Genomic DNA, 57,671 nt, shown 5'->3' with positions numbered 1-57,671 from the left:
TGTTATATCTTGGTAGCGGTATGAATAAACCGATTAGAGTTCAAGGTACATTTGTTTCTGATGACGAAATTGATGATGTTGTTGATTTTATCAAACAACAAAGAGAACCGGACTATCTATTTGAAGAAAAAGAATTGTTGAAAAAAACACAAACACAATCACAAGATGAATTATTTGATGATGTTTGTGCATTTATGGTTAATGAAGGACATATTTCAACATCATTAATCCAAAGACATTTCCAAATTGGCTATAATAGAGCAGCAAGAATTATCGATCAATTAGAGCAACTCGGTTATGTTTCGAGTGCTAATGGTTCAAAACCAAGGGATGTTTATGTTACGGAAGCAGATTTAAATAAAGAATAATTATGAGTAAGGAGTTTTATATAATGACACACTATCATTTTGTCGGAATTAAAGGTTCTGGCATGAGTTCATTAGCACAAATCATGCATGATTTAGGACATGAAGTTCAAGGATCGGATATTGAGAACTACGTATTTACAGAAGTTGCTCTTAGAAATAAGGGGATAAAAATATTACCATTTGATGCTAATAACATAAAAGAAGATATGGTAGTTATACAAGGTAATGCATTCGCGAGTAGCCATGAAGAAATAGTACGTGCACATCAATTGAAATTAGATGTTGTAAGTTATAATGATTTTTTAGGACAGATTATTGATCAATATACTTCAGTAGCTGTAACTGGTGCACATGGTAAAACTTCTACAACAGGTTTATTATCACATGTTATGAATGGTGATAAAAAAACTTCATTTTTAATTGGTGATGGCACAGGTATGGGATTGCCTGAAAGTGATTATTTCGCTTTTGAGGCATGTGAATATAGACGTCACTTTTTAAGTTATAAACCTGATTACGCAATTATGACAAATATTGATTTCGATCATCCTGATTATTTTAAAGATATTAATGATGTTTTTGATGCATTCCAAGAAATGGCACATAATGTTAAAAAAGGTATTATTGCTTGGGGGGATGATGAACATCTACGTAAAATTGAAGCAGATGTTCCAATTTATTACTATGGATTTAAAGATTCGGATGACATTTATGCTCAAAATATTCAAATTACGGATAAAGGTACTGCTTTTGATGTGTATGTGGATGGTGAGTTTTATGATCACTTCCTGTCTCCACAATATGGTGACCATACAGTTTTAAATGCATTAGCTGTAATTGCGATTAGTTATTTAGAGAAGCTAGATGTTACAAATATTAAAGAAGCATTAGAAACGTTTGGTGGTGTTAAACGTCGTTTCAATGAAACTACAATTGCAAATCAAGTTATTGTAGATGATTATGCACACCATCCAAGAGAAATTAGTGCTACAATTGAAACAGCACGAAAGAAATATCCGCATAAAGAAGTTGTTGCAGTATTTCAACCACACACTTTCTCTAGAACACAAGCATTTTTAAATGAATTTGCAGAAAGTTTAAGTAAAGCAGATCGTGTATTCTTATGTGAAATTTTTGGATCAATTAGAGAAAATACTGGCGCATTAACGATACAAGATTTAATTGATAAAATTGAAGGTGCATCGTTAATTAATGAAGATTCTATTAATGTATTAGAACAATTTGATAATGCCGTTGTTTTATTTATGGGTGCAGGTGATATTCAAAAATTACAAAATGCATATTTAGATAAATTAGGCATGAAAAATGCGTTTTAATATGTTTATAATAGAGTAGTATGGGTATTTATTATTAATGACATTATTACATGTTAATTAGGAGGCGTTTTTAATGGATTGGATTTTACCAATTGCTGGAATTATCGCTGCGATTGCATTCTTAATTTTATGTATCGGTATCGTAGCTGTATTAAATTCTGTTAAGAAAAACTTAGATTATGTTGCAAAAACACTTGACGGTGTAGAAGGTCAAGTTCAAGGTATTACTCGTGAAACAACAGATTTACTTCATAAAGTAAACCGTTTAACTGAGGATATCCAAGGTAAAGTAGATCGTTTAAACTCAGTTGTAGATGCTGTTAAAGGTATCGGTGACTCAGTACAAACGTTAAACAGCTCTGTAGATCGTGTAACAAATTCAATTACACATAATATTTCTCAAAATGAAGATAAAATCTCACAAGTTGTTCAATGGTCAAATGTTGCAATGGAAATTGCAGACAAATGGCAAAATAGACACTACCGTCGTGGAAGTGCAAATTACAAAGCTAATAATGTAGCAACTGATGCAAATCATAGCTATACTTCTCGAGTAGATAAATAATTAATAATTAAACAAATGCACTTAAATGAGGTTGTTACTTATTTAAGTGCATTTGTTATAGGAGGATATACAAATGACGCAGCAACAAAATGATAAAAGAACATTAAAAAATAAACACACTTATCAAAATGAACCACTACCAAACCGTAAAGATTTTGTTGTTAGTTTTATAACTGGCGCGCTTGTTGGTTCAGCTTTAGGTTTGTATTTTAAAAATAAAGTTTATCAAAAAGCAGATGATTTAAAAGTCAAAGAACAAGAACTGTCGCAAAAGTTTGAAGAAAGAAAAACGCAACTTGAAGAAACGGTTGCCTATACAAAAGAACGTGTTGAAGGATTTTTAAACAAATCTAAAAATGAGCAAGCGGCATTAAAGGCACAACAAGCAGCGATAAAAGAAGAAGCAAGTGCAAATAATTTAAGTGATACATCACAAGAAGCACAAGAGATTCAAGAAGCTAAAAGTGAAGCACAAGCAGAAGCGGATAAAAGTGTGGCTGTATCAAATGAAGAGTCAAAAGCATCGGCATTAAAAGTACAACAAGCAGCAATAAAAGAAGAAGCAAGTGCAAATAATTTAAGTGACACGTCACAAGAGGCACAAGAGATTCAAGAAGCTAAAAAAGAAGCACAAGCAGAAACAGATAAAAGTGCAGCTGTATCAAATGAAGAACCAAAAGCAGTGGCATTGAAAGCACAACAAGCAGCGATAAAAGAAGAAGCAAGTGCAAATAATTTAAGTGATACATCACAAGAGGCACAAGAGGTTCAAGAAGCTAAAAAAGAAGCACAAGCAGAGAAAGACAGTGACACATTAACTAAAGATGCAAGTGCAGCAAAGGTAGAAGTATCAAAACCAGAGTCACAAGCTGAAAGATTAGCAAATGCTGCAAAACAGAAGCAAGCTAAATTAACACCAGGTTCAAAAGAGAGTCAATTAACTGAAGCGTTATTTGCAGAAAAACCAGTTGCTAAAAATGACTTGAAAGAAATTCCTCAATTAGTTACTAAAAAGAATGATGTATCAGAGACAGAGACGGTTAATATAGATAATAAAGACACTGTTAAACAAAAAGAAGCTAAATTTGAAAATGGTGTTATTACACGTAAAGCTGATGAAAAAACAACTAATAATACAGCTGTTGACAAGAAATCAGGTAAACAATCTAAAAAAACAACACCTTCAAATAAACGAAATGCATCAAAAGCATCTACAAATAAAACTTCAGGTCAGAAAAAGCAACATAATAAGAAATCATCACAAGGTGCAAAGAAACAAAGTAGTTCAAGTAAGTCAACTCAAAAGAATAATCAAACTAGTAATAAGAATTCAAAAACAACAAATGCTAAATCATCCAATGCATCAAAAACGCCAAATGCTAAAGTTGAGAAAGCTAAAAGTAAAATAGAGAAACGTACATTCAATGACTAAGATTACTAAAATCGTTGAATAATCAATCATAGCAGTAAGCTATGTAATATATTTTTAAAAATTGAATTTCAAAATAAAAGGTAGGCATTCAGGTGCTTACCTTTTTTGATATCATCAGTTTATTTTGAAAGGCAATGCGATCATTTCATGTATTTATGTTGTTTGAAACATCGTTAGATAACAATAGTGATATTGCACATTTTAAGCTGAAGATGGAAAAATATTCGATAATCAAATAAACAATGAATTTTAGAAGGTACAATGACGTTCACTAATTTAAATATAGCTGAATGTGTTGGTGAGTGATGTTCACTATAGATTTATATTAATATACAAAGACAAAGGTTGTTAATTTTTATTAAGCGTTAGGTTGAATGTATGAGAATTTTAGATTTATAATAGAAGATAGAAACGAAAATTTTTCTTAAAAGCAGTAATGTTGACTCAAAATAAGCTATAATAATGACACTTATTTAATTGATTAACATTTGCTAATAAATATCAATATAGAATATAACTTTCCAATAATGACTGAGAAAATCGAAATGTCAGTCTCGAATCATATAATTAGAAAATTGGTTATTTTCTGTCAATTTAGGGTTGAACTATACATATGATATTGTTAGAATATTTTTTAACATTATATTTTATTGCTTTAAAGTGGAATATACTTGAAATAATTAGTAGAGGTGAGTAAGGATGAGTAATAAATTAGAATCATACAGAAGTGAGATTGTATCACTGAATCATCAAATTTTAGACTTATTATCTAAACGTGGTGAACTAGCACAAAAAATTGGGGAAGAAAAATTAAAACAAGGTACACGTATCTATGATCCACAACGTGAAAAAGAAATGCTTAACGACTTAATCGATAGTAACAAAGGACCATTCAACGATAATACTATTAAGCAATTATTTAAAGAAATTTTCAAAGCCTCTACAGATTTACAAAAATCTGAAAATGAAAAACATTTATATGTATCACGTAAGTTGAAACCTGAAGATACGATTGTAACATTTGATAATGGGGGCATTATTGGAGACGGCAATAAATCATTTGTATTTGGGCCATGTTCAGTTGAATCATTTGAACAAGTTGAAGCTGTTGCTAAAAACTTATATGCTAAAGGTGAAAAATTTATTCGTGGCGGTGCATTTAAACCACGTACATCACCATATGATTTCCAAGGCCTAGGTGTTGAAGGACTTAAAATACTTAAACAGATTAAAGATAAATATGATTTAAATGTTGTCAGCGAAATCGTAAATCCAAATGATTTTGAAGTGGCTGATGAGTATTTAGACGTATTCCAAATTGGTGCACGTAATATGCAAAACTTCGAGTTATTAAAAGAAGCTGGCCGTACGAAAAAGCCTATTCTATTAAAACGTGGTTTATCTGCTACAATCGAAGAGTTTGTTTATGCAGCTGAATACATTGCTTCACAAGGTAATCAAAACATTATTTTATGTGAACGTGGAATCCGAACTTATGAAAAGGCGACACGTAACACTTTAGATATTTCAGCAGTACCAATTTTAAAACAAGGTACACACTTACCAGTCATGGTAGATGTAACGCATAGTACAGGTCGTAAAGATATCATGTTACCAACTGCGAAAGCAGCATTAGCAGTTGGTGCTGATGGAGTTATGGCTGAGGTGCATCCAGATCCATCTGTTGCACTTAGTGATGCGGGTCAACAAATGGATTTAGATGAATTCCAAGCATTTTATGATGAATTAAAGCCTTTAGCTGATTTATATAACGCTAAAAAGTTAAAATAATATTCCAAGGAAACTATAGACTACTTAACTAATATGTCATGTTGAAGTAGAATATTATCTTTGAATCGACAATTTTAAACTAGTAGCCATTCTAAGAGTATATTACTTTTAGAGTGGCTATTATTTTTTGTATAGAAATAAAGGTATACTGCACTTAACGATTGTTATAATACCTCGACACATGTTCAATTTCACAATTATTAAAGATTATGACTGATAGCAGTAATTAAAATTATAACTATGAATTATCTGTAAAATATAATAGATTCACACATTTGTTACTGAAATGTGAACATTTTTCAACAAATGCAATTGATATTTGAAAAGGCTTTCTCAAAATATTACAATTAAAAATGAAAAAAGTTTATATAAAATTAAAATATATCGTTCGTTATCATTTAGCGGTTGTTTTTATTTCAAGCTTTTCGCTAAATTTTTCCAAACAAAAATATGTTACTGTAAATTAAAATATGGTAAACTATGAAAATGAAATGAAAACATGTTATTATAATGAATAAAACGTTTACAAGGAGGAAATTATGACAGTTACTATATATGATGTAGCAAGAGAAGCGCGTGTCTCTATGGCCACAGTGTCGCGTGTTGTTAATGGGAACCAAAATGTTAAAGCAGAAACTAAAAATAAAGTTAACGAAGTCATTAAGCGTTTGAATTATCGTCCAAATGCTGTTGCTAGAGGTTTAGCTAGTAAAAAGACAACAACAGTAGGTGTGATCATTCCAGATATATCTAATATCTATTATTCACAACTTGCTCGTGGACTTGAAGATATTGCAACAATGTATAAATATCACTCAATTATTTCAAATTCAGATAACGATCCTGAAAAGGAAAAAGAAATTTTTAATAACTTATTAAGTAAACAAGTTGATGGTATTATTTTCCTTGGTGGTACAATTACTGAAGAAATGAAAGAATTGATAAATCAATCATCTGTACCTGTAGTAGTATCAGGAACAAATGGTAAGGATGCACATATAGCATCAGTTAATATTGATTTTACTGAAGCTGCGAAAGAAATTACGGGAGAATTAATTGAAAAAGGCGCTAAATCATTTGCTTTAGTAGGTGGAGAACATTCTAAAAAAGCTCAAGAAGATGTTTTAGAAGGTTTAACTGAAGTGTTAAATAAAAATGGTCTTCAATTAGGTGATACATTGAATTGTTCTGGTGCTGAAAGTTATAAAGAAGGCGTAAAAGCTTTTGCCAAAATGAAAGGTAATCTTCCAGATGCTATATTATGTATCAGTGACGAAGAAGCTATTGGTATTATGCATAGTGCAATGGATGCTGGTATTAAAGTTCCAGAGGAATTACAAATTATTAGTTTCAATAATACACGTTTAGTTGAGATGGTTAGACCACAACTTTCTAGTGTTATTCAACCATTATATGATATCGGTGCAGTAGGGATGCGCTTATTAACAAAATATATGAACGATGAAAAGATAGAAGAACCAAATGTAGTTTTACCTCACAGAATTGAATACCGAGGAACTACAAAATAAATTCACAAAATTAGGCATTCATCTAACGACCCGAATTATATGGGTGTTGGAAGAATGCCTTTTATTTATCTTTTAAAATTGTTGCAGATTAGGTTACTTATTGACGAGTAGATTCGTACCAACTCGCTATATGTAAAGCTAATTTTTTATTTTTTTCACTAATTTCTTTTGTGCGGGGGACATAGGTATAATCATTTAAACGATCTTCCCATCTTTTAGGTAATAATTCAGATGAATAATGTTTCCATTTATTAATCCATTCTAACGGTAAATAACCAGTTTGAATTGGTTGATCAATTAAACTTAAGAATACATGACTCCATGCACGTGGTACGACTCTCCAAATATTGTAGCCTCCGCCACCAAACATAATTACCTTTCCATTCGTATAAGAATCAGCTAAATATTTTACAAAATATGGAATTTCATATAATGAATGTAACGTACAATTTAGATGAGTTAGTGGATCACGATAATGTATATCGACACCATTTACGCTTAGAATAATATCAGGTTTAAAACTCTTTACGACAGGCTCAACTGTTAATTTAAAACACTCCAAAAATGATGCATCTTCTGTATACGGTTCAAGTGGGACATTTACAGTGTGTCCATAGCCGATATCTTCACCGCGTTCAGTATAGTGACCAGAGCCTGGGAAAAGAAACTTTCCGGTTTCATGGATAGAATAAGTAGTAACATGGTTATCGGCATAGAAACTCCATTGTGTACCATCTCCATGATGTGCATCGGTATCTATGATTAAAACGCGTTGATTGTATTCTTTAGCTAAGTATTGTGCGGTAATTGCAATATCATTGTATATACAAAAACCACTTGCTCGACCAGGTTGAGCGTGATGCAAACCACCACCTAAGTGACAACCATTTAATACTTTGCCTGACATAATAAGATCTGCTAAAGTTAAAGCGCCTCCAACAATTGTGGCACTATGGCGGTGCATATGCTTAAATTGACCATTCTCTTCATCATTTAATCCATATTTCTTAGCCTCATCTTCACTGATAATGCCATGTGAAGCATGCTTAATTGCTTCGACGTAATCATATTTATGAATTAACATTAATTCGTCATCTGTTGCAATTCTAGGTTGTACTATTTGTTCTGGAGACAATAAATTTGCATTCAAAAGTAGCTCTGTTGTTAATTTTAAACGCATTTGATTGAAGGGATGTTGGTCATGAAATCGATATTGTAATAACTTATCTGAATAAACATATGCAGTTTTTGATGAATGTTGTTGCATATAATCCCTCCGATATTCCAAAAATTAAAAGAAAAACCGATTTATATAACGAATATCATCAAACGCTTGTTGCTGTTCTAATGTAATATTTTTGCCAATTCTTGCCATTAAACAATTAGCTGGATGACTTGTTATTTCTGGATCATCTGTAGCGAATATTTCAAGTCCACCAGTTGCCATTAACCGCTGCATTAATTTTTTATAGTCAAATACATCTAACTTTGAATTTTTTAAATCCCAATGCCAGTAATATTCAGTAGTTATAACGATATAATCCTCGAATTCTGGTGTAGAAAGGCTAAGTTGTATTAGCTTTTCTGCAAGATGTAATTGCCTAAAACTGATGCTGACTTCAATTGCCCCCAATTCGATTAAATATGGAAGGTTACCTGTAGACCAGCGCTCAATTTCATCAGGATAGTGGAAAGTGACATAACCCACAATGAGTTGATCTTGGCGAGCAACATAAATTCTACCTTCTGGTAATGTTGTAATTTCTAACAAAGCTTCATACTGATCTTCAGCATCTCTAAATGCGGTTAAATGCGCATCGAAAGTAAGCGCTTTCAAACCTTCGTATGTTAAAGGACCTTCAATAACAAATTGCTTGTCATGAATGTAATAATCTTCGGATTGATACGTCTTTAAATGATTCATATTTTCAACTCCTCAATCGACGTCGTGATTGTATTAAATTCATTATATAGAAAATTTACAATAATTAATACTAGAAAAAGGATAAAAGTAAAAATTTTGAATAATTAGAAATGTTATGTATAATATTGAGAAAGAAAGCGTTTTCATATAACAAAGGGGGAGTTTCAAATGAAAGTCGAAGTTTATAAAGGAGCGCAAGGTAAACATAACCTTAAAGATTATGAAGAAACATATAATACTTTTGATTGGAAAGACGTAGAACAAGCATTTTCTTGGAGTGAAACTGGAAAAATGAACATGGCATATGAATGTATAGATCGCCATGTAGATCAAGGATTAGGGGATAAAATAGCGTTAAATTACAAAGATGAGTACAGAAAAGAATCGTATACTTATAAAGATATGCAACGGTTATCTAATAAAGCAGCGAATGTTTTGTCTGAACATGCAGAAGTTGACAAAGGTGACAGAGTATTTATATTTATGTCGCGTACACCTGAACTATATTTTGCGTTGTTAGGTGTTTTAAAAATTGGTGCAATTGTTGGGCCGTTATTTGAAGCATTTATGGAAAAGGCAGTTGCGGATAGATTAGAGAACAGTGAAGCTAAAGTGTTAATTACTAATAAGGCATTGTTACCTCGAGTACCTGTAGATAAATTACCGAACTTGAAAAAAATTGTTGTCGTAGATGAGGATGTAGAAGACAATTACATAGACTTCATTAGTTTGATGGAAACTGCTAGCGATGAATTTGACATTGAATGGTTAAAGTCGGATGATGGTTTGATTTTACATTATACATCAGGTTCTACTGGGCAACCTAAAGGTGTATTGCATGTTCAACAAGCAATGTTAGTGCACTATATTTCTGGAAAATATGTATTAGATTTACAAGAAGATGATGTTTATTGGTGTACAGCAGATCCAGGTTGGGTTACAGGAACATCTTATGGTATTTTTGCACCATGGTTAAATGGCGCTACAAATTGTATAGCTGGTGGTCGCTTTTCACCAGAACAGTGGTATAGTATGATTGAAGATTTTAAAGTGACGATTTGGTATACGGCACCAACAGCTTTAAGAATGTTAATGAGTGCTGGTGACGATATTGTTGAGAAATATGACTTGTCATCGTTACGTTCGATTCTATCAGTAGGTGAGCCTTTAAATCCTGAAGTTATAAAATGGGCGAAAAAAGTATACGGTTTAACGGTGTTAGATACTTGGTGGATGACAGAAACAGGTGGACATATGATTGTTAACTATCCAACGATGGACGTCAAGCTTGGCTCAATGGGCAAACCATTACCTGGTATTCAAGCTGCAATTATCGATGATGCAGGTAATGAATTACCACCAAATCGAATGGGCAACCTTGCTATAAAAAAAGGCTGGCCATCAATGATGTATCGTATCTGGAAGAATCCAGAAAAATATAAATCATATTTTATTGGAGACTGGTATGTATCTGGTGATTCGGCATATAAAGATGAAGATGGTTACTTCTGGTTCCAAGGACGTGTTGATGATGTAATTATGACAGCTGGTGAACGAGTTGGACCATTTGAGGTTGAGTCTAAATTGGTTGAACACGAAGCAGTTGCCGAAGCAGGAATTATTGGTAAACCTGATCCGGTTCGCGGTGAAATAATTAAGGCGTTTGTTGCACTGAGAAAAGGATATGAACCAACAGACGAATTAAAAGAAGAAATTCGTTTATTTGTTAAAGAAGGTTTGTCGGCACATGCAGCACCACGTGAAATCGAATTTAAAGATAAATTACCTAAAACACGCTCAGGTAAAATTATGAGACGTGTATTAAAAGCTTGGGAATTAAATTTAGATGCAGGGGATTTAAGTACAATGGAATAATGACATGAATGTTATTGAAGATTTCTTTCGAAGAATAAAGGGATACAACATATTTCATGTTAATGTTTAAATATTAGTTTACTTTATGATAAGCAATATAAAGAGCTGTTAACTTGTGTCATATCATTTCGTAGAAAGCATTTGAAAATGATGACATAACAATAATGGCATATCTTTATATTGCTTTTTATTTTTAATATGATCTTTGGAATATGACTATTTTAAATAATAGAAAAATATAGTTATCAATAGTATCAAGCGCTAAAAGTTGTATAATACAAAACTTTAATAAGTGAATTTATTGCAAAAATGAAAGCGCTAACCCGATTTAGTCGACAAGTTTTTAACAGTTCGTTATTATATGAATGTAAGTAAAAATTTCTTAGCTACAACTTACATATTATAAATGCATAAATTAAACAAAAAGGGGCGAAAAAAGTTGACTCATTTATCAGATTTAGATATTGCGAATCAATCAACACTACAACCAATTAAGGATATTGCTGCATCAGTAGGTATTTCAGAGGATGCATTAGAACCTTATGGTCATTACAAAGCTAAAATCGACATTAATAAAATTACGCCAAGAGAAAACAAAGGGAAAGTTGTTTTAGTAACTGCGATGAGCCCAACACCAGCTGGTGAAGGTAAATCAACGGTTACAGTTGGTTTAGCTGATGCATTCCATGAGTTAAATAAAAACGTTATGGTTGCATTAAGAGAGCCTGCTTTAGGACCAACATTTGGTATTAAAGGTGGTGCGACTGGTGGTGGTTATGCGCAAGTCTTACCTATGGAAGATATCAACTTACATTTTAATGGGGATTTCCATGCGATTACAACTGCTAATAATGCATTGTCTGCGTTTATAGATAATCATATTCACCAAGGTAATGAATTAGGAATCGATCAAAGACGTATTGAATGGAAACGTGTATTAGATATGAATGATCGTGCACTTAGACATGTAAATGTTGGGTTAGGTGGACCTACAAATGGTGTACCACGTGAAGATGGCTTTAATATTACAGTAGCGTCTGAAATTATGGCGATTTTATGTTTAAGTAGAAGTATTAAAGACTTAAAAGATAAAATTAGTCGTATTACTATTGGTTATACTAGAGATCGCAAGCCAGTTACAGTTGCAGATTTAAAAGTGCAAGGTGCACTTGCAATGATTTTAAAAGATGCAATTAAACCAAACTTAGTACAATCAATTGAAGGGACACCAGCATTAGTTCATGGTGGACCATTTGCGAATATCGCACACGGTTGTAACTCAATTTTAGCAACTGAAACAGCACGTGATTTAGCTGATATCGTTGTAACGGAAGCTGGATTTGGTTCAGACTTAGGCGCTGAAAAATTCATGGATATTAAAGCGCGTGAAGCAGGATTTGATCCGGCAGCTGTCGTTGTTGTTGCGACAATTCGTGCGTTAAAAATGCATGGTGGTGTAGCGAAAGATAATTTAAAAGAAGAAAATGTAGAAGCAGTAAAAGCAGGAATTGTTAATTTAGAGCGTCATGTTAATAATATTAAAAAATTCGGTGTAGAACCGGTTGTTGCAATTAATGCATTTATACATGATACCGATGCAGAAGTAGAATATGTAAAATCTTGGGCTAAAGAAAATAACGTACGAATTGCCTTAACTGAAGTTTGGGAAAAAGGTGGTAAAGGTGGCGTTGACTTAGCAAATGAAGTATTAGAAGTCATTGATCAACCTAATTCATTTAAACCTTTATATGAATTAGAATTACCATTAGAGCAAAAGATTGAAAAGATTGTGACTGAAATCTATGGCGGTTCAAAAGTAACGTTTAGCAGTAAAGCGCAAAAACAATTAAAACAATTTAAAGAAAATGGTTGGGATAATTACCCAGTATGTATGGCGAAAACACAATATTCATTCTCAGATGATCAAACGTTGTTAGGTGCACCATCAGGATTTGAAATTACAATTCGTGAATTAGAAGCGAAAACAGGTGCAGGATTTATCGTAGCGTTGACAGGTGCAATCATGACTATGCCTGGTTTACCTAAAAAACCAGCAGCATTAAACATGGATGTTACTGATGATGGTCATGCAATTGGGTTATTCTAATAAATCATGTCAATTGTTTAATAAAGATAAGTAAATAGTTTAATAGACCGGACTGTTGGAGATGTATTATTTCAGCAGTTCGGTTTTTTTCTGTGCTAAAAATAGATTCAATTTGGCGAATCTAACGGCAATGTTTGAAGGTGGTTAATTAATGTATATGAAGATAAAAAGTGGGCTTGAAGAATAGGTAAGCTATGCAATGAATATTCATATTAAAAAAATTTAATAAAATAGGTTGCAATATTTAATTGGGATGCGCTACAATTAACACTAATAATTGATATTGATAATTATTATCAATTAAATATAATCTTATAGGAGTTGTTAACAACATGAACAATCATCACCCAAAATTAAGGTCTTTCTATTCTATTAGAAAATCAACTCTAGGCGTTGCATCGGTCATTGTCAGTACACTATTTTTAATTACTTCTCAACATCAAGCACAAGCAGCAGAAAATACAAATACTTCAGATAAAATCTCGGAAAATCAAAATAATAATGCAACTACAACTCAGCCACCAAAGGATACAAATCAAACACAACCTGCTACTCAACCAGCAAACACTACGAAAACCTATCCTGCAGCGGATGAATCACTTAAAGATGCAATTAAAGATCCTGCATTAGAAAATAAAGAACATGATATAGGTCCAAGAGAACAAGTCAATTTCCAGTTATTAGATAAAAACAATGAAACACAGTACTATCACTTTTTCAGCATCAAAGATCCAGCAGATGTGTATTACACCAAAAAGAAAGCAGAAGTTGAATTAGACATCAATACTGCTTCAACATGGAAAAAGTTTGAAGTCTATGAAAACAATCAAAAATTGCCAGTGAGACTTGTATCATATAGTCCTGTACCAGAAGACCATGCCTATATTCGATTCCCAGTTTCAGATGGCACACAAGAATTGAAAATTGTTTCTTCGACTCAAATTGATGATGGAGAAGAAACAAATTATGATTATACTAAATTAGTATTTGCTAAACCTATTTATAACGATCCTTCACTTGTAAAATCAGATACAAATGATGCAGTAGTAACGAATGATCAATCAAGTTCAGTCGCAAGTAATCAAACAAACACGAATACATCTAATCAAAATACATCAACGATCAACAATGCTAATAATCAACCGCAGGCAACGACCAATATGAGTCAACCTGCACAACCAAAATTGTCAACGAATGCAGATCAAGCGTCAAGCCAACCAGCTCATGAAACAAATTCTAATGGTAATACTAACGATAAAACGAATGAGTCAAGTAATCAGTCGGATGTTAATCAACAGTATCCACCAGCAGATGAATCACTACAAGATGCAATTAAAAACCCGGCTATCATCGATAAAGAACATACAGCTGATAATTGGCGACCAATTGATTTTCAAATGAAAAATGATAAAGGTGAAAGACAGTTCTATCATTATGCTAGTACTGTTGAACCAGCAACTGTCATTTTTACAAAAACAGGACCAATAATTGAATTAGGTTTAAAGACAGCTTCAACATGGAAGAAATTTGAAGTTTATGAAGGTGACAAAAAGTTACCAGTCGAATTAGTATCATATGATTCTGATAAAGATTATGCCTATATTCGTTTCCCAGTATCTAATGGTACGAGAGAAGTTAAAATTGTGTCATCTATTGAATATGGTGAGAACATCCATGAAGACTATGATTATACGCTAATGGTCTTTGCACAGCCTATTACTAATAACCCAGACGACTATGTGGATGAAGAAACATACAATTTACAAAAATTATTAGCTCCGTATCACAAAGCTAAAACGTTAGAAAGACAAGTTTATGAATTAGAAAAATTACAAGAGAAATTGCCAGAAAAATATAAGGCGGAATATAAAAAGAAATTAGATCAAACTAGAGTAGAGTTAGCTGATCAAGTTAAATCAGCAGTGACGGAATTTGAAAATGTTACACCTACAAATGATCAATTAACAGATTTACAAGAAGCGCATTTTGTTGTTTTTGAAAGTGAAGAAAATAGTGAGTCAGTTATGGACGGCTTTGTTGAACATCCATTCTATACAGCAACTTTAAATGGTCAAAAATATGTAGTGATGAAAACAAAGGATGACAGTTACTGGAAAGATTTAATTGTAGAAGGTAAACGTGTCACTACTGTTTCTAAAGATCCTAAAAATAATTCTAGAACGCTGATTTTCCCATATATACCTGACAAAGCAGTTTACAATGCGATTGTTAAAGTCGTTGTGGCAAACATTGGTTATGAAGGTCAATATCATGTCAGAATTATAAATCAGGATATCAATACAAAAGATGATGATACATCACAAAATAACACGAGTGAACCGCTAAATGTACAAACAGGACAAGAAGATAAGGTTGCTGATACAGATGTAGCTGAAAATAGCAGCACTGCAACAAATCCTAAAGATGCGTCTGATAAAGCAGATGTGATAGAACCAGAGTCTGACGTGGTTAAAGATGCTGATAATAATATTGATAAAGATGTGCAACATGATGTTGATCATTTATCCGATATGTCGGATAATAATCACTTCGATAAGTATGATTTAAAAGAAATGGATACTCAAATTGCCAAAGATACTGATAGAAATGTGGATAAAGATGCCGATAATAGCGTTGGTATGTCATCGAATGTCGATACTGATAAAGACTCTAATAAAAATAAAGACAAAGTCATACAGCTGAATCATATTGCCGATAAAAATAATCATACTGGAAAAGCAGCAAAGCTTGACGTAGTGAAACAAAATTATAATAATACAGACAAAGTTACTGACAAAAAAATAACTGAACATCTGCCGAGTGATATTCATAAAACTGTAGATAAAACAGTGAAAACAAAAGAAAAAGCCGGCACACCATCGAAAGAAAACAAACTTAGTCAATCTAAAATGCTACCAAAAACTGGAGAAACAACTTCAAGCCAATCATGGTGGGGCTTATATGCGTTATTAGGTATGTTAGCTTTATTCATTCCTAAATTCAGAAAAGAATCTAAATAATTAACTAAATATAGCATATGTATGATTAACTTTGTAGACAATGTGAAACCAATTAAATTATAAACTATTGATTGGTTTAATGGCTTTCCTTTAGAGTAAATAAAAAGAACAGCAGTGAGAAATTTTCTAATTGAAAATAATCTTACTGCTGTTTTTAATATTTGGATTCATTGTTGTGGTTACTTTAAAAAGTGAGCATCAATTAACGCTTTTTTCGATTTAACAAATGTGATTTAATATCATATTTTAATGCGTCGTTGTATTCTTTTTCAGTGATTTGATCTTCGATTAACATACGCTTTAATACATAATGTTGTCTTTGGATACTATATTTCAAATCTTTATCCGATTTTAATGTTCCATCTTTTTCGTAGGGTGTATAGCCATAAGGGCTTTGCAACAAACCGATAAGGTATGCAGATTGTGCAATTGATAAATCTTTTGGTGGAATACCAAACAAACTATATGAAGCGGATGCAATTCCGGAAATATTAGCGCCATTATAATCTCTACCGAAGGGAACTATATTTAAATATGTATATATAATTTCATCTTTTGAGAGTAGGTGTTCTAATCTAATTGCTAGGCGAAGTTCATTTGCTTTTCTACTATATGTTTTTTCGTTGGTAAGAACTTGATTTTTAACAAGTTGTTGTGTAATTGTGCTACCACCTGAACTTTGATCAGTATTAAAAATATCTTGTATCATTGCTCTTAAAATCGCCTTTGGTAAGATGCCATCATGTTTATAAAATAAAGTGTCTTCAGATGACGTTAATGCTTTAATGACATTTGGACTTGATGTTTTAGGGCCTATAATGAGTGAGTTTTGAGAATGGTTATACTCATATAATAAATTTTTGTTATTATGATCTAATAATTCATCGCCAGGTATTTGTCGAACTTTTTTTATTAAAGCATCATCTGATAATGAGTCGGACGTTTTAGTTAAATGATGAAAATATAAAGACATCGCAATCACAGCGATAGCAACGATGGCAATGAAAATCATAAATATAAAAACAATGACATGTTTGATAGCTTTATATATCTTTTCAAAATGATATATACGATGATTCAATTGATGATTGTTGTCTTGATTCGTCATCTTTAACCTCCTAAATTACGTATAGTATACCATATTTAAGCAATTTGACTTTTATTTTAACGTTAATTATAATTAGGGAAAATGCATAAAGAATAGGATAAAAGGACAAGTAATATTATTTGAAATCATCAGAGAGCTAGTGGTCGCTGTGAACTAGTGTTTTTAATAATATGAATACACCTTTATAACTAACATGTCCTACGTTTATTAATGAACGTATCATTAATAGAGTGAACATTATCTTATGATTATGTTTAAGTTTGGTGGTAACGTGCAATCGCGCCCTTACATATTTGTTGTAAGGGTTTTTTTACGTTCAAAAAACTTTAAAGTATTTTAACAAGTATTCAATAAATAATTATAAATAGGAGGAAATAATAATGACGAATGTATTAATTGAAGATTTAAAATGGAGAGGTCTTATTTATCAACAAACTGATGAACAAGGTATTGAAGATTTATTAAATAAAGAACAAGTGACGTTATACTGCGGTGCCGATCCAACGGCAGATAGTTTACATATTGGTCACTTACTACCATTCTTAACATTAAGACGTTTTCAAGAACATGGACATCGTCCTATCGTTTTAATTGGTGGTGGTACGGGTATGATTGGTGATCCATCAGGTAAATCAGAAGAACGTGTGCTACAAACAGAAGAACAAGTAGATAAAAATATCGAAGGTATTAGTAAGCAAATGCACAATATTTTTGAATTTGGAACAGACCATAGTGCAGTGCTTGTTAATAATAGAGATTGGTTAGGACAAATTTCATTAATTAGCTTTTTACGTGACTATGGTAAACACGTCGGCGTTAATTACATGTTAGGTAAAGATTCAATCCAAAGTCGTTTAGAACATGGTATTTCATATACAGAATTCACATACACGATTTTACAAGCTATTGATTTCGGTCATTTGAATAGAGAATTGAATTGTAAGATTCAAGTAGGTGGATCAGATCAATGGGGTAATATCACAAGTGGTATTGAATTAATGCGTCGTATGTATGGTCAAACAGACGCATACGGTTTAACTATTCCGCTTGTAACTAAATCAGATGGTAAGAAATTTGGTAAGTCTGAGTCAGGTGCTGTTTGGTTAGATGCTGAAAAAACAAGTCCTTATGAATTTTATCAATTCTGGATTAATCAATCAGACGAAGATGTAATTAAATTCTTAAAATACTTTACTTTCTTAGGAAAAGAAGAAATTGATCGCTTAGAACAATCTAAAAATGAAGCACCGCATTTACGTGAAGCTCAAAAAACATTAGCTGAAGAAGTAACTAAATTTATTCATGGTGAAGATGCATTAAATGATGCAATCCGTATTTCACAAGCATTATTTAGTGGTGATTTAAAATCATTATCAGCAAAAGAATTAAAAGATGGATTTAAAGATGTGCCTCAAGTGACATTATCAAATGACACAACAAATATCGTTGAAGTCCTTATTGAAACAGGCATTTCTCCTTCTAAACGACAAGCACGTGAAGATGTTAACAATGGTGCGATTTATATTAATGGTGAGAGACAACAAGATGTTAATTATGCTTTAGCACCAGAAGATAAAATTGATGGCGAATTTACGATTATTCGTCGCGGTAAGAAAAAATACTTCATGGTTAACTATCAATAAATATAATTGCATAGCTAAATAAATTAGAGCCTACTCATATTCATTCCTAAGAATGTAATGAGTAGGCTCTTAATGTACTTTTCTGTCTGTAAATTATCTAAAGAAATCTCTATCGCCTTGGCCAGGTGATTGACGTTCTGATCGGCTTTGACGTTTTGGTTGTTCTTTTTGTTGTTTTAATTTCACTTTAACTTCTTTTGTTTTACCATCACGGATAACGGTAACAGTGACTGATTCACCAGGTTTTTTATTTTCATATAAATAGCTTCTTAAATCAACATCATCTTTAATTTTCTTGCCATCAATTTCTGTAATAATATCACCTTTTTTAAGATCAATATCACTATCAGCTTTGGCGACATAAATACCGTCTTCTCTATCAGTATGAAGTTGCTCGCGCTCTTCTTCAGGAATATCTTTCAAATTAATTAAACCAATACCAATCGAAGGGCGGTCAATTTTACCATGTTTTACAAGTTGTTCAATTGTTACTTTAACTTCATTACTTGGAATAGCAAACCCGATACCTTCAACTTGTGTCGCAGCAATTTTCATTGAGTTAATACCAACTAAATTACCATTAATATCTACTAATGCGCCACCTGAGTTACCTGGGTTAATAGCAGCATCTGTTTGAAGAACGCTAACTTTTGTATTGCCACCAGTTGTCTCAGCGTCAATCGTACGTTCGCTTGCTGAAATGATACCAGATGTTACAGAGTTAGCAAATTGTAATCCTAATGGGTTACCCATTGCGAATACGCTATCGCCAGTTTGTACTTTTGAAGAGTTGGCAAATTGAATCGCTTTAATACCTTTTGTATTTTCAATTTTAAGTACAGCAATATCAGTTACTGCATCTTTACCAACTAATTTCGCTTTAACTTGTTTTTTATTATGTAATTGGACTCTAATTTCATTTGCGCCATCAATAACATGATTGTTTGTAACGATATAAGCTGAATTGTTGTTTATTTGATAGATAACACCTGAACCTACTCCAGCTTCAGATGGTTTAGATGATTTGCCTTTTAATAAGTCGTCTACACTTGATGCTTTTTGCATGTTAATAACTCCAACAATTGTAGGGGAGACAGATTTTATCATTTCATGAACGGTACCGAATTTCTTGCTTTGACCGTCTAATTGATTGCCACCTTTATTATTTGTTGTCTGAACAGTTGAACCATCTTTATTTAAAATTGTACTATTTAATACTTTGCCTATACCAAGTACTAGAAGTGCACCAATAATTCCAGCAATCAATGCAACGATGACTGTTTTAAACCATGGAAATTTAGGTCTTCTGTATCTAGGTGTTTGGCTATGGTTTGTTGTAGAATGATTTGTATGATTAAAATCTGACATACTTAACCTCCATTATATGATTTATATATGCTTTAATTATGTCTTTTTTTTATAATTATTGCTAGTAATACACTATACAACTTTAGATGTATTTTCAGACTATCTTGTTCTAGTAAAAATATAGTGATAAAATCTAGTTGTTATAAACAATTAAGTTAAGTAGGTGGCACAATGTATTCAGTGATTAGTAAGATTTTGAATTTCATTTTAGTTAAAATGTCAAAATCATTATACGTAATCGGTAAAGATAATATTCCTAAGGATAGTAAATATGTCGTAACTTGTACGCATGAAAGTTATAACGAAGTCATTATGCTAGGTATGGCATTATATCCTAATCAAATTCATTATATGGCTAAAAAAGAATTATTCAAAAATAAATGGATTGGTAAATTTTTAACGTCTTTAAATGCATTTCCTGTAGATCGTGAAAATCCAGGACCTAGTACTTTAAAACGCCCAATCAATTTGTTGAAAGATAATAAGACAGTTGGTATCTTCCCAACAGGTTCTCGCACATCGCAAGAAGGTGCACCTTTGAAACGTGGTGCTTCAACAATTGCAATGTTAAGTAAGTCACCAATATTACCTGTTGCTTATGTTGGTCCTACTAAGATTCACGGTCTTTTAACAGGACAAGCATACATAAATATTGGTAAACCAATCGATATTAACGATTTACCTAAAGATTTAAAACGAAACGAGCGTATCGATTATATTACAAAAGAGATTGAAACACGAACAGCAAAGTTACAACAAGAATTGCATGAAATTGTAAAAAGTTTATAAAATAACTTGAGGTAGAAATATAGCTGGTTAGTATGCCTAGGTGACTATAACGGAGTATCGAAGTAGTTATTCTAGTTACATTAGTAATCTTTATATTTCTACCTTATTTTAAGAAGGATGACATTCAATGTATAAATTTTTCCAAAATTTAGGGCGTTCGTTAATGTTACCAGTTGCCATTTTACCGGCTGCAGCAATTATTGCCGGAATTGGTAATACGTTAAATGCACTTCATGCGACGCCGAAAATCGCAATGTTCTTTACTACGGTAGGTACTACGATTTTAGAGCAATTAGGTATTTTATTTGCAATTGGTGTAGCTATAGGAATGGCAAAGAAAAATGATGGTGCAGTCGCGCTTGCAGCTACGTTAGGATATTTTTTAGTTACAGTTGTATTATCACCAATGAAATTAGCGCCTTTATTAGGAATGAAAGCTTCGGAAATAAATTCAGCTTTTGAAAAGATGAATAATGGCAATGTCTTTGTTGGTATTGTAATAGGTTTAATAGCAGCTTATGCATACAATAAGTTTAGTGAAACAGAATTACCATTAGCATTATCATTTTTTAGTGGTAAACGTCTAGTTCCAATTATGACTGCATTTTACTGTACATTTTTAGTTGTCATATTGTTATTCTTATGGCCACTACTTTATTCATGGATTTTAAAATTTGGTGAATCTATAGTCGGTTTAGGATCGTTTGGAGCTTTCATATATGGTGTTGCCAATAGATTATTAATTCCTACAGGATTACATCATGCACTGAATAGTGTGTTCTGGTTTGATACGATTGGTATTAATGATATTGGTAAATTCCAAAGTGGCAAAGATGCTATAAAAGGTATTACAGGACGCTATCAAGCGGGATTCTTCCCAATCATGATGTTTGGTATTCCAGCGGCTGCGTTAGCAATGTATCATACAGCTAAAACGACTCAGAAAAAACAAGTTTACGGTTGGTTCCTAGCGAGTTCAGTTGCAGCATTTTTCGTTGGTGTTACAGAGCCGATTGAGTTTGCATTTATGTTTGTTGCGCCAATCTTATATGTTGTTCATGCGTTATTAACAGGATTATCTTTATTTATCGCAGCTACATTCCATTGGACAGCTGGATTTTCATTTAGTGCAGGTTTGATAGATTATGTGTTATCACTAATTAATCCGGTATCAAATCATCCATTGATGTTGCTTGTTCAAGGTGTTGTATTTTTCATCTTATACTATGTGATTTTCCGTGTAGTAATCCAAGTATTTAACTTGAATACGATTGGTAGAGGTGAAAATGAATTAGTTGATCCAACAGTTGTAAAAGATAATATTGCTCCTGGTGAAAATGATATTAAACAAAGTAAATATCATCAACATGCTATACAAATATTAGAAGGTTTAGGTGGTCAAGAGAATATTGTTAATTTAACTAATTGTGCAACAAGGTTGCGTCTAGAGTTAAAAGACACATCTATTATTGATCAACAGAAGATTAAAAACGCCGGTGCAGTTGGTGTTACTGTTAATGGTAAACATTCAACTCAAGTTATTGTCGGTACACACGTACAGCAGGTTGCTGATGAAATTGAAAAACATTTATAAAATTTAAACAGCTAAAGCGCAAATCCAACTTCAATAGGGTTTGCGCTTTTTTTAGTCAAATAGTAGAATGATTTATATCTGAATTTTCAGAAATGGAGTGGGGATTGTGAAGAAAATTTTATTTGATGTTGATGGCGTTTTTTTAAGTGAAGAACGTTGTTTCGATGTCTCTGCATTAACGGTATATGAATTATTAATGGATAAGTGTTATTTAGGTCTTCATTCACATATAGATTGGGAAACTTTGACTGATAACGATATACAAGACATTAGGAATCGAATTTTTCAAAAAGATAAGATTTTAAACAAATTAAAATCGCTAGGGCTGAATTCAAATTGGGATATGTTATTTATCGTTTTTAGTATTCATTTAATTGATATTTTGAAAAAGTTATCACATGATGAAATTGAGGCATTCATGTATCAAGATGAGCCTGTCGAATTGAAGTTGCAAAATATAAGCACAAACTTAGCAGACTGTTTTAATTTAAATGAACAACTACCTTTACAATTTTTGGATAATGTAAAAGTTGGTAAAAATAATATTTATGCTGCTTTGGAAGAGTTTGCAACAACAGAGTTACATGTTTCGGATGCTACTTTATTTAGTTTGAAGGGTGCATTATGGACGTTAGCGCAAGAAGTTTATCAAGAATGGTATTTAGGATCGAAGTTGTATGAAGATGTTGAAAAGAAAATAGCACGAACTACTTTTAAGACAGGTTATATTTATCAAGAAATTATTTTGAGACCAGTAGATGAAGTTAAGGTACTTCTGAATGATTTAAAAGGTGCTGGTTTCGAATTAGGTATTGCAACAGGTCGTCCTTATACTGAGACTGTTGTGCCATTTGAAAATTTAGGATTGTTACCATATTTTGAGGCTGATTTTATTGCAACAGCAAGTGATGTTTTAGAAGCAGAGAATATGTATCCGCAAGCACGACCATTAGGAAAGCCGAATCCTTTTAGTTATATCGCAGCTTTATATGGTAATAATCGCGATAAATATGAATCTTATATCAATAAGCAAGATAACATTGTAAATAAAGATGACGTATTTATAGTAGGCGATTCGTTAGCTGACTTATTAAGTGCTCAAAAAATAGGTGCAACGTTTATTGGAACATTAACAGGTTTAAAAGGTAAGGATGCTGCAGGTGAGTTAGAAGCGCATCATGCCGACTATGTTATTAATCATTTAGGTGAACTTAGAAGTGTACTAGATAATTTGTAATTTGATTGTTGTTTGACAGCATAACTTGAAGTGAATGATTGAACCAAAGGTTTCATATTGAGTTACAATGAAATTAATAATGAAAAAATGCCAAGAAGCAATGGAAGTAATCCAATGTCTTCTTGGCATTTTGAATTTACATAAATTGTTTATGACTGTACCGTCAATTCAGTTGTGAAAATTTGATTGTATTCACCAACTTGTTTAAGTTCATCAATTATATTGTTTGAAACAGGTTGATCAACGGATAAAATCATTAGCGCATCTCCGCCCGCTTCAGTTCTACCTAAAGTCATAGATGCAATGTTGATATTGTATTTACCTAACAATGCGCCAGTTTTTCCTACCATACCTGGAGTATCATTATGATATGACACAATTTGATATTGATTTGGCTTTAAGTCTACAGAAAAATTATTAATTCTAACAATTCTTGGACCGAAACCTGTAAAGACAGAAGCGCCAACTTTAACGGAATCGCTATCGTTTGATAGTTCTACCTCTAAGTAGTTACTAAAACCTGTCTCTGCTTTATTATTTTCAATATTTAATGTCACTTGTTGTTGATTTAACAACATTAGAGCATTGATAATATTGACTTCAGGACCAAGATCATCTTTTAAAATATGAGTAATAATTGTACGTGTTAATAAACTACTATCAATAGAGGCTAAGTCGCCACCGTACGTAATTTTAATAGAGCTTGGTGCATTGTACATTAATTGAATAGCTAATTCACCAACTGTTTGGCTTAAATTGATGAATGATTTTACAGTATCATCTATATTGCTTAAGTCCATTTTAGGTGCATTCACTGCATGCGTTACAGTACCATCAATTAAAATTTCGATGATTTCATTTGAAACAGAAATTGCCACTTTTTCTTGAGCTTCGACTGTTGATGCACCCAAATGAGGTGTAACAATAATTTTATCATGTGCAACAAGAGGCGAATCAGTTGCAGGTTCATGTTCAAACACATCGATAGCTGCCCGACTAATTTGTCCTTCGTCTAATGCTTTTATTAGCGCCTTTTCATCAATAATACCACCACGTGCCACATTGATTATTTGCAAACTAGGTTTTGCTTTGGCAAAAAAGTCAGCATTAATTAAGCCTTTTGTTTTAGGTGTTAGTGGTGTATGTAATGTAACGAAATCAGAATGTTGGGCAATCTCATCAACTGTTGCCTTCGTAATGCTTAAAGATTTTGCTTTTTCATCCGTTAAGTAAGGGTCAAAAGCTAGTATTTTCATTCCGAAACTTTGCGCACGTTTAGCAACACCTAAACCAATTCTACCAGCACCAATGACACCTAATGTTTTATGATAAAGCTCAGTACCTTTAAATGCATTTCGATTCCATTCTTTATTTGTAAGTGATTGGTGTGCTTGCGGAATATTTCGAGCCATTGATAATAACATTGCCAGTGAATGTTCAGTAGCTGAAATCGTATTACCATCTGGGGCATTAATAACTAAAATACCTTTTAATGTTGCAGCATCAATATTAATATTATCTACACCAACACCGGCGCGTGCGATTACTTTTAAAGAATCAGCAGCATTTATGATGTTTTCAGTGACCGTAGTTTGACTACGAACGATTAAAGCATGGTATGAAGGTATAATTTTGATTAATGCTTCTTCGGACAAGCCAGTTTGAATATCTACATTAAATTGTTCGTGATCTAATAATGCTTTGATACCATCTTTTGATATGGGATCTGCAACGAGTACATTAAATTGCTTCATGAATAACCTCCATATATTTTGATATACCTTTACCGATATAGTTAACTTTACGGTGTTCAGTTAAAATAATTTCTAAAGCAGATACTACCGATAAAATATCGAAAGGACTAATTTTCCCCATATGACCAATTCTTAAAATTTGACCTTTAAGATGGCCTTGACCACCAGCAATTGTTATTTTAAACCGATTTTTAAGTTCATCTTTGATTATTTTCACTTCATCATTTGTATTAGGTTTGAATGCTGTAACCGTTGGAGATGCATCTTTATCATTGACTAATAAAGTTAAATCTAATGCTTTTAAGGCGCTTCTTAATGCATTTCTAATTGCATAGTGTCGTGCTATTACGTGATTGAAACCTTCTGCTTTTACGGTTTCAACGTATGCATTTACACCTCTAAATAAAGACACATTTGGTGTGAACGGTGTAGAATTGTCAGCTTGTGACGAAATGTATTTATTTAAGTCTAGATAAAATTTTGGCGTAGTTACTTCTTTGAAACGTTCTTTTGCACGGTGGCTATAAGCTACAAAAGCTAATCCTGGAGGTAACATAATTGCTTTTTGACTACCAGAAACAAGTACATCAATTTTATCTTTGTTAATGTCAACATCAACAGTACCAATGCAACTTACGCCGTCAACTACAAAATAAATATTACTATTAAATTGATTGATGGCATTTCCTAACTCGTGAATAGGGTGTAGCACTGTCGTAGATGTTTCGCAATATTGACTAAATACTGCTTTAACTTCAACATCTAAAGTTGAAAGATAATTGATGAAATCTTTAACATCTACAGCTTCTCCCCATGTTACGTCATAAATGTGCACATTTTTGTAATAAGTTTGTGCAATTTGTTTAAATCGGTTACCAAAGGCACCTGAAACAATGACAACGAAGTGATCTTCAGGGTTTACAATGTTCAACATACTAGCTTCTAAGACGCTTGTACCGCTAGATGTTAAAATAAGTACATCATTTTGACTCCCAAATATTGGCTTTAGACCTTGAAATGCTTGTTGTGCGATGTCTTCAAAATCTTTAGAACGATGACCAACCATAGGTGCTTGAATTTCTCTCATAATGGCATCAGGTACAGGGGTTGGGCCAGGTGTTAATAACAACGGTTGATGATAATACATTTATATGCCTCCTATAAATAAGATTTCACTATTTTAGCAAATTTTCTGAAAATTTAAAAGCCTAAAAAAGTGATAACGCTATATTGTCGAACAAACGTTATCACTTAACGATTTTATTTGGCCTGAATGCTGGGATAGATTTTTATGTCCACATTATTTCTTACAGCATTTGAAATCATGCAATTATTATCTGCAATTGTTATCAATTTTGGTAATCGCTTTTCTAATTGTGCTATTTGATCACTTGGAATTTGAATTTGAGGATGGTGCACAATTTTTGACATACTGAATTTTCCGTTATTTAAACAAGCTGTTCCAATCGATTGTTGTTCAATTGAAATATCTGTGAACTTTGCACGTTCAAGAGTAGCTGCTAATGAGATGATATAACATGATGAAGCGGCTGATACTAACATTTCATCGGGATTTGTTCCTATACCAACACCACCTAAAGAAGCAGGTATAGAAATATTCTCTGAAAGTATGTCGCCTTGAACGTTTCCGACATTGTTACGACCACCTTGCCAAGAAGTTTGGACTTTAAAGTCATGTTGATGCAATTGCTTTAACCTCCAATATAATTGTGATAGTTTAATTTTAGAATAGTTTATCAAAGTTTAACAGAAAGGTGACTTATCAATGACTCTGAATAAACTGAAAGATGAATTACAAATTGTTTCGCACCGTGGATTGCCGAGTGATTTTCCTGAAAATACAATGGTCGGTTATCGAGAGGTAATGGGGCTCAATGTTGCTATGTTAGAAATAGATGTTCATTTGACCAAAGACCAACATTTTGTTGTGATACATGATGAAACAATTGATAGAACATCGGATGGTAAGGGGCGTATTTCTGATTACACATTATCGCAATTAAAATCATTTGATTTTGGTAGTTATAAAGATGTTGCTTTTAAGGGAGAACGAATACCCACGTTAGATGAAGTACTTTCATTATGCTTAAAGTATGATAAAAAGCTATTGATTGAATTGAAAAGTCCGAATTTATATCCAGAAATAGAATGTAAATTGCTGGCATTTTTGGAAGAAAAGAAAGTCGATGCGACACAAGTAGTTATACAATCTTTTGATATCGAATGCATTGAAAAGTTAAACACATTGGGCAGTATATATGAATTAGGTGTGCTTTGTAGTAAACGTAATTATTGGTATAAAAAGCCAAACTTTTCAAGAATTGCTCAAATTGCTAGTTATGTTAATCCTAATTATGCATTAGTGACCAGAAAATTTGTTGATAAAGCACATCATCATCAATTACAGGTTATGCCATACACAGTTAATAAATTGAAAACTGGAGAAAAATTAAGACAAATGGGTGTAGATGGATTAATTACAGATAATCCGAAATTATTTATTAAGTGAGACGATGAATGGTAATTTGATAGAGGGATGAGGATTCGTATATCGCAATTGATAATTTTAAAAACTAATGATGAAATACTAAAGATAATTAAACAAATAAGACTTGTAAATTCTAAGTTGATTGTAAAATAGGGTAGCTCCATATAATTTTGAATCTATCATTTTTAAATTAATAAAAAAAACACCCACAATTGTGGGTGTTTGTATTGAACGTATTATCTTGAGTAGTACTCAACGATTAATTGTTCGTTAATTTCAGCAGGTAATTCGCTACGTTCTGGTAAACGTACGAAAGTACCAGTTAAGCTGTCAGCATCAAAGTTTAAGTACTCAGGTACGAAATTGTTGATTTCAACTGATTCAACGATGATGTTTAATTTTTGAGATTTTTCACGAACTGAAATTGTTTGACCAGGTTTAACAGAATAAGATGGAATATCAACACGTTTACCATCTACTAAGATATGACCGTGGTTAACTAATTGACGTGCTTGACGACGAGTACGAGCTAAACCTAATGAATAAACAACAGCGTCTAAACGACTTGCTAATAAGATCATGAAGTTTTCACCGTGTACACCGAATTTTTTACCAGCGATGTCAAATGTGTTACGGAATTGTCTTTCAGTCATTCCATATAAGTAACGTAATTTTTGTTTTTCACGTAATTGTAAACCATATTCTGATAATTTTTTACGTTGGTTTGGACCATGTTGTCCTGGTGCGTAAGGACGTTTTTCTAATTCTTTACCAGTACCGCTTAAAGAGATACCTAAACGACGAGATTTTTTCCAGTTTGAACCTCTGAATCGAGCCATAATAAGACTCCTCCTTTAATTCTTTTTTGTTGTTATGAATAAACAAAAAAGAGTGTTGCATGCTTACTAAGATATATTGTTTTATGTGTCTTCACCTTATAGCGACAGTTACGTGACACGTCCGCATTGGGAACAACATAGCGCTCAATAATATACAACTGCTACTTTCGTTAATTCACACAAAGATTATTGTAACATTTTCCTGCTAACTGTCAACACTTTATTGAAAATGCTGATGTCCTTTTATGCGAGTTGCTTTTCAATAATTTTAACAATTGCTTCAAGATGTTCTTTGTCATTGTCATCAAATCGATCCGTTATAGGGGCATCGATATCTAAGACGCCGATAATTTTATCATCTTTGAAAATTGGAACGACAATCTCAGACTTACTATTAGCATCACAAGCGATATGTCCTTCGAATTGATGAACATCAGCTACAATTTGTGTACGACGTTCTGAAACGGCTGTACCACATACACCTTTTCCAATTGGAATGTGGACACAAGCGGGGTGTCCTTGGAAAGGTCCAAGTATAAGTTCATTTTGTTCCAATAAGTAAAAGCCGACCCAATTAATTTGATCTAGATTATCATTTAATAAGGCAGACATATTACTTAAAATAGCAATCATATGATGTTCATCTTCAATAAGGCTTGCTGCTTGTTTCTTTAATAATGTGTAGTTTGTTGGGTTAATTGTTGTCATATTTAAAACCTCTTATTTTCATAGATTTTATAATAGTATAGAATTTCGAAAATATTATGGCAATAAATTCATTTTATAATTTATCCTTAAGCAAAATTACGTTATAATAGTAATGATAAATTAGGAGGAGAAGCATATGGTGTTATATATCATTTTGGCAATAATTGTGATTATATTGATTGCTGTAGGTGTATTATTCTATTTACGTTCAAATAAACGACAAATTATTGAAAAAGCAATCGAACGTAAAAATGAAATTGAGACGTTACCTTTTGATCAAAACCTTGCACAATTATCTAAGTTGAATTTAAAAGGTGAAACAAAAACGAAATACGATGCAATGAAAAAGGACAACGTAGAAAGTACAAATAAGTATCTAGCTCCTGTGGAAGAAAAAATCCATAATGCTGAGGCTTTATTAGATAAATTTAGTTTCAACGCATCTCAAAGTGAAATTGATGATGCAAATGAGTTGATGGATAGTTACGAACAAAGCTATCAGCAACAATTAGAAGATGTAAATGAAATTATTGCGTTATACAAAGATAATGATGAATTATATGACAAATGTAAGGTTGATTATCGTGAAATGAAACGTGATGTTTTAGCAAATCGTCATCAATTTGGTGAGGCAGCAAGTCTACTTGAAACTGAAATTGAAAAGTTTGAGCCAAGGTTAGAGCAATATGAAGTACTAAAAGCTGATGGTAATTATGTACAAGCGCACAACCATATAGCTGCCTTGAATGAACAAATGAAACAGCTAAGATCTTATATGGAAGAAATACCAGAATTAATTAGAGAAACTCAAAAAGAATTACCTGGTCAATTCCAAGATTTAAAATATGGTTGCCGTGATCTTAAAGTTGAAGGGTATGATCTGGATCACGTAAAAGTAGACAGTACATTACAAAGCTTAAAAACAGAGCTTAGTTTCGTTGAACCATTAATTAGCCGCTTAGAATTAGAAGAAGCTAATGATAAACTAGCTAATATCAATGATAAGTTAGATGACATGTATGATTTAATTGAACATGAAGTTAAAGCTAAAAATGATGTCGAAGAAACAAAAGATATCATTACGGATAACTTATTCAAAGCTAAAGACATGAATTATACATTGCAAACAGAAATTGAATATGTACGTGAAAACTACTATATAAATGAATCTGATGCTCAAAGTGTTCGTCAATTTGAAAATGAAATTCAAAGTTTAATTTCTGTATATGATGATATTTTAAAAGAAATGTCTAAATCTGCTGTGCGATATAGCGAGGTTCAGGATAATTTACAATATTTAGAAGATCATGTCACAGTTATTAATGACAAACAAGAAAAGCTACAAAATCATCTGATTCAATTGCGTGAAGATGAAGCAGAAGCAGAAGACAATCTGCTACGAGTACAATCGAAGAAAGAAGAAGTGTATCGTCGATTACTTGCTTCTAACTTAACAAGCGTTCCTGAAAGGTTTATCATCATGAAAAATGAAATTGATCATGAAGTTCGTGATGTTAACGAACAATTTAGTGAACGTCCAATACACGTTAAACAGTTAAAAGATAAAGTGTCTAAAATTGTGATTCAAATGAATACATTTGAAGATGAAGCAAATGATGTTCTTGTTAATGCTGTTTATGCAGAGAAATTAATTCAATATGGAAATAGATATCGTAAGGACTATAGCAATGTTGATAAGAGCTTAAATGAAGCTGAACGATTATTTAAAAATAATCGCTATAAGCGTGCGATTGAAATTGCAGAGCAAGCTCTTGAAAGTGTTGAGCCAGGTGTTACTAAACATATTGAAGAAGAAGTTATTAAGCAATAGAAACTAGTATGTAGTTATACTTAAATAATATGAGCACTCTGTCAAATTGGACTGATGAGTTTAATAATTGAAGTTAGCCAACGATACGTTGTCTAGCTTCTTTTTTATATGGATAAATGAAAGGGACAATAAATATAAATAGCAATTGTTTAAAGATAAACGTAATCAAATGTGTTGTTTTAATTAATATAAGTAGTGAAAAAAGCATAATCACACAGCTGTTTAAATAGAGTGAAATAGTCTAATTCTTATTTAATAAGTAGAAATAAGATTATTTTGCGCTATAACCTTTATTTTTTGTCGGATAATAGTATAATGCTTGAGTAAAACAATTTTAACGATTGATGATTAATGAAAGAGAAGTGTTTATTTTGATATATCTAGATAATGCGGCAACGACGAAAGCATTTGAAGAAGTGTTAGATACTTATTTAAAAGTAAATCAATCAATGTATTATAATCCGAATAGTCCGCATAAAGCTGGTTTGCAGGCAAATCAATTACTACAACAAGCAAAAGCCCAAATTAATGCAATGATTAATTCAAAAACAAATTATGATGTTGTATTCACTAGTGGTGCAACTGAATCCAATAATCTTGCTTTAAAAGGTATTGCCTATCGTAAATTTGATACAGCGAAGGAAATAATTACATCCGTGTTAGAGCATCCGTCCGTATTAGAGGTTGTAAGATATTTGGAAGCACACGAAGGATTTAAAGTTAAATATGTTGATGTAAAGAAAGATGGCAGTATTAACTTAGAACACTTCAAAGAATTAATGTCAGACAAAGTCGGTTTAGTAACATGTATGTATGTAAATAATGTAACTGGACAAATACAGCCTATTCCACAAATGGCTAAAGTTATAAAAAATTATCCTAAGGCACATTTTCATGTAGATGCGGTTCAAGCATTCGGCAAAATTTCAATGGATTTCAATAACGTAGATAGTATTAGTTTAAGTGGACACAAGTTTAATGGTTTAAAAGGTCAAGGCGTCTTACTTGTAAATCACATTCAAAATGTTGAACCTACTGTCCATGGTGGTGGTCAAGAATATGGCGTTAGAAGTGGAACAGTTAATTTGCCAAATGATATTGCAATGGTTAAAGCGATGATGATAGCTAATGAAAACCTTGAAGCATTGAATGCATTTGTTACTGAGTTAAATAATGACGTCCGTCAATTTTTAAATAAATATCATGGAGTTTATATTAATTCTTCAACTTCAGGTTCACCATTCGTTTTAAATATTAGTTTTCCTGGCGTAAAAGGTGAAGTATTAGTTAATGCTTTTTCAAAATATGACATTATGATATCTACGACGAGTGCTTGTTCATCTAAACGTAATAAATTAAATGAAGTATTGGCTGCAATGGGATTATCAGACAAATCTATTGAAGGTAGTATAAGATTATCATTTGGGGCTACTACAACTAAAGAAGATATAGCAAGGTTTAAAGAAATATTTATCATCATTTATGAGGAAATTAAGGAGTTGCTAAAATAATGAAGTATGATCACTTGCTTGTTAGATACGGGGAGTTAACATTAAAGGGTTCAAATAGAAAAAAATTTGTAAATCAATTAAGAAATAATGTAAATAAGTCATTAAAAGGACTTGATGGGTTTGTCGTTAAAGGCAAACGAGATCGTATGTATATTGAACTTGAAGACCATGCAGATATAAATGAAATAACATATCGATTATCAAAAATTTTCGGTATTAAATCTATTAGTCCAGTATTAAAAGTAGAAAAAACAATAGAGGCAATGAGTGCAGCGGCAATTAAATTTGCGCAGCAATTTGAAGAAAACAGCACATTTAAAATTGATGTGAAGCGTGCCGATAAAAATTTCCCAATGGATACGTATGAATTACAACGTGAATTGGGTGGTGCAGTATTGAAGCACTTCGACAATATTTCAGTGAATGTCAAACGTCCAGATCATGAAATTCGAGTGGAAGTTAGATTAGATGCAATTTATATGTATGAAGAAGTTGTTCCGGGTTCAGGTGGATTACCAGTTGGTACTGGTGGTAAGACGTTACTAATGCTTTCAGGCGGTATAGACTCACCAGTTGCTGGGATGGAAGTGATGAGACGTGGCGTAACAATTGAAGCGATTCATTTCCATAGTCCACCATTTACAAGTGATCAAGCAAAAGAAAAAGTTATTGAATTGACACGTATTTTAGCTGAACGTGTTGGACCAATTAAATTGCATATTGTACCATTTACAGAATTGCAAAAACAGGTAAATAAAGTTGTACATCCAAGATATACAATGACTTCAACGAGACGTATGATGATGCGTGTTGCTGATAAATTAGTACATCAAATAGGGGCTTTAGCTATTGTAAATGGTGAAAACCTAGGGCAGGTAGCCAGTCAAACACTTCATAGCATGTATGCAATTAATAATGTAACTTCTACTCCTGTATTACGTCCTTTATTAACTTACGATAAAGAAGAAATTATTATTAAATCGAAAGAAATTGGTACATTTGAAACATCTATTCAACCATTTGAAGATTGTTGTACAATTTTCACCCCTAAAAATCCAGTAACCGAACCAAACTTTGATAAGGTAGTTCAATATGAAAGCGTCTTTGATTTTGAAGAGATGATTAATCGTGCTGTTGAAAATATTGAAACACTTGAAATAACTAGTGATTATAAAACTATTAAAGAACAGCAAACAAACCAATTAATAAACGACTTTTTATAAATAAAATCCTAGAGTAAATTTAAACATAAGGGGATGTTAAACTATGGATTTGAACTTAACGATGATTATAATCATAATTTTATTTGGTTTTATCGCGGCGTTTATAGATTCGGTTGTAGGGGGTGGCGGTTTAATTTCTACGCCAGCATTATTAGCAATCGGTCTACCACCATCTGTGGCTTTAGGTACAAATAAATTGGCAAGTTCATTTGGTTCTTTAACTAGTACGATAAAGTTTATAAGGTCCGGTAAAGTGGACTTATATGTTGTTGCCAAATTATTTGGTTTTGTATTTTTGGCATCTGCATGTGGCGCATATATTGCAACGATGGTTCCGTCACAAATATTGAAACCTTTAATCATCATTGCACTTTCGTCGGTGTTTATATTCACATTACTTAAAAAAGATTGGGGCAATACACGCACGTTTACTCAATTTACATTTAAGAAAGCCATAATATTTGCAGCACTTTTTATATTAATCGGCTTTTATGATGGATTTGTAGGTGGGGGAACAGGTTCATTTATGCTTTTTGTATTGTTAGTCTTTGGTTTTGATTTTTTAAGTGCAGCAGGAAATGCTAAAGTTTTGAACTTTGCTTCTAATATAGGTGCGCTTGTATTATTTATGGTATTAGGACAAGTAGATTATGTAATAGGTTTAATTATGGCTATAAGTATGATTGCTGGGTCATATGCTGGGGCTCATTTTGCTATTAAACAAGGTGTTGGTTATGTAAAAGTATTATTTATTATTATTACTGCTATTTTAATTTTAAAAAATGCTTTTGATTATATTCAACAATTTGTATAAAATTAAATTTGCTTTTGATTAAAGCATGAAAATTGTAATCAAACCATAAATTGTCGTATGATGTAGTTAGAATTTTAAAATGCAGGAGGTCAAGTATATGACTGAAATAACATTCAAAGGTGGACCAATCCACTTAAAAGGTCAACAAATTAATGAAGGTGATTTTGCACCTGATTTTACAGTGTTAGATAATGACTTAAATCAAGTAACATTAGCAGATTATGCTGGTAAAAAGAAATTAATTAGTGTGGTACCATCAATTGATACAGGTGTTTGTGATCAGCAGACTCGCAAATTCAACTCTGAAGCTTCTAAAGAAGAGGGGATTGTGCTTACAATTTCAGCAGACTTACCATTCGCACAAAAAAGATGGTGCGCTTCAGCAGGTTTAGACAATGTCATTACATTAAGTGACCACCGTGACTTATCATTTGGTGAAAACTATGGCGTTGTTATGGAAGAACTTCGCTTATTAGCTCGTGCAGTATTTGTATTAGATGCAGATAATAAAGTTGTTTATAAAGAAATCGTTAGTGAAGGTACTGATTTCCCAGATTTTGATGCTGCTTTAGCTGCATACAAAAATATTTAATCATTAAAGAGATAAATCTTAAAATGTATACATCGTGTCCATCGTTGTCAACAGCATTAAAATAGAATTGTTTTCTATGATTGCTAAGACCTATGGGCACTTTTTATTGGAGAGGGACGAATATGGCAGAACAACAAACAATTATGGAACGCTTGTTTCATACATTAGATGAAAAAGCTAAAACATTAAATAATGAAAATGGCCAAAGTTTTATTGAAAATCTTGGGCTAGCAATGGAACAAGTATATACCAATGATAGAGGATTGTTAGAACAATCGACGTTACAAGATCGACGTAAAGCATTCCAATTTGCATATTTAAGTTTAATGCAGGAAGAAAAGATACAAGCAAATCATCAAATTACACCAGATTCAATTGGATTGATACTAGGATTTTTAGTTGAGCGTTTTATGAACAACCAAGAAGAATTACATATTGTTGATATTGCAAGTGGTGCCGGTCATTTAAGTGCTACTGTAAAAGAAGTGTTACCTGAAATTGCGGTTATGCATCATTTAATTGAAGTTGATCCAGTTTTATCACGTGTTAGTGTACATTTAGCAAACTTCTTAGAAATTCCTTTCGATGTGTATCCTCAAGATGCCATCATGTCACTACCATTAGAAGAAGCAGATATCGTTATTGGTGATTTTCCAGTAGGCTATTATCCAATTGATGAAAGAAGTAAGGAGTTTAAGCTAGGTTTTGAAGAAGGACATAGTTATTCACATTATTTATTAATAGAACAAGCAATAAATGCATTAAAAGATGCTGGATATGCCTTTCTAGTGGTACCAAGTAATATTTTTACAGGTGAACATGTAAAACAGCTTGAAAAATATATTGCAACAGAGACAGAGATGCAAGCATTTTTAAATTTACCACCAACTTTATTTAAAAATGAAAAAGCGCGAAAATCTATATTAATTTTACAAAAGAAAAAATCGGGTGAAACAAAGCCAGTTGAAGTATTATTGGCAAATATTCCTGATTTCAAAAATCCTTCACAATTTCAAGGATTTATGACAGAGTTAAATCAGTGGATGGACACAAATCGTCCTAAAAAATAATCTGTAATAGTATAGTCATAAAACTGTATGAATGATAAAATGAGAAATGAAATAGTATAAAAAGCAAACGATGGAGGATCATTACTTATGTCAAAATTAATCTTGGCTATCAATGCTGGTAGTTCATCATTAAAATTTCAATTAATTAGAATGCCTGAAGAGGAATTAGTAACAAAAGGTTTAATAGAAAGAATCGGATTGAAGGATTCAATTTTTACAATTGAAGTCAACGGGGAAAAAGTTAAAACAGTACAAGATATCAAGGATCACGTTGAGGCAGTTGATATCATGTTGGATGCTTTTAAAGCGCATAATATTATTAATGATATTAACGATATCGATGGAACAGGTCACCGTGTTGTACATGGTGGTGAAAAATTCCCTGAATCAGTAGCTATTACTGATGAGGTTGAAAAGGAAATTGAAGAATTAAGCGAATTAGCACCGCTTCACAACCCAGCTAACTTGATGGGTATTCGTGCTTTCCGTAAATTATTACCAAATATCCCTCATGTGGCAATTTTTGATACAGCATTCCATCAAACAATGCCTGAAAAAGCATATCTATATAGCTTGCCATATCATTATTATAAAGATTATGGCATTCGTAAGTATGGTTTCCATGGTACAAGCCATAAATTTGTATCACAAAGAGCGGCAGAAATGTTAGATAAGCCAATTGAAGATTTACGTATTATTTCATGTCACATTGGTAATGGAGCATCAATTGCAGCTATCGATGGCGGTAAATCTATTGATACATCAATGGGCTTCACACCACTTGCTGGTGTAACAATGGGTACTCGTTCTGGTAATATTGACCCTGCTTTAATTCCATTTATTATGGAAAAAACAGGTAAAACTGCTGAACAAGTATTGGAAATCTTAAACAAAGAATCAGGTTTATTAGGATTATCAGGTACATCTAGTGATTTACGTGACTTATCAGAAGAAGCTGAATCAGGTAAAGCACGTTCACAAATGGCTTTAGATGTATTTGCTTCTAAAATTCACAAATATATTGGATCATATGCTGCGAGAATGCATGGTGTTGATGTTATCGTATTTACAGCAGGTATCGGTGAAAACTCAGTAGAAATTCGTGCGAAAGTTCTTGAAGGCTTAGAATTTATGGGTGTTTACTGGGATCCTAAGAAAAATGAAAACTTACTACGTGGTAAAGAAGGATTTATTAACTATCCTCATTCACCAGTTAAAGTTGTCGTTATTCCAACTGATGAAGAAAGTATGATTGCCCGTGATGTTATGACATTCGGTGGTTTAAAATAATTTTTAAATAAATATTAAGCGTCTATCTCCGCTACAATTATATGTAGGAGGTAGACGCTTTTTGTATTGTTTGAAAATTAACTAGTGTAATGTCTCTTTTCACGAATATCTTAAAGAATTAAGTAGTCGAAGAAGATTATGAAAACATTATTAAGTGAGTTTTATTTATAAACAATAAAAAACCAAGTGCAGAAAGTTGCACTTGGTTCATAATGATCAAGTAGTTATCTAATGATCATCTATATTTAATTTTGATATTTTTCACGTAATTGAGTTGTTGCAACTTGTGGTTGGAAGTCTGCTGGTAACTCTTCAGTACGAACAACTAACACGTCACATGGCGCATGACGAACGATAGATTCTGATACAGAACCAACAATAAATCTTTCCACGGCATTTAAGCCTGATGTACCACTCATAATCAAGTCTGCATTAATTTCATGTGCAAGCTTTTTAGGAATGATAGATTTAGGAGAGCCAAACTCTAGACGCGTTTCTACATCTTTAACACCAGCGTTAGTAGCTACTTCTTTATAACCATTTAATAATTCTTCTGCAAAATGCTTAGATTTTTCAGTAAATTGAGCATCATAAACTTCATAAGAAGAATACGTTCTTGAATCAATTACATTCACAATTGTTAACTTCGCATCGTTACGTTTAGCAACACCAACTGCTCTGTTAAATGCCCATTCCGCTTCATGTGAACCGTCAACTGCGATTAAAATATTTTTGTAAGTAATCATAGTAAGTGCCTCCTTGTTCTTTCTTAATTATATTTTACCACAATTTTCGGAAAAGTCAGTGTAATAACCTTTACAATTTTGTGGATTTTTGATTGCGCTTTCAAAATGTTCGCGTTAAGATGATTATGGAGGTGGATGGTATGAAAATTGGTATACCAAGGGAGATTAAAAATAATGAAAATCGTGTTGGTTTATCACCAAGTGGTGTGCACGCTTTAGTAGAAAGTGGGCATACTGTTTTAGTGGAAACAAATGCGGGTTCAGGATCGTTCTTTGAAGATGTAGATTACAAAGAAGCAGGTGCTGAGATTGTTGCTGAACAAGCAAAAGTTTGGGATGTGGATATGGTTATTAAAGTTAAAGAACCACTTGAATCTGAATATCCATATTTTAAAGAAGGGCTTGTATTATTCACTTATCTTCATTTAGCAAATGAAGAAAAATTAACACAAGCTTTGATAGATAGAAAAGTAATTAGTATTGCATATGAGACTGTGCAGTTACCAGACCGATCTTTACCATTGTTATCACCAATGAGTGAGGTAGCAGGAAGAATGTCAGCTCAAGTTGGCGCAGAGTTCCTACAAAAACTTAATGGTGGTATGGGAATTCTACTAGGTGGTGTCCCAGGAGTACCTAAGGGTAAAGTAACTATTATCGGTGGTGGTCAAGCAGGAACAAATGCAGCTAAAATTGCACTAGGACTAGGTGCAGATGTTACGATTTTAGATGTTAATCCAAAGCGTTTACAACAATTAGATGATTTATTCGGTGGACGTGTACATACAATTATGTCAAATCCGTTGAATATTGAGTTGTATGTTAAACAAAGTGATTTAGTAATAGGTGCAGTTTTAATTCCAGGTGCTAAAGCGCCAAGACTTGTAACAGAAGACATGATTAAACAAATGAAAAATGGGTCAGTTATTATTGACATTGCTATTGATCAAGGCGGTATTTTTGAAACAACTGATAAAATTACGACACATGATGATCCTACATATATTAAGCATGGTGTGGTTCATTATGCAGTTGCAAATATGCCGGGTGCAGTACCGCGTACTTCGACGTTAGCTTTAAATAATGCTACGCTACCTTATGCGCTCATGCTAGCTAATAAAGGGTATAGAGAAGCATTTAAATCAAATCAACCATTATCATTAGGTTTAAATACTTACAAAGGTCACGTAACCAATAAAGGCGTTGCAGAGGCATTTGAAATGGAATATAAATCTGTAGAAGAAGCATTACAATTATAATTTGAATTTAATGAAAAGGGAATGGATTACAGCGTACTAAAGAATGACGTTATCATCTCCTTGGTTATTAAAATTAAATAATGATAAATTAAAGCTAGAAACAATGCAAAGAAATCATCGAACATGAATGATATTGATTTGATTCATTACATGTTACTGATGAACATACCTGCATATGTGTTTCTAGCTTGTTTGTTACATATTGCATTTAGACTTGGACAAAAATTTATGTCCTAGGCGCTACAATGTTATATTGGCAGTGTTTGACTGAATGAGAATGCGCTTGTAACAAGCTTTTCATTTTTATCCCACTCCTTATTTTTCGTAATGTGTTAATACTTCATATCCTTCATTAGTGACAAGTATGTCATCTTCAATTCTTACACCTGCAACACCTGGTACATAAATACCTGGTTCGATTGTAATAACCATGCCAGCTTCTAACAAATTAGAATTAGTACTTGAAACATCTTGATATTCATGTTCTTGTAATCCTAGGCCATGACCTAAGCGATGAGGGAAATATTCACCATAACCTTTTTCTGAAATAATATTTCTAGCGATATGATCGATATCTTTTAAAGGTATTCCAGGTTTAATTGCTTGGATTGCAGATGTTTCTGCTTCTAATACAATATTATAAATTTCTTGTGCTTCTTTGCTAGGTTCACCAAATTTAATGGTACGTGTCATATCGCTACAATAATGCTCATAAATTACACCTAAATCAAATAGTACATATTCATTGCTTTTTAATCTGCGATTTCCTGGTGTGCCATGAGGTGATGCGGCATGATCTCCAAATAAAACCATCGTATCAAAACTCATTTCATTGACGCCATATTGTTTGATAGTTTGCTCAATATGGTTGACTACTTCACGTTCAGTCACACCTTCTTTTAAATAAGAAACACCTATTTCGATACACTTATCTGCTAACTCAGCAGCTTTACGTATTTTGCTAATTTCATCTTCGGATTTAATATTTCTCAATTGTTTGATTGTTAAATCAACATCTCCGAATGAATTGACATTGAAACCAGAGGTTAATTGTTTTTGGCGTGCTACTGTTAAGTGCTCGCTTTCAATTAGTAATTTATTGATTGTTTGAGGATAAAGTGAGAAAGGGTTTTCAGTGTCTAAATATCCAACGATTTCACCTGTGAAAGGTGATGCTTTGACTTCTTCGACTTCCATTTTTGGACAAAATAGTACTTGTTTACCATCTTTCTTAATCAATAATGCAAATAATCTTTCATGGGGTTCGCTACGGTATCCAGTAAAATAATATACATTCAACGGTGTTGTAATCCATGCTGCATCAGCTTGTTGATTGTTCAGTTCGTCTATTATTTTTGATATTTTTGTCATTTTATAAACACTCCTCAACATAATATTACTTCCATTTTATGCCAATTATTATTAGATTTCAAAATCGAGCTAATACATTAACTAGATTTTCAATTTTTAAAATTTGAGAATTTGTTATAATTAAGTGGCAAAAGGGTACTAAATTTATATAGCAATTGATAGGAGGATGCTCAAATGAAGTTATCATTTCATGGTCAATCAACGATTTATTTAGAAGGGAACAACAAAAAGGTTATCGTAGATCCGTTTATTTCAAATAACCCTAAGTGTGATTTGAATATTGAAACAGTGCAGGTAGACTATATCGTTTTAACGCACGGTCATTTTGATCATTTTGGTGATGTTGTGGAACTAGCAAAGAAAACAGGAGCAACAGTAATTGGAAGTGCAGAAATGGCTGACTATCTTTCTTCATATCACGGTGTTGAAAATGTTCATGGTATGAATATTGGTGGTAAAGCAAACTTTGATTTCGGAAGCGTTAAATTTGTTCAAGCATTTCATAGTTCAAGTTTTACACATGAAAATGGTATTCCAGTTTATTTAGGTATGCCAATGGGTATCGTGTTTGAAGTTGAAGGAAAAACAATTTATCATACTGGTGATACAGGTCTGTTTAGTGATATGTCACTTATTGCGAAACGTCATCCAGTTGATGTATGTTTTGTACCAATTGGAGATAATTTTACGATGGGTATTGATGATGCAAGTTATGCTATTAATGAATTTATTAAACCAAAAATTTCTGTACCGATTCATTATGATACATTCCCATTAATCGAACAAGATCCACAACAATTTAAAGATGCTGTTAATGTAGGGGACGTGCAAATTTTAAAACCAGGTGAATCTGTTCAGTTTTAAATAGAATATAGATTTTACACTAAAAAACACCTCGCTAATCTATGTGGAAGTTATCGTCTGCATTTTTTTAGTGGGTGTTTTTATATTCTACTGATATTGTAAGCTGACTTTTTCGTCAGCTTCTATGTTGGGGCCCAGCCCAACTGGCATTGTTTGTAGAAATTGGGGATCCAATTTCTCTATGTTGGGGCCCCACCCCAACTTGCATTGTCTGTAGAATTTCTTTTCGAAATTCTCCATGTTGGGGCCCCATAGTCAACTCCTGCTGGGTTATGATATTGATTATGTTTTTGGTTCAAAATGGTTTTGTTTGATACAAGTTGTTGGTTAGATATTGAATAATATAAAAAATCCAGAACCACAGTCATAATCGTTTCTTGTATTTACTCAGTCGTTTGAGACTGCATCATGATTGAAAGATTATTTGTGATTCTGGATAAAAATTTTATTTAACGATTAATACAGGGATAGTCGCACGTTTTGCTACTTTGTGGCTGACACTTCCAAGTACAAATTTCTTTTTGTCTTCTGCTTTACGGTTACTTAAAACAACAATTTCGTATTTACCGCTATTAGCATGTTTTAATAGTTCTTCTTTTGCATTACCACGAACAATTATTTGGTCATAATCAATACCATAATCTTCTAAAGCTTTGCGTGTTTTTTCCAATCGCTTGCTTCGTTCTTCAGTAAGTTTGTTTAAATGAACACCTGCTTTAATTGATGCTTGAGCATCTTGTTCGCTGATTGCGTTTAAAACTGTTACGACTGTACCTTCGCCAGCTAATTTAGACACTTCTTTTAGTGCTTTTTCATTTTTTAACTGAGTGTCTACACCAAGTAATATATTTTTATACATTAGTACATCCCTCCTCACTTACATTCTAATAAATAATAATGGATTTTTCCATTTAAAATTAAAGATTTTGTGATCTTTGTGTTTGTTGTATATTTTCAAAAAATAAAATAGGTGAAACGATCATTATTTCATTTCACTTCAATGCTTTTTATCCAAAATAAAGTTATAATGTAGTTAATACTGTTCGAAAAGAAGAGGTAAAGAATGACAAAACATGAACAAATTTTAGATTATATTGAATCGTTATCTATAGGCTCTAAAATTTCGGTGCGTAAAATCGCTAAATTTTTAAACGTATCTGAAGGGACAGCATATCGTGCAATTAAAGATGCTGATAAAATGGGCATGGTCGCAACGATAGATCGTGTTGGTACGGTTCGAATCGAAAAACGTAATCGTAATGAAATTGAACATTTAACTTTTAATGAAATTGTCAATATTATTGATGGCCAAGTGTTAGGTGGCAATAAAGGTATCACTAAGATGGTATCTAAATTTGCAATTGGAGCAATGGAACTCAAAGATATTTTAAAATATATTGGTCCAAAGACATTATTGATTGTCGGAAATCGCGAAGATGTGCAGATTGAAGCTTTAAAAAGAGGTACGGCTATATTAATTACTGGTGGATTTAAGCCATCTAATAAAGTTATTAATTTTGCGAATGAACATGATTTACCTGTTCTATCATCAAGTTATGATACATTCCTAGTTGCAAATATTATCAACAAAGCACTTTTTAATCAGAAAATACGAAAAGATATCTTAATAGTTCAAGATATAATGACGCCATTAGATGATTTGTCTGTGCTGTTTGATACGATGAAAATAGCAGATTATAAGCGTATGGCGAATCGAACTGGCCATACAAGATTTCCGGTAGTCAATGAGTCGTATAAATTAGTAGGTATTGTAACAAGTCGAGAGATGATTAATACAAAGGACGACGACGAAATAGATAAAGTGATGACGCGAAATCCTATTTATGTAAATGCTATGAGTACGGTAGCAAGTTGTGCGCATATGATGATTTGGGAAGGTATTGAATTGATTCCTGTCGTTTCGAGTAATAAAAAGACAGTGGGTGTGATTAATAGACAAGATGTTTTAAAGTCTATGCAACTTTTAGGAAGACAGCCTCAGATGGGTGAAACAATTAACGATCAAATCGCCAAATATATAACAATGAATCAAGATGGAATTACAGTAGAAGTTTCACCACTTTTAATCAATCATTACGGAACAGTAAGTAAAGCGGCATTTGTAAGTATTATAGAAGAAACAATACAATATGAAATGCGTAAATTTAAAAAAGGTAATGTCATGATAGAGAACTTAAATATCGTGTATATTAAAACAGTACCTATTGAATCACATATAACAGTGCGCTTTGGCATACTAGACGTCGGAAGAAACTTCGCCAAAATAGAAGTGAACATGCATAGTCAAAACGACAAAGTAGCGAGCGCTCTCGTGATATGCCAAATGTTTGACGAAGTATAGGAACTTAGCAGAGAAAATAGGCATAAGATAGATTTCGCACAAACGTTGGAGCCCAACTTGCACATTATAGTAAGCTGACATTACGTCACATTCTATGTTGGGCCCCACCCCAACTTGCATGGTCTGTAGAATTTCTTTTCGAAATTCTCTGTGTTGGGGCCCCACCCCAACTTGCATTGTTTGTAGAAATTGGGGGTCCAATTTCTCTATGTTGTGGCCCCTGAATTAAATAAAGCTTGTTATTTGTGCATTTTTATTTGGTCAACTGTTGCTAGTATAATATTGCTTGATGTCCTATAATCGTTATGAACTAAATAGTATGAAAAAATATATCTAAATAATTAAAACGGGCAAATAGTTTAATATGGTAGTAACAATTTTTATGATTTAGATATTTTGATATAGACTAATGCTTAAATTAAGCAACTTTTCTAAAAAAGGGAGTATGAAAATGATTAGTACTTTGAATGAAATTATGAAATGTATCGAAGACAACGATACAATTATTATACACAGACATGTTAGACCAGATCCTGATGCATATGGTTCACAACTTGGTTTAAAATACTATATTCAGCAGAAATTTCCGCAAAAGCAAGTATTTGCAGTGGGTGAAGCGGAATCATCATTAAGTTTTATTGGAGAGTTAGATAACATTGATGATAAAACATATCAAGATGCGCTTGTAATTGTATGTGATACTGCCAATGCTCCACGAATTGACGATGAACGTTATAGTACAGGTCGTAAACTTATTAAAATAGATCATCATCCTGCAGTTGATCAGTATGGTGATATTAATTTAGTTAATACGAACGCGTCATCTACAAGTGAAATCATTTACGATTTAATCTCACATTTTAATGATGAAGCAATTGTTAATAAAGATATCGCGAGTGTTTTATATCTTGGTATCGTCGGTGATACTGGGCGATTCCTTTTTAACAATACCTCAGAACATACTATGGAAATTGCTGGAAAGTTAATTGGGCATGATATTGATCATAATGCGCTTTTAAATAAAATGATGGAGAAGGATCCAAAAATGTTGCCGTTTCAAGGTTATGTTTTACAACATTTCGAACTTATGGATGATGGATTCTGCCAAGTTAAAATAACTGAAGATGTATTGGAGCAATTCGGTATTCATCCAAATGAAGCATCTCAGTTTGTTAATACAATTGCTGACATCAAAGGTTTGAAAATATGGGTGTTTGCAGTTGATGAGGGTAGTGAAATAAGATGTCGCTTACGCTCTAAAGGGCAATTGATTATTAATGATATTGCGCAAGATTTTGGTGGCGGTGGTCATCCGAATGCGTCAGGAGTTTCAGTGGACAGCTGGGATGAATTTGAGCAACTTGCTACAGCTTTACGCACAAAACTAAACTAATAGAAAGGAGCCATTCAATCATGGTGGCATATTTAAATATTCATACGGCTTATGATTTGTTAAATTCAAGCTTAAAAATAGAAGATGCCGTAAGACTTGCTGTGTCTGAAAATGTTGATGCACTTGCCATAACTGACACCAATGTATTGTATGGTTTTCCTAAATTTTATGATGCATGTATAGCAAATAACATTAAACCGATTTTTGGTATGACAATATATGTGACAAATGGATTAAATACAGTCGAAACAGTTGTTCTAGTTAAGAATAATGATGGATTAAAAGATTTGTATCAACTATCATCGGAAATAAAAATGAATGCATTAGAACATGTGTCGTTTGAATTATTAAAACGATTTTCTAACAATATGATTATCATTTTTAAAAAAGTCGGTGATCAACATCGTGATATTGTACAAGTGTTTGAAACCCATAATGACATATATATGGACCACCTTAGTATTTCGATTCAAGGTAGAAAACATGTTTGGATTCAAGATGTATGTTACCAAACACGTCAAGATGCCGATACGATTTCTGCATTAGCAGCTATTAGAGACAATACAAAATTAGACTTAATTCATGATCAAGAAGATTTTGGTGCACATTTTTTAACTGAAAAGGAAATTAAACAATTAGATATTAACCAAGAATATTTAACGCAGGTTGATGTTATAGCTCAAAAGTGTAATGCAGAATTAAAATATCATCAATCTCTACTTCCTCAATATGAGACTCCTAATGATGAATCAGCTAAAAAATATTTGTGGCGTGTCTTAGTTACACAATTAAAAAAATTAGAACTTAATTATGACGTCTATTTAGAGCGATTGAAATATGAGTATAAAGTTATTACTAATATGGGTTTTGAAGATTATTTCTTAATAGTAAGTGATTTAATCCATTATGCGAAAACGAATGATGTGATGGTAGGTCCTGGTCGTGGTTCTTCAGCTGGCTCACTGGTCAGTTATTTATTGGGAATTACAACGATTGATCCTATTAAATTCAATCTATTATTTGAACGTTTTTTAAACCCAGAACGTGTAACAATGCCTGATATTGATATTGACTTTGAAGATACACGCCGAGAAAGGGTCATTCAGTACGTCCAAGAAAAATATGGCGAGCTACATGTATCTGGAATTGTGACTTTCGGTCATCTGCTTGCAAGAGCAGTTGCTAGAGATGTTGGAAGAATTATGGGGTTTGATGAAGTTACATTAAATGAAATTTCAAGTTTAATCCCACATAAATTAGGAATTACACTTGATGAAGCATATCAAATTGACGATTTTAAAAAGTTTGTACATCGAAACCATCGACATGAACGCTGGTTCAGTATTTGTAAAAAGTTAGAAGGTTTACCAAGACATACATCTACACATGCGGCAGGAATTATTATTAATGACCATCCATTATATGAATATGCCCCTTTAACGAAAGGGGATACAGGATTATTAACGCAATGGACAATGACTGAAGCCGAACGTATTGGGTTATTAAAAATAGATTTTCTAGGGTTGAGAAACTTATCGATTATTCATCAAATCTTAACACAAGTCAAAAAAGATTTAGGTATTAATATTGATATCGAAAAGATTCCGTTTGATGATCAAAAAGTGTTTGAATTGTTGTCGCAAGGAGATACGACTGGCATATTCCAATTAGAGTCTGACGGTGTAAGAAGTGTATTAAAAAAATTAAAGCCGGAACACTTTGAAGATATTGTTGCTGTAACTTCTTTGTATAGACCAGGTCCAATGGAAGAAATTCCAACTTACATTACAAGAAGACATGATCCAAGCAAAGTTCAATATTTACATCCGCATTTAGAACCGATATTAAAAAATACTTACGGTGTTATTATTTATCAAGAGCAAATTATGCAAATAGCGAGCACATTTGCAAACTTCAGTTATGGTGAAGCGGATATTTTAAGAAGAGCAATGAGTAAAAAAAATAGAGCTGTTCTTGAAAGTGAGCGTCAACATTTTATAGAAGGTGCAAAGCAAAATGGTTATCACGAAGACATTAGTAAGCAAATATTTGATTTGATTCTGAAATTTGCTGATTATGGTTTTCCTAGAGCACATGCTGTCAGCTATTCTAAAATTGCATACATTATGAGCTTTTTAAAAGTCCATTATCCAAATTATTTTTACGCAAATATTTTAAGTAATGTTATTGGAAGTGAGAAGAAAACTGCTCAAATGATAGAAGAAGCAAAAAAACAAGGTATCACTATATTGCCACCGAACATTAACGAAAGTCATTGGTTTTATAAACCTTCCCAAGAAGGCATTTATTTATCAATTGGTACAATTAAAGGTGTTGGTTATCAAAGTGTGAAAGTGATTGTTGATGAACGTTATCAGAACGGCAAATATAAAGATTTCTTTGATTTTGCTAGACGTATACCGAAGAGAGTCAAAACGAGAAAGTTACTTGAAGCACTAATTTTAGTGGGAGCGTTTGATGCTTTTGGTAAAACACGTTCAACGTTGTTGCAAGCTATTGATCAAGTGTTGGATGGCGATTTAAACATTGAACAAGATGGTTTTTTATTTGATATTTTAACGCCAAAACAGATGTATGAAGATAAAGAAGAATTGCCTGATGCACTTATTAGTCAGTACGAAAAAGAATATTTAGGATTTTATGTTTCGCAACACCCAGTAGATAAAAAGTTTGTTGCCAAACAATATTTAACGATATTTAAATTGAGTAACGCGCAGAATAATAAACCTATATTAGTACAGTTTGATAAAGTTAAACAAATTCGAACTAAAAATGGTCAAAATATGGCATTCGTCATATTAAATGATGGCATTGAAACTTTAGATGGTGTGATTTTCCCTAATCAGTTTAAAAAGTACGAAGAGTTGTTATCACATAATGACTTGTTTATAGTTAGCGGGAAATTTGACCATAGAAAGCAACAACGGCAACTAATTATAAATGAGATTCAAACATTAGCCACTTTTGAAGAACAAAAATTAGCATTTGCCAAACAAATTATAATTAGAAATAAATCACAAATAGATATGTTTGAAGAGATGATTAAAGCTACGAAAGAGAATGCTAATGATGTTATGTTATCCTTTTATGATGAAACGATTAAACAAATGACTACTATAGGCTATATTAATCAAAAAGATAGTATGTTTAATAATTTTATACAATCCTTTAACCCTAGTGATATTAGGCTTATATAACTTTTATCAACTAATAAATTATGATATAGTAAACTGATGGTTAGATATTTTTTAACCATCAGTTTGCGTTTATATTAGTTTTTTATGCTTATTATTTTTATGAGTTTCACTTTACATTATTGATTAATCCATAAGAATAATTAGCACAAAAAGCAGTATACATAAATTGAGTAAAGAATTTTGTCGATATATCGTGCGGAAAAATAATAACTTTTTGATATATTGGTTTTTGCTATCCATTATAATAATTAAAGGTATATCTTTAGATAGTATGGTTTAATGTATCTTTATAAATATTATTTTATTATCGTTTATCGCTATTTGTGTTACATAATCAAAACCATAAATTCTTACTCATTCAGATTTACCCAATATTTTTACTTTTATAATGTAATGCGTTTTATCCAAGTTATTTTTTAAAAATAAATATTGAATTAGGGGCTGATTTCATGTCATTAAGAGATGAAGCATTGGAAATGCACAAACGTAATCAAGGTAAATTAGAAGTTAAACCAAATGTAAAAGTTACTAATAAAGAGGAATTAAGTTTAGCATACTCACCTGGCGTTGCTGAACCGTGTAAAGATATTTATGAAGATAAAAGAAAAGTATATGATTACACAATTAAAGGAAATACAGTTGCAGTTATTACTGATGGAACAGCGGTATTAGGTTTAGGTAACATTGGACCTGAAGCAAGTATTCCTGTAATGGAAGGTAAAGCAGTATTATTCAAAAGCTTCGCTGGTATCAATGGGGTGCCTATTGCGTTAAATACAACTGATACCGAAGAAATCATTAAAACAGTTAAGTTGTTAGAACCTAATTATGGTGGTATTAATTTAGAGGATATTTCGGCACCACGTTGTTTTGAAATTGAAGAACGATTGAAAAAAGAAACTAATATTCCGGTATTCCATGACGATCAACATGGTACAGCAATTGTAACAATGGCAGGTTTGGTAAATGCATTGAGAGTTATTAACAAAGATATTGCTAAAATAAAAGTTGTACTAAATGGTGCTGGTGCAGCAGGAATAGCCATTGTTAAATTACTATACGCGTATGGTGTAAGAAATATGGTTATGTGTGACTCAAGAGGCGCAATTTTTGAAGGACGTTCATATGGTATGAATCCTACGAAAGATGTTGTAGCTAAATGGACAAATAAAGATAAGATTGAAGGGTCTTTAGAAGAAGTCGTAAAAGACGCAGATGTATTTATCGGAGTTTCTGTAGCTAATGCGCTGTCACAAGATATGGTTAAGAGTATGGCAGATAATCCAATTATATTTGCAATGGCTAATCCAAATCCTGAAATAATACCTGATGATGCCAAAGCGGCAGGTGCACGAGTTGTTGGTACAGGACGTTCAGACTATCCTAACCAAATTAATAATGTATTAGCTTTCCCTGGTATTTTTAGAGGTGCATTAGAGGTTGAAGCTACACATATAAATGAAGAAATGAAAAAGGCAGCTGTAGAAGCGATTGCTGATTTAATCGATAGTTCTGAATTAAATGAAGACTACTGTATCCCAGGACCGTTTGATAAACGTGTAGCGCCATCAGTTGCTCGTAATGTTGCTAAAGCGGCAATGGAATCTGGAGTAGCTAGGATTGAAGTTGATCCGCAAGATGTGTATGATAAAACAATGAAACTTACAGATTTACAATAAAAATAATTAACGTTTAATTAAATTGCTTAAAAGTTAGCAATAAAGAGTCATTAAAATGATGAAAATGAAAGTTTATGATAAACATTCAACAGTCAAACGAATATAAATCAAATAAATTTAAACCCGTTTTTAACTGGTCAAGTTCAGTTTAAGGCTCTAAATGGTTAGAACAGAGGTTATTTGGAGGTTTTCCTATGTTTAAAGATTTTTTTAATCGAACAAAGAAAAAGAAATATCTTACAGTACAAGACTCTAAAAATAATGATGTGCCTGCAGGTATTATGACTAAGTGTCCAAAGTGTAAGAAAATTATGTACACAAAAGAATTAGCTGAAAATTTAAATGTGTGCTTTAATTGTGATCATCATATTGCTTTAACTGCGTATAAACGTATAGAAGCAATTTCTGATGAAGGATCATTTACAGAATTCGATAAGGGAATGACCTCTGCGAATCCATTAGATTTTCCAAGTTATTTAGAAAAAATTGAAAAGGACCAACAAAAGACAGGTCTTAAAGAAGCAGTTGTGACTGGTACAGCGCAACTAGATGGTATGAAATTTGGCGTTGCTGTCATGGATTCACGTTTTAGAATGGGAAGTATGGGATCGGTTATCGGTGAAAAGATATGTCGCATCATTGATTACTGCACTGAGAACCGTTTACCATTTATTCTTTTCTCTGCAAGTGGTGGTGCACGTATGCAAGAAGGTATTATTTCCTTGATGCAAATGGGTAAAACCAGTGTATCTTTAGAACGTCATTCTGACGCTGGACTATTATATATATCATATTTAACACATCCAACTACTGGTGGTGTATCTGCAAGTTTTGCATCAGTTGGTGATATAAATTTAAGTGAGCCAAAAGCGTTGATAGGTTTTGCAGGTCGTCGAGTTATTGAACAGACAATAAACGAAAAATTGCCAGATGATTTCCAAACTGCAGAATTTTTATTAGAGCATGGACAATTGGATAAAGTTGTACATCGTAATGATATGCGTCAAACATTGTCTGAAATTCTAAAAATCCATCAAGAGGTGACTAAATAATGTTAGATTTTGAAAAACCACTTTTTGAAATTCGAAATAAAATTGAATCTTTAAAAGAATCTCAAGATAAAAATGATGTGGATTTACAAGAAGAAATTGACATGCTTGAAGCGTCATTGGAACGAGAAACTAAAAAAATATATACAAATCTAAAACCATGGGATCGTGTGCAAATTGCGCGTTTGCAAGAAAGACCTACGACCCTAGATTATATTCCATATATCTTTGATTCGTTTATGGAACTACATGGTGATCGTAATTTTAGAGATGATCCAGCAATGATTGGTGGTATTGGCTTTTTAAATGGTCGTGCTGTTACAGTTATTGGACAACAACGTGGAAAAGATACAAAAGATAATATTTATCGAAATTTTGGTATGGCGCATCCAGAAGGTTATCGAAAAGCATTACGTTTAATGAAACAAGCTGAAAAATTCAATCGTCCTATCTTTACATTTATAGATACAAAAGGTGCATATCCTGGTAAAGCTGCTGAAGAACGTGGACAAAGTGAATCTATCGCAACAAATTTGATTGAGATGGCTTCATTAAAAGTACCAGTTATTGCGATTGTCATTGGTGAAGGTGGCAGTGGAGGTGCTCTAGGTATTGGTATTGCCAATAAAGTATTGATGTTAGAGAATAGTACTTACTCTGTTATATCTCCTGAAGGTGCAGCGGCATTATTATGGAAAGACAGTAATTTGGCTAAAATTGCAGCTGAAACAATGAAAATTACTGCCCATGATATTAAGCAATTAGGTATTATAGATGATGTCATTTCTGAACCACTTGGCGGTGCACATAAAGATATTGAACAGCAAGCTTTAGCTATTAAATCAGCGTTTGTTGCACAGTTAGATTCACTTGAGTCATTATCACGTGATGAAATTGCTAATGATCGCTTTGAAAAATTCAGAAATATCGGTTCTTATATAGAATAATCAACTTGAGCATTTTTATGTTAAATCGATACTGGGTTTTACCATAAATTGAAGTACATTAAAACAATAATTTAATATTTAGATACTGAATTTTAACTAAGATTAGTAGTCAAAATTGTGGCTACTAATCTTTTTTTAATTAAGTTAAAATAAAATTCAATATTTAAAACGTTTACATCAATTCAATACATTAGTTTTGATGGAATGACATATCAATTTGTGGTAATTTAGAGTTAAAGATAAATCAGTTATAGAAAGGTATGTCGTCATGAAGAAAATTGCAGTTTTAACTAGTGGTGGAGATTCACCTGGAATGAATGCTGCCGTAAGAGCAGTTGTTCGTACAGCAATTTACAATGAAATTGAAGTTTATGGTGTGTATCATGGTTACCAAGGATTGTTAAATGATGATATTCATAAACTTGAATTAGGATCAGTTGGGGATACGATTCAGCGTGGAGGTACATTCTTGTATTCAGCAAGATGTCCAGAGTTTAAGGAGCAAGAAGTACGTAAAGTTGCAATCGAAAACTTACGTAAAAGAGGGATTGAGGGCCTTGTAGTTATTGGTGGTGACGGTAGTTATCGCGGTGCACAACGCATCAGTGAGGAATGTAAAGAAATTCAAACTATCGGTATTCCTGGTACGATTGACAATGATATCAATGGTACTGATTTTACAATTGGATTTGACACAGCATTAAATACGATTATTGGCTTAGTCGACAAAATTAGAGATACTGCGTCAAGTCACGCACGAACATTTATCATTGAAGCAATGGGCCGTGATTGTGGAGATCTAGCATTATGGGCTGGATTATCAGTTGGTGCTGAGACAATTGTAGTTCCAGAAGTGAAAACAGATATTAAAGAAATAGCTGATAAAATTGAACAAGGTATTAAACGTGGTAAGAAACACTCAATCGTTCTTGTAGCAGAAGGTTGCATGACTGCGCAAGATTGTCAAAAAGAATTATCACAATACATCAATGTTGATAATAGAGTGTCTGTGTTAGGTCACGTTCAACGTGGTGGTAGCCCAACAGGTGCGGATAGAGTTTTAGCATCACGTTTAGGTGGATATGCGGTAGACTTATTAATGCAAGGTGAAACAGCTAAGGGTGTTGGAATTAAGAACAATAAAATTGTAGCAACATCTTTTGATGAAATTTTTGATGGTAAAGATCATAAATTTGATTATAGTCTATATGAACTTGCTAACAAGTTATCTATATAAGATTTCAGGAGGAATTATAAAATGAGAAAAACTAAAATTGTATGTACAATTGGACCAGCTTCAGAATCAGAAGAAATGATTGAGAAATTAATCAATGCTGGTATGAACGTTGCACGATTAAACTTTTCACATGGTAGTCATGAAGAGCATAAAGGTAGAATTGATACAATTCGTAAAGTAGCTAAAAGATTAGACAAAATTGTAGCAATTTTATTAGATACGAAAGGTCCAGAAATTCGTACGCATAATATGAAAGACGGTATCATTGAACTTGAACGTGGTAACGAAGTTATTGTTAGCATGAATGAAGTTGAAGGTACGCCTGAAAAGTTCTCAGTAACATATGAAAACTTAATTAACGATGTTCAAGTAGGTTCATACATTTTACTTGATGATGGGTTAATTGAATTACAAGTTAAAGATATTGACCATGCTAAAAAAGAAGTTAAATGTGATATTTTAAACTCTGGTGAGCTTAAAAACAAAAAAGGTGTTAACTTACCTGGCGTAAGAGTAAGTTTACCTGGTATTACAGAAAAAGATGCTGAAGATATCCGTTTCGGTATTAAAGAAAATGTTGACTTCATTGCAGCAAGTTTCGTACGTCGTCCTAGTGATGTTTTAGAAATTCGTGAAATTTTAGAAGAACAAAAAGCTAACATTTCAGTATTCCCTAAAATTGAAAACCAAGAAGGTATTGATAATATTGCGGAAATTCTTGAAGTGTCTGATGGTTTAATGGTTGCACGTGGTGACATGGGTGTTGAAATTCCACCTGAAAAAGTACCAATGGTTCAAAAAGATTTAATCAGACAATGTAACAAATTAGGTAAACCAGTTATTACAGCTACACAAATGTTAGATTCTATGCAACGTAACCCACGTGCTACACGTGCAGAAGCTAGTGACGTTGCCAACGCAATCTATGATGGTACAGATGCAGTAATGTTATCTGGTGAAACTGCTGCTGGTTTATATCCTGAAGAAGCTGTTAAAACAATGAGAAATATTGCTGTATCAGCTGAAGCAGCCCAAGATTACAAAAAGTTATTGTCAGATCGTACTAAATTAGTTGAAACTTCATTAGTGAATGCTATCGGTATTTCGGTTGCACATACAGCTTTAAACTTAAATGTTAAAGCAATTGTAGCTGCTACTGAAAGTGGTTCAACGGCACGTACTATCTCTAAATATCGTCCACATTCAGACATTATTGCGGTGACTCCAAGTGAAGAAACTGCACGTCAATGTTCAATTGTTTGGGGAGTTCAACCTGTAGTTAAAAAAGGACGTAAGAGTACAGATGCATTGTTAAACAATGCAGTTGCAACAGCTGTTGAAACTGGTAGAGTATCTAATGGTGATTTAATCATTATTACTGCTGGTGTACCAACTGGTGAAACTGGAACTACTAATATGATGAAAATCCACCTAGTTGGTGACGAAATTGCTAATGGTCAAGGTATTGGACGTGGATCAGTTGTTGGTACTACGTTAGTTGCTGAAACTGTTAAAGATTTAGAAGGTAAAGATTTATCTGACAAAGTTATCGTTACTAACTCAATCGATGAAACGTTTGTACCTTATGTAGAAAAAGCTTTAGGCTTAATTACAGAAGAAAATGGTATTACATCACCAAGTGCAATTGTTGGTTTAGAAAAAGGTATTCCAACAGTTGTAGGTGTAGAAAAAGCTGTTAAAAACATAAGCAATAACATGTTAGTTACGATTGATGCTGCTCAAGGTAAAATCTTTGAAGGATATGCAAACGTACTATAATTTATAAAAAAACGTCTTTCCATTTATCAACAATGGAAAGGCGTTTTTTGGTTCATCTGGTATTTTATGACGTAATTAATAGGTTATTTGATAATGATAGTGTATGAATGGCAATCTATATAAATGTTTATATCTTTTATACATGTACATTATCACCTTCAAACTTTCACTCATATTACTTTGGAAATTTATTATAAAATAGAAGTATGGATGTATCTCTGAAATGATACATTATTAAATAGATGAGAAAGTAAAAGTATTGAGCCAAGTACGCAATTTAATATTATAAGTTGCATATAAAAACCCCTGTTGAACTTTAGTATATTCAACAGGGGTAAAACTTGTTGTTATTTATTTGATTTAACAGCGATACGTTTATATCTTAAGTACATAAATGCTAAAAGTATAAACCAAATCGGAATAAAATAAATTGCACGTCTTGTATCAACATTAATAAATAATAACCCGAACACAAAAATGAAGAATACAAATATTAAGTAGCCCATATATTTACCACCTAATAGTTTGTACGTAGCATTTTTATGTAGATCTGGGTTTTTACGACTATAATTGATATATGCAATGATAATCAGACCCCATACAACTAAAAATAACACTGTAGAGATGGTAGTCACATACGTAAATACTTTTGTCGCATCTGGGAAAATATAGTTTAGTAATGCTGCCACAAGTAATAATGCTGATGAAGCAAAGATTGCAACATGTGGAACGCCATATTTATTCGTCTTAGAAAAGTTCGGAGGTGCTTGTTGTTGACTTGATAAACCGAAAAGCATACGGCTATTTGAGAATATACCACTGTTACATGATGAAGCAGCAGCGGTTAATACTACAAAATTAATCAAGCCCGCAGCAAACGGAATTCCGATCAATGCGAATAATTTTACGAATGGACTGTTATCAGGATCAACTTGCTGCCAAGGGATAATAGACATGATAACCGCTAACGCACCAACGTAAAATATTAAAATTCTAATGGGTACACTGTTAATTGCTTTTGGAATTGTTTTAACTGGATCTTTTGTTTCCCCAGCTGTAACACCAATCATTTCAATTCCTACAAATGAGAATAATGCCATTTGGAAAGACATAAAGAATCCAGAAGCACCTTTAGCGAATATGCCGTGTTCATATAAATTTGTGAAACTGGCATGCCCGAATTGAGTTTTAAATGCAAATAGAATCATGACGAAACCAACTACTATTAAACCAATAATTGTCGCTATTTTAATGATAGAGAACCAAAATTCTAATTCTCCGAAAAGTCTTGCGCTAAGTAGGTTGAATGACATTAATAACAGTACACAAAATAGTGCACTTATCCAGTTTGGAATTTCTGGGAACCAAAAGCTAACATATTTTGCCACAGCCGTTACTTCAGCCATACCTGTAATAATCCAACAGAACCAGTATGTCCATCCGGTAACAAATCCTGCAAAAGGCCCAATATATGTATTGGTTACATCTGCGAAAGATTTAAATTCAGTATTCTGTATAATGATTTCTCCTAAACCTCGCATAAACATAAATAACATAAATCCTATAATGATGTATGTTAATAGAATTGAAGGGCCGGTTAATGCAATCGTTTGACCAGCACCTAAGAATAAGCCTGTACCAATTGCACCGCCAATTGCAATTAATTGTATGTGGCGATTGCTCAGTTCCCTTTGTAATTTTTCAGCCATAATACATCTCCCTTAAATATAGATATGTTTATTATGCACTTATATTGAGATATATACAATTATTTTCGGTAAAAATGTGTAAAATTCCATGTTAATATACTTTGAGGCTGGGACATAAATCCCTAAAAAAACAGCAGTAAGATAATTTTCAATTAGAAAATATCTTACTGCTGTTCTCTATTTATACAATACTTCGTATTGAATGGCTTCGCTTTCCTAGGGTGCCGTCT

51 protein-coding genes (1 of these 51 running past the window's edge) are annotated in these 57,671 nt (G+C 32.7%); 35 read left to right on the top strand and 16 right to left on the bottom strand.

The window, feature by feature from the left end:
* From IDG63_RS08920 to ccpA, 8 genes are all read left to right on the top strand, one after another.
* On the top strand, window positions 1-368 hold the 3' portion of the coding sequence (locus IDG63_RS08920) for a DNA translocase FtsK (RefSeq protein ID WP_000118282.1). 3,457 nt of this gene lie to the left of the window's left edge; the window shows 368 of its 3,825 coding nt (coding positions 3,458-3,825); its start codon lies off the left edge, out of view; the stop codon is at window positions 366-368.
* A gap of 23 nt (window positions 369-391) precedes the next feature.
* Window positions 392-1,705 (top strand): UDP-N-acetylmuramate--L-alanine ligase, encoded by a 1,314-nt coding sequence (gene murC, locus IDG63_RS08915; RefSeq protein ID WP_000150169.1) that lies wholly within the window; start codon window positions 392-394, stop codon window positions 1,703-1,705.
* Between the two features lie 73 nt (window positions 1,706-1,778).
* The gene (locus IDG63_RS08910) at window positions 1,779-2,270 is read left to right on the top strand and encodes a DUF948 domain-containing protein (protein WP_000383814.1); all 492 of its coding nucleotides are present in this window, start codon (window positions 1,779-1,781) and stop codon (window positions 2,268-2,270) included.
* 73 nt (window positions 2,271-2,343) lie between these two features.
* On the top strand, window positions 2,344-3,702 hold the full coding sequence (locus tag IDG63_RS08905; protein ID WP_000193923.1) for a coiled-coil domain-containing protein: 1,359 nt from the start codon (window positions 2,344-2,346) through the stop codon (window positions 3,700-3,702).
* A gap of 134 nt (window positions 3,703-3,836) precedes the next feature.
* Window positions 3,837-3,941, top strand: a complete 105-nt coding sequence (locus IDG63_RS08900; protein WP_001791758.1) for a hypothetical protein — start codon at window positions 3,837-3,839, stop codon at window positions 3,939-3,941.
* Window positions 3,942-4,401: 460 nt separating this feature from the next.
* Window positions 4,402-5,493, top strand: coding sequence for a bifunctional 3-deoxy-7-phosphoheptulonate synthase/chorismate mutase (locus tag IDG63_RS08895; RefSeq protein WP_000066382.1), 1,092 nt, complete (start codon window positions 4,402-4,404; stop codon window positions 5,491-5,493).
* A 353-nt stretch (window positions 5,494-5,846) separates the two neighbouring features.
* Window positions 5,847-5,960, top strand: a complete 114-nt coding sequence (locus IDG63_RS08890) for a hypothetical protein (protein ID WP_001803513.1) — start codon at window positions 5,847-5,849, stop codon at window positions 5,958-5,960.
* A 72-nt stretch (window positions 5,961-6,032) separates the two neighbouring features.
* Complete coding sequence (gene ccpA / locus IDG63_RS08885) at window positions 6,033-7,022, top strand: catabolite control protein A (protein WP_000219066.1); 990 nt, start codon at window positions 6,033-6,035, stop codon at window positions 7,020-7,022.
* 97 nt (window positions 7,023-7,119) lie between these two features.
* On the opposite strand, the gene IDG63_RS08880 is transcribed toward ccpA, so the two are convergent.
* Together IDG63_RS08880 and IDG63_RS08875 are read right to left on the bottom strand one after the other, a co-directional pair.
* Complete coding sequence (locus IDG63_RS08880; protein WP_001184007.1) at window positions 7,120-8,289, bottom strand: acetoin utilization protein AcuC; 1,170 nt, start codon at window positions 8,287-8,289, stop codon at window positions 7,120-7,122.
* Between the two features lie 24 nt (window positions 8,290-8,313).
* Window positions 8,314-8,946: a hypothetical protein gene (locus IDG63_RS08875; protein ID WP_001016012.1), complete on the bottom strand. Its 633-nt coding sequence runs from the start codon at window positions 8,944-8,946 to the stop codon at window positions 8,314-8,316.
* Between the two features lie 168 nt (window positions 8,947-9,114).
* Here IDG63_RS08875 and acsA point away from each other — a divergent pair, with 168 nt between their 5' ends.
* Window positions 9,115-10,821: an acetate--CoA ligase gene (gene acsA, locus IDG63_RS08870; protein ID WP_000862095.1), complete on the top strand. Its 1,707-nt coding sequence runs from the start codon at window positions 9,115-9,117 to the stop codon at window positions 10,819-10,821.
* Window positions 10,822-11,260: 439 nt separating this feature from the next.
* On the top strand, window positions 11,261-12,928 hold the full coding sequence (locus tag IDG63_RS08865) for a formate--tetrahydrofolate ligase (RefSeq protein ID WP_000149412.1): 1,668 nt from the start codon (window positions 11,261-11,263) through the stop codon (window positions 12,926-12,928).
* Window positions 12,929-13,172: 244 nt separating this feature from the next.
* Here the strand turns inward: IDG63_RS08865 and IDG63_RS08860 are convergent, their stop codons facing one another.
* A complete protein-coding gene (locus IDG63_RS08860; protein ID WP_000927785.1) occupies window positions 13,173-13,262 on the bottom strand; it encodes a hypothetical protein in 90 nt (29 codons plus the stop codon).
* Between IDG63_RS08860 and harA the strand changes: the two genes are divergently transcribed.
* A complete protein-coding gene (harA, locus tag IDG63_RS08855; protein WP_001059184.1) occupies window positions 13,261-15,948 on the top strand; it encodes a haptoglobin-binding heme uptake protein HarA in 2,688 nt (895 codons plus the stop codon). The two genes, IDG63_RS08860 and harA, sit on opposite strands and share 2 nt — an antisense overlap.
* A 130-nt stretch (window positions 15,949-16,078) precedes the next feature.
* On the top strand, window positions 16,079-16,171 hold the full coding sequence (locus IDG63_RS08850; protein ID WP_001789987.1) for a hypothetical protein: 93 nt from the start codon (window positions 16,079-16,081) through the stop codon (window positions 16,169-16,171).
* Here IDG63_RS08850 and IDG63_RS08845 read toward each other — a convergent pair.
* A complete protein-coding gene (locus tag IDG63_RS08845) occupies window positions 16,151-17,056 on the bottom strand; it encodes a transglycosylase domain-containing protein (protein ID WP_000184370.1) in 906 nt (301 codons plus the stop codon). The two genes, IDG63_RS08850 and IDG63_RS08845, sit on opposite strands and share 21 nt — an antisense overlap.
* 380 nt (window positions 17,057-17,436) lie before the next feature.
* On the opposite strand from IDG63_RS08845, the gene tyrS reads away from it, so the two are divergent.
* Window positions 17,437-18,699, top strand: coding sequence for a tyrosine--tRNA ligase (gene tyrS / locus IDG63_RS08840; protein ID WP_000186042.1), 1,263 nt, complete (start codon window positions 17,437-17,439; stop codon window positions 18,697-18,699).
* A gap of 93 nt (window positions 18,700-18,792) precedes the next feature.
* Here tyrS and IDG63_RS08835 read toward each other — a convergent pair whose 3' ends face one another.
* The gene (locus tag IDG63_RS08835; RefSeq protein ID WP_001279346.1) at window positions 18,793-20,067 is read right to left on the bottom strand and encodes a S1C family serine protease; all 1,275 of its coding nucleotides are present in this window, start codon (window positions 20,065-20,067) and stop codon (window positions 18,793-18,795) included.
* A 171-nt stretch (window positions 20,068-20,238) separates the two neighbouring features.
* Here IDG63_RS08835 and IDG63_RS08830 point away from each other — a divergent pair, with 171 nt between their 5' ends.
* The 3 genes from IDG63_RS08830 to IDG63_RS08820 all read left to right on the top strand — a co-directional run bounded on the left by IDG63_RS08830 (window position 20,239) and on the right by IDG63_RS08820 (window position 23,687).
* Window positions 20,239-20,856 carry a lysophospholipid acyltransferase family protein gene (locus IDG63_RS08830; RefSeq protein ID WP_000287588.1) on the top strand — a complete coding sequence of 206 codons (618 nt, stop codon included), beginning with the start codon at window positions 20,239-20,241 and terminating at the stop codon, window positions 20,854-20,856.
* A 127-nt stretch (window positions 20,857-20,983) separates the two neighbouring features.
* Complete coding sequence (gene nagE / locus IDG63_RS08825) at window positions 20,984-22,450, top strand: N-acetylglucosamine-specific PTS transporter subunit IIBC (protein WP_000276363.1); 1,467 nt, start codon at window positions 20,984-20,986, stop codon at window positions 22,448-22,450.
* A 106-nt stretch (window positions 22,451-22,556) separates the two neighbouring features.
* Complete coding sequence (locus IDG63_RS08820; RefSeq protein WP_000721708.1) at window positions 22,557-23,687, top strand: HAD family hydrolase; 1,131 nt, start codon at window positions 22,557-22,559, stop codon at window positions 23,685-23,687.
* On the opposite strand, the gene IDG63_RS08815 is transcribed toward IDG63_RS08820, so the two are convergent.
* The 4 genes from IDG63_RS08815 to IDG63_RS08800 form a co-directional block, all read right to left on the bottom strand.
* Complete coding sequence (locus IDG63_RS08815; RefSeq protein WP_031775019.1) at window positions 23,648-23,743, bottom strand: hypothetical protein; 96 nt, start codon at window positions 23,741-23,743, stop codon at window positions 23,648-23,650. The two genes, IDG63_RS08820 and IDG63_RS08815, sit on opposite strands and share 40 nt — an antisense overlap.
* A 93-nt stretch (window positions 23,744-23,836) precedes the next feature.
* The gene (gene serA, locus IDG63_RS08810; RefSeq protein ID WP_000808837.1) at window positions 23,837-25,441 is read right to left on the bottom strand and encodes a phosphoglycerate dehydrogenase; all 1,605 of its coding nucleotides are present in this window, start codon (window positions 25,439-25,441) and stop codon (window positions 23,837-23,839) included.
* A complete protein-coding gene (locus IDG63_RS08805) occupies window positions 25,428-26,588 on the bottom strand; it encodes a pyridoxal-phosphate-dependent aminotransferase family protein (protein ID WP_206176420.1) in 1,161 nt (386 codons plus the stop codon). Before IDG63_RS08805 ends, serA begins: the two co-directional genes overlap by 14 nt.
* A gap of 113 nt (window positions 26,589-26,701) precedes the next feature.
* Window positions 26,702-27,148 carry an OsmC family protein gene (locus tag IDG63_RS08800; protein WP_000553927.1) on the bottom strand — a complete coding sequence of 149 codons (447 nt, stop codon included), beginning with the start codon at window positions 27,146-27,148 and terminating at the stop codon, window positions 26,702-26,704.
* A gap of 79 nt (window positions 27,149-27,227) precedes the next feature.
* Here IDG63_RS08800 and IDG63_RS08795 point away from each other — a divergent pair, with 79 nt between their 5' ends.
* A complete protein-coding gene (locus IDG63_RS08795; RefSeq protein ID WP_000174285.1) occupies window positions 27,228-27,971 on the top strand; it encodes a glycerophosphodiester phosphodiesterase in 744 nt (247 codons plus the stop codon).
* Between the two features lie 215 nt (window positions 27,972-28,186).
* On the opposite strand, the gene rpsD is transcribed toward IDG63_RS08795, so the two are convergent.
* Together rpsD and IDG63_RS08785 are read right to left on the bottom strand one after the other, a co-directional pair.
* The gene (rpsD, locus tag IDG63_RS08790) at window positions 28,187-28,789 is read right to left on the bottom strand and encodes a 30S ribosomal protein S4 (protein WP_000090512.1); all 603 of its coding nucleotides are present in this window, start codon (window positions 28,787-28,789) and stop codon (window positions 28,187-28,189) included.
* 243 nt (window positions 28,790-29,032) lie between these two features.
* Window positions 29,033-29,497, bottom strand: a complete 465-nt coding sequence (locus tag IDG63_RS08785) for a GAF domain-containing protein (protein ID WP_000207845.1) — start codon at window positions 29,495-29,497, stop codon at window positions 29,033-29,035.
* A gap of 136 nt (window positions 29,498-29,633) precedes the next feature.
* Here IDG63_RS08785 and ezrA point away from each other — a divergent pair, with 136 nt between their 5' ends.
* On the top strand, window positions 29,634-31,328 hold the full coding sequence (gene ezrA / locus IDG63_RS08780; protein WP_000244865.1) for a septation ring formation regulator EzrA: 1,695 nt from the start codon (window positions 29,634-29,636) through the stop codon (window positions 31,326-31,328).
* Window positions 31,329-31,401: 73 nt separating this feature from the next.
* Here the strand turns inward: ezrA and IDG63_RS08775 are convergent, their stop codons facing one another.
* Window positions 31,402-31,542 carry a hypothetical protein gene (locus IDG63_RS08775; RefSeq protein ID WP_001789981.1) on the bottom strand — a complete coding sequence of 47 codons (141 nt, stop codon included), beginning with the start codon at window positions 31,540-31,542 and terminating at the stop codon, window positions 31,402-31,404.
* Between the two features lie 148 nt (window positions 31,543-31,690).
* Between IDG63_RS08775 and IDG63_RS08770 the strand changes: the two genes are divergently transcribed.
* The 6 genes from IDG63_RS08770 to IDG63_RS08745 all read left to right on the top strand — a co-directional run bounded on the left by IDG63_RS08770 (window position 31,691) and on the right by IDG63_RS08745 (window position 37,828).
* Complete coding sequence (locus tag IDG63_RS08770; RefSeq protein ID WP_072414247.1) at window positions 31,691-32,839, top strand: cysteine desulfurase family protein; 1,149 nt, start codon at window positions 31,691-31,693, stop codon at window positions 32,837-32,839.
* On the top strand, window positions 32,839-34,062 hold the full coding sequence (thiI, locus tag IDG63_RS08765) for a tRNA uracil 4-sulfurtransferase ThiI (RefSeq protein ID WP_000872658.1): 1,224 nt from the start codon (window positions 32,839-32,841) through the stop codon (window positions 34,060-34,062). The genes IDG63_RS08770 and thiI overlap by 1 nt, the downstream gene beginning before the upstream one ends.
* 43 nt (window positions 34,063-34,105) lie before the next feature.
* Complete coding sequence (locus IDG63_RS08760; RefSeq protein WP_000365320.1) at window positions 34,106-34,876, top strand: sulfite exporter TauE/SafE family protein; 771 nt, start codon at window positions 34,106-34,108, stop codon at window positions 34,874-34,876.
* Window positions 34,877-34,973: 97 nt separating this feature from the next.
* A complete protein-coding gene (gene tpx, locus IDG63_RS08755) occupies window positions 34,974-35,468 on the top strand; it encodes a thiol peroxidase (protein WP_000136257.1) in 495 nt (164 codons plus the stop codon).
* Window positions 35,469-35,590: 122 nt separating this feature from the next.
* Window positions 35,591-36,538, top strand: a complete 948-nt coding sequence (locus tag IDG63_RS08750; RefSeq protein WP_000840570.1) for a class I SAM-dependent methyltransferase — start codon at window positions 35,591-35,593, stop codon at window positions 36,536-36,538.
* Between the two features lie 87 nt (window positions 36,539-36,625).
* Entirely contained in the window at window positions 36,626-37,828 is a 1,203-nt protein-coding gene (locus IDG63_RS08745; RefSeq protein ID WP_000040063.1) for an acetate kinase, read from the top strand.
* Between the two features lie 245 nt (window positions 37,829-38,073).
* Here IDG63_RS08745 and IDG63_RS08740 read toward each other — a convergent pair whose 3' ends face one another.
* Window positions 38,074-38,574, bottom strand: a complete 501-nt coding sequence (locus IDG63_RS08740; RefSeq protein WP_000634175.1) for a universal stress protein — start codon at window positions 38,572-38,574, stop codon at window positions 38,074-38,076.
* Window positions 38,575-38,714: 140 nt separating this feature from the next.
* Between IDG63_RS08740 and ald the strand changes: the two genes are divergently transcribed.
* Both ald and IDG63_RS08730 read left to right on the top strand, forming a co-directional pair.
* Window positions 38,715-39,833, top strand: a complete 1,119-nt coding sequence (gene ald / locus IDG63_RS08735; RefSeq protein ID WP_000689998.1) for an alanine dehydrogenase — start codon at window positions 38,715-38,717, stop codon at window positions 39,831-39,833.
* Between the two features lie 123 nt (window positions 39,834-39,956).
* On the top strand, window positions 39,957-40,070 hold the full coding sequence (locus IDG63_RS08730; RefSeq protein ID WP_031775021.1) for a hypothetical protein: 114 nt from the start codon (window positions 39,957-39,959) through the stop codon (window positions 40,068-40,070).
* Window positions 40,071-40,148: 78 nt separating this feature from the next.
* Here IDG63_RS08730 and IDG63_RS08725 read toward each other — a convergent pair whose 3' ends face one another.
* Window positions 40,149-41,204, bottom strand: a complete 1,056-nt coding sequence (locus tag IDG63_RS08725; RefSeq protein ID WP_000161676.1) for a M24 family metallopeptidase — start codon at window positions 41,202-41,204, stop codon at window positions 40,149-40,151.
* Between the two features lie 174 nt (window positions 41,205-41,378).
* Here IDG63_RS08725 and IDG63_RS08720 point away from each other — a divergent pair, with 174 nt between their 5' ends.
* Window positions 41,379-42,068: a metal-dependent hydrolase gene (locus IDG63_RS08720; RefSeq protein ID WP_000777188.1), complete on the top strand. Its 690-nt coding sequence runs from the start codon at window positions 41,379-41,381 to the stop codon at window positions 42,066-42,068.
* Between the two features lie 445 nt (window positions 42,069-42,513).
* Here IDG63_RS08720 and IDG63_RS08715 read toward each other — a convergent pair whose 3' ends face one another.
* Window positions 42,514-42,927: a universal stress protein gene (locus tag IDG63_RS08715; RefSeq protein ID WP_000277602.1), complete on the bottom strand. Its 414-nt coding sequence runs from the start codon at window positions 42,925-42,927 to the stop codon at window positions 42,514-42,516.
* 204 nt (window positions 42,928-43,131) lie between these two features.
* Here IDG63_RS08715 and IDG63_RS08710 point away from each other — a divergent pair, with 204 nt between their 5' ends.
* The 8 genes from IDG63_RS08710 (at window position 43,132) to pyk (ending at window position 55,732) form a co-directional block, all read left to right on the top strand.
* Entirely contained in the window at window positions 43,132-44,430 is a 1,299-nt protein-coding gene (locus tag IDG63_RS08710; RefSeq protein ID WP_000160435.1) for a CBS domain-containing protein, read from the top strand.
* A 451-nt stretch (window positions 44,431-44,881) separates the two neighbouring features.
* Window positions 44,882-45,823: a pApA hydrolase Pde2 gene (gene pde2, locus IDG63_RS08705; protein ID WP_000626070.1), complete on the top strand. Its 942-nt coding sequence runs from the start codon at window positions 44,882-44,884 to the stop codon at window positions 45,821-45,823.
* Window positions 45,824-45,843: 20 nt separating this feature from the next.
* Entirely contained in the window at window positions 45,844-49,041 is a 3,198-nt protein-coding gene (locus IDG63_RS08700; RefSeq protein ID WP_000226923.1) for a DNA polymerase III subunit alpha, read from the top strand.
* Window positions 49,042-49,490: 449 nt separating this feature from the next.
* Window positions 49,491-50,720 (top strand): NADP-dependent malic enzyme, encoded by a 1,230-nt coding sequence (gene ystJ / locus IDG63_RS08695; RefSeq protein WP_000058385.1) that lies wholly within the window; start codon window positions 49,491-49,493, stop codon window positions 50,718-50,720.
* 194 nt (window positions 50,721-50,914) lie between these two features.
* Complete coding sequence (gene accD, locus IDG63_RS08690; RefSeq protein WP_000471569.1) at window positions 50,915-51,772, top strand: acetyl-CoA carboxylase, carboxyltransferase subunit beta; 858 nt, start codon at window positions 50,915-50,917, stop codon at window positions 51,770-51,772.
* On the top strand, window positions 51,772-52,716 hold the full coding sequence (locus IDG63_RS08685) for an acetyl-CoA carboxylase carboxyltransferase subunit alpha (protein WP_000883645.1): 945 nt from the start codon (window positions 51,772-51,774) through the stop codon (window positions 52,714-52,716). Before accD ends, IDG63_RS08685 begins: the two co-directional genes overlap by 1 nt.
* A gap of 268 nt (window positions 52,717-52,984) precedes the next feature.
* Window positions 52,985-53,953, top strand: coding sequence for a 6-phosphofructokinase (gene pfkA, locus IDG63_RS08680; protein WP_000717561.1), 969 nt, complete (start codon window positions 52,985-52,987; stop codon window positions 53,951-53,953).
* Between the two features lie 21 nt (window positions 53,954-53,974).
* Window positions 53,975-55,732, top strand: coding sequence for a pyruvate kinase (gene pyk, locus IDG63_RS08675; RefSeq protein ID WP_001232648.1), 1,758 nt, complete (start codon window positions 53,975-53,977; stop codon window positions 55,730-55,732).
* 347 nt (window positions 55,733-56,079) lie between these two features.
* Here pyk and IDG63_RS08670 read toward each other — a convergent pair whose 3' ends face one another.
* Complete coding sequence (locus tag IDG63_RS08670; protein WP_000818526.1) at window positions 56,080-57,441, bottom strand: amino acid permease; 1,362 nt, start codon at window positions 57,439-57,441, stop codon at window positions 56,080-56,082.
* Window positions 57,442-57,671 lie beyond the last annotated feature (230 nt).

This window comes from Staphylococcus sp. EG-SA-14, from assembly GCF_017151935.1.
GTDB lineage: Bacteria > Bacillota > Bacilli > Staphylococcales > Staphylococcaceae > Staphylococcus > Staphylococcus aureus.
This window is presented reverse-complemented; position numbering and strand designations above follow the sequence as displayed.

Excerpts from the sequence above, each read along its gene's own strand:
- murC (WP_000150169.1), top strand. The coding sequence starts at position 392 with ATGACACACTATCATTTTGTCGGAATTAAAGGTTCTGGCATGAGTTCA.
- IDG63_RS08910 (WP_000383814.1), top strand. The coding sequence starts at position 1,779 with ATGGATTGGATTTTACCAATTGCTGGAATTATCGCTGCGATTGCATTC.
- IDG63_RS08905 (WP_000193923.1), top strand. The coding sequence starts at position 2,344 with ATGACGCAGCAACAAAATGATAAAAGAACATTAAAAAATAAACACACT.
- IDG63_RS08900 (WP_001791758.1), top strand. The coding sequence starts at position 3,837 with ATGCGATCATTTCATGTATTTATGTTGTTTGAAACATCGTTAGATAAC.
- IDG63_RS08895 (WP_000066382.1), top strand. The coding sequence starts at position 4,402 with ATGAGTAATAAATTAGAATCATACAGAAGTGAGATTGTATCACTGAAT.
- IDG63_RS08890 (WP_001803513.1), top strand. The coding sequence starts at position 5,847 with ATGAAAAAAGTTTATATAAAATTAAAATATATCGTTCGTTATCATTTA.
- ccpA (WP_000219066.1), top strand. The coding sequence starts at position 6,033 with ATGACAGTTACTATATATGATGTAGCAAGAGAAGCGCGTGTCTCTATG.
- IDG63_RS08880 (WP_001184007.1), bottom strand. The coding sequence starts at position 8,289 with ATGCAACAACATTCATCAAAAACTGCATATGTTTATTCAGATAAGTTA.
- IDG63_RS08875 (WP_001016012.1), bottom strand. The coding sequence starts at position 8,946 with ATGAATCATTTAAAGACGTATCAATCCGAAGATTATTACATTCATGAC.
- acsA (WP_000862095.1), top strand. The coding sequence starts at position 9,115 with ATGAAAGTCGAAGTTTATAAAGGAGCGCAAGGTAAACATAACCTTAAA.
- harA (WP_001059184.1), top strand. The coding sequence starts at position 13,261 with ATGAACAATCATCACCCAAAATTAAGGTCTTTCTATTCTATTAGAAAA.
- IDG63_RS08860 (WP_000927785.1), bottom strand. The coding sequence starts at position 13,262 with ATGTTGTTAACAACTCCTATAAGATTATATTTAATTGATAATAATTAT.
- IDG63_RS08845 (WP_000184370.1), bottom strand. The coding sequence starts at position 17,056 with ATGACGAATCAAGACAACAATCATCAATTGAATCATCGTATATATCAT.
- tyrS (WP_000186042.1), top strand. The coding sequence starts at position 17,437 with ATGACGAATGTATTAATTGAAGATTTAAAATGGAGAGGTCTTATTTAT.
- IDG63_RS08835 (WP_001279346.1), bottom strand. The coding sequence starts at position 20,067 with ATGTCAGATTTTAATCATACAAATCATTCTACAACAAACCATAGCCAA.
- IDG63_RS08830 (WP_000287588.1), top strand. The coding sequence starts at position 20,239 with ATGTATTCAGTGATTAGTAAGATTTTGAATTTCATTTTAGTTAAAATG.
- nagE (WP_000276363.1), top strand. The coding sequence starts at position 20,984 with ATGTATAAATTTTTCCAAAATTTAGGGCGTTCGTTAATGTTACCAGTT.
- IDG63_RS08815 (WP_031775019.1), bottom strand. The coding sequence starts at position 23,743 with ATGAAACCTTTGGTTCAATCATTCACTTCAAGTTATGCTGTCAAACAA.
- serA (WP_000808837.1), bottom strand. The coding sequence starts at position 25,441 with ATGAAGCAATTTAATGTACTCGTTGCAGATCCCATATCAAAAGATGGT.
- IDG63_RS08805 (WP_206176420.1), bottom strand. The coding sequence starts at position 26,588 with ATGTATTATCATCAACCGTTGTTATTAACACCTGGCCCAACCCCTGTA.
- IDG63_RS08795 (WP_000174285.1), top strand. The coding sequence starts at position 27,228 with ATGACTCTGAATAAACTGAAAGATGAATTACAAATTGTTTCGCACCGT.
- rpsD (WP_000090512.1), bottom strand. The coding sequence starts at position 28,789 with ATGGCTCGATTCAGAGGTTCAAACTGGAAAAAATCTCGTCGTTTAGGT.
- IDG63_RS08785 (WP_000207845.1), bottom strand. The coding sequence starts at position 29,497 with ATGACAACAATTAACCCAACAAACTACACATTATTAAAGAAACAAGCA.
- ezrA (WP_000244865.1), top strand. The coding sequence starts at position 29,634 with ATGGTGTTATATATCATTTTGGCAATAATTGTGATTATATTGATTGCT.
- thiI (WP_000872658.1), top strand. The coding sequence starts at position 32,839 with ATGAAGTATGATCACTTGCTTGTTAGATACGGGGAGTTAACATTAAAG.
- IDG63_RS08760 (WP_000365320.1), top strand. The coding sequence starts at position 34,106 with ATGGATTTGAACTTAACGATGATTATAATCATAATTTTATTTGGTTTT.
- tpx (WP_000136257.1), top strand. The coding sequence starts at position 34,974 with ATGACTGAAATAACATTCAAAGGTGGACCAATCCACTTAAAAGGTCAA.
- IDG63_RS08750 (WP_000840570.1), top strand. The coding sequence starts at position 35,591 with ATGGCAGAACAACAAACAATTATGGAACGCTTGTTTCATACATTAGAT.
- IDG63_RS08745 (WP_000040063.1), top strand. The coding sequence starts at position 36,626 with ATGTCAAAATTAATCTTGGCTATCAATGCTGGTAGTTCATCATTAAAA.
- IDG63_RS08740 (WP_000634175.1), bottom strand. The coding sequence starts at position 38,574 with ATGATTACTTACAAAAATATTTTAATCGCAGTTGACGGTTCACATGAA.
- ald (WP_000689998.1), top strand. The coding sequence starts at position 38,715 with ATGAAAATTGGTATACCAAGGGAGATTAAAAATAATGAAAATCGTGTT.
- IDG63_RS08730 (WP_031775021.1), top strand. The coding sequence starts at position 39,957 with ATGAATGATATTGATTTGATTCATTACATGTTACTGATGAACATACCT.
- IDG63_RS08725 (WP_000161676.1), bottom strand. The coding sequence starts at position 41,204 with ATGACAAAAATATCAAAAATAATAGACGAACTGAACAATCAACAAGCT.
- IDG63_RS08720 (WP_000777188.1), top strand. The coding sequence starts at position 41,379 with ATGAAGTTATCATTTCATGGTCAATCAACGATTTATTTAGAAGGGAAC.
- IDG63_RS08715 (WP_000277602.1), bottom strand. The coding sequence starts at position 42,927 with ATGTATAAAAATATATTACTTGGTGTAGACACTCAGTTAAAAAATGAA.
- IDG63_RS08710 (WP_000160435.1), top strand. The coding sequence starts at position 43,132 with ATGACAAAACATGAACAAATTTTAGATTATATTGAATCGTTATCTATA.
- pde2 (WP_000626070.1), top strand. The coding sequence starts at position 44,882 with ATGATTAGTACTTTGAATGAAATTATGAAATGTATCGAAGACAACGAT.
- IDG63_RS08700 (WP_000226923.1), top strand. The coding sequence starts at position 45,844 with ATGGTGGCATATTTAAATATTCATACGGCTTATGATTTGTTAAATTCA.
- ystJ (WP_000058385.1), top strand. The coding sequence starts at position 49,491 with ATGTCATTAAGAGATGAAGCATTGGAAATGCACAAACGTAATCAAGGT.
- accD (WP_000471569.1), top strand. The coding sequence starts at position 50,915 with ATGTTTAAAGATTTTTTTAATCGAACAAAGAAAAAGAAATATCTTACA.
- IDG63_RS08685 (WP_000883645.1), top strand. The coding sequence starts at position 51,772 with ATGTTAGATTTTGAAAAACCACTTTTTGAAATTCGAAATAAAATTGAA.
- pfkA (WP_000717561.1), top strand. The coding sequence starts at position 52,985 with ATGAAGAAAATTGCAGTTTTAACTAGTGGTGGAGATTCACCTGGAATG.
- pyk (WP_001232648.1), top strand. The coding sequence starts at position 53,975 with ATGAGAAAAACTAAAATTGTATGTACAATTGGACCAGCTTCAGAATCA.
- IDG63_RS08670 (WP_000818526.1), bottom strand. The coding sequence starts at position 57,441 with ATGGCTGAAAAATTACAAAGGGAACTGAGCAATCGCCACATACAATTA.